We start from the raw sequence: 57,671 nt of genomic DNA on the forward strand, positions 1-57,671 counted from the left end.
CCCCGCAGCTTCCATTACATGAACATCTACAGCCAGACCGCCGTCGAGTTCATGTTGCGCCGCGATCCTCGGGTCAAGTCGGTTTCCTTCGAACTGGACCGGGATTTCGACCCGGCCGCCGTCTCCGACACCGGCGAGATCATCCCCGAAGCTTGGGACAAGACCTCGGTCCTCAACGGCTTTCAGGCCAGCGGCGTCGTCCTGTTGCCGTGGACCTGGGTATACGTCGACCTGGACTCCTAATGCCCGATGGGCCAGAGTTTGCTCCTGCGGTGGGCATCCCATCGACCCAGGCGGTTTCCCGAAAACTTGACAGCGGAATGACGCAGTGCAGAATTGGTTGGACGTATTTTTGGGCGCCCTGTTAGGGCTTGTGGTCCCTCCGATCTTTTGGGCCTGGCGGTGGATCAAGTTCAGTGGCAGAACGGCAACGACGGGCGGCCACCTGGACCTGATGAAACCCCATGTTCGACGAAACGTCCTGTTGTCGCTCCCGCTGACACTGCCTTGCTATACCCTCTACCGGGCGGCACGTTTTCTGGCCAAGTCGTATCGCCGAGAATTCGCCGAATACGCCTTGCGACGCTATGCCCGGATGGTCGGACGTCATTACGGCAAGGGTGGGCTGTGTTATTCCGACATCGCCCCCCTGTCCGACGCCGACCTGGAAGCCCGCTGGGCCGAGTTGGCGCCCATCCGCCTTGGTCCGTTCATCGACCGCTATCCCTTCGTCCTCGACTACCGGGACGGAGAGACGTTTCTCGATGCCGGTTGCGGCATGGGCGGCGTGATCAAGGAACTGGCCGCCCGTTATCCGCAGGCCCGCCTCCAGGGCTTCGACCTCAACCCGGACGCCATCCGCATGGTGCGGGCCGGCACCGCCGCCAGCGAACGGGTCAGCGTCGAGGTCGGCAGCCTGACCGACCCGGCACAATTGGCCAAGTTTCCCGACCGCTCGGTCGATCACGTCGTCTTGTGCAACGTCTTCCACTACATCGTCGGCGCGGGTATCGCGGAATCGGCGGCGTTGCGTCGGCGCATCGTCGCCGAACTGGTCCGCATCAGCCGGCGCTCGGTCCTGTTGATGATGGACGAGGTCGGCCGGCCGGCCGACACCCGTGTCGAAATCGTGTCCGCCGACGCCTGCTTCATCCGTGACGACGTTCCGGGATATTTCGACAACCAGCCCGGAGAATGTCTGGTGGTGTCGTCCGACCGCGAGAACATCGCGGTCCTGTTCCGCCACCACGACCAAGACCGGGGCTGCTGACTGTCCCTTGAAGGAATTTGAGGCGATGACAGGAAAAAAGTTACGTCTCCTGATTACCGGGCATACCGGTTTCATCGGGCAGGCCTTTCTTCGCCACATGCAAAGCGAGAACCGTCTGGAATGGGTCGGACGATCCTTCAGCGGCGGGTGCGACCTGACCCAGGCCGGAGCGCTGGACGACGTCGGACCTTGCGACGTGGTCTTGCACCTTGCCTCCCGAAGCGGGGTTCCCGCCGCGTGGCAAGCTCCCGACAGTTTCTATCGGACCAACGTCACCGCGACCCTGACGGTCGCCGAATACGCACGCCGGACAGGGGCACGCATCATCGCCTTGTCGTCGTACATGTACGGCGAACAGGGAAACCAGCCGATCGACGAGACCACGCCGACCTCGTGCCGCAACCCCTATGCCTGGAGCAAACGGCTCGCGGAGATGGTTCTCGAGGGCTACGCCTCGGATTTCGGGACCTCGACCACCATCCTTCGTCTGTTCAACCTCTACGGCGAAGGGCAACCCGACGACTGGCTGATCCCGAAAATCATCCGCCAGGCGCTGGAAGGCGACGAGATCCAGGTCGAAACGCTGACCCCGAAACGCGATTTCCTGTGGATCGACGACCTATGCGACGCCCTGATGCGCGCGATCGAACAACCGCTGTCGGGATGCAACATCTTCAACCTCGGTTTCGGAGAAAGCCACAGCGTCCGTGAAGCGGTGGAGGCCGTCTGCGAGGTGATCGGGCCGCGCCGGATCGTGGATCTCGGGCGCAGCCGGCCCAACGAAATCTCGGATTGCATCTGTGACAGCGGCAAGTTCCGCCGCACCTTCGGATGGCATCCCCACGTCGATTTCCGCGAAGGTATTTCCCGGCTGGTCGCGGCGCGCTCCGCCGTTTCTTCCTCATGATTCTTGGCTTCTTCTGCTTCGGCAGCACGACCATCGGCATGGGACACGTCTCGCGCTGCATCGGTCTGGCCAACGCCGCGCAATCCCGCATTCCCGACCTGCACGTCGTCTTCGAGGTCGATGACGACCCGGATGCCCTGGCCATGTTGGCCCGCCGCCGGCCAGGAGACGAAATCCGCCCCCGGACGACAGCGGCCCTGCCCCAGGGTCCTTGGGACATCCTGGTGGTGGACCGTCTGGCCGTGCCCGCCGAGGATATGGCGACCTTGCGCGGGCGGGCGTCGTGCCTGGTCTCGATCGACGACGTCGGCCCCGGTCATTGGGAAGCCGACATCGCGGTCAACTGCCTTTATGGCTGCCGGACGCCCCGCCCGCCCCACAGCCGGACCGACGACCTTTCCGGCATCCGCTGGGCCTTGCTGCCGCCGGCATTGTGGGAGCAGGTCCACGAACACCGCCCACGGCCGACGCGCCTTCTCCTGGCCCAGGGCAGCGGCGACCCCCACGGCCTTCTGCCGCGGCTTGTCGAGATCCTGGCTCCGGTGGCGAAAGTCCGTCCTGGGCTTGGCCTGGACATCCTGACCGGCCCGTCGTTCCACCGGCACGAGCCTTTGGACACCATGCTGGCGCGGGCGGAAATCCCGTTTCGCCGCCATCACGCGGTTCCCAGTTCGTGGTCCGTGCTGGCCGCCGCCGACGTGGCGGTTTCCTCGGCCGGCATCACCGCGTGCGAACTGGCCGCCCTTGGGGTGCCCATGGTGCTGGTCACCGGGGAGAGCAAGGAAGTTGAAACCGCCCGCATGCTGGACGATCTCGGCGCCGCCACGGCGGTCGGATTGTTCGAGCCGGAACGGACCGCGGCCTTGACCGCCGCCGTAATCGAGTTGCTTGACTCCGAACAAAAACGGCATGCTATGGGAGAGGCCGGACGGCAGGCGGTTGAGCGCCACGCGGCCGAAATCATCCTTGATCGGGCAATAGCGCTGGCGCGCTCAGGAAGGGACATGTGATGCGAAAGGTGCTTCTCGACGGCGTCGCCGTCGGCGATGGTTGTCTGCCTTATGTGATCGCGGAAATCGGCGTCAACCACGGCGGCGACATGAGCGAGGCGAAACGTCTGATCGACTTGGCCAAGGAAGGCGGCGCCCACGCGGCGAAGTTCCAAAGCTACAAGGCGGAAACCATCGCCTCGAAGAACAGCCCTTCGTATTGGGACCTGACCAAGGAACCGACAACGAACCAGTTTCAACTGTTCAAGAAGTACGACCGCTTCGGCGAGGCGGAATATCGTGAGCTGGCGGCGCATTGCGCCTCGGTCGGCATCACGTTCCTGTCGACGCCCTTCGACACCGCGGCGATCGACTTCCTTGACCCGCTGATGCCCTTCTACAAGATCGCCTCTGCCGATCTGACCAACCTGCCGTTCCTGCGCCGGGTCGCGTCCAAGGGCAAGCCGGTGGTGCTGTCCACCGGAGCCTCGACCCTGTCCGAAATCGACCTCGCCATCGATGAACTGCGCCGTCATGGTGCCGAAAGCGTGGTGCTGCTGCATTGCGTGCTGGCCTATCCCACCCATTACGGCGACGCCAACCTCAACATGATCGACGGCTTGCGCCACGCCTATCCCGACTGCGTCATCGGCTATTCCGACCACACCCTGCCCGATCCCGACATGGAGGTGTTGACCGCGGCGTGGCTCAAGGGCGCGGCGGTGGTCGAAAAGCACTTCACCTTCGACAAGACCATTGTCGGCAACGACCACTTCCACTCGATGGACATGCACGATCTGCGCCGGTTCTGCGAACGGACGGCGTTCCTGCGGTCCCTGATGGGGGAAACGCTGCGCCGGCCGCTGGAGGTCGAACGGGTGCCGAGACTCAACGCCCGGCGCAGCATCGTGCTGACCCGCGACGTCCGGGCGGGGGACGTCGTGACCGAGGCGATGATCGTCAGCAAGCGTCCGGGCAGCGGCATCTCGCCCTTGCATTGGGACGAGGTGATCGGAATGCGGTTGCGGGAAGACCTGCCCGAGGATCACGTGCTGCAATGGTCCAACCTGGACCCCAACAAGGGACCCTGAGTGTGACCTCCCCAATCGTCGGCATCCTGCAAGCCCGCATGGGGTCGTCCCGCTTGCCCGGCAAGGTTCTCATGCCGCTGGCCGGGGCCCCCATGTTGCAACGGTTGCTTGAAAGGCTGCGCCGTTCGCGCCGCCTGGACAGGCTGGTGGTGGCGACCAGCGGGCAACCGGCCGACGACGCCGTCGCCGCCTTGTGCCGGGAACTGGGGGTGGAATGCTTCCGCGGCAGCGAAGACGACGTCCTCAGCCGCTTTCTCGCGGTGGCCGCCATGACCGACGCCCGATTGATCGTCCGTCTGACCGGGGACAACCCTTTCGTGGACGGCGGCTTGCTCGACAGCTTGGTCGACGAGTTCCTGTCCTCCGCCACCCCCCTGGACTACGCCAACAACATCGACGGGTCCGGTTACCCCTATGGCCTGTCGCTGGAAATCATCACCCGCGCCGCCCTTGATTCGGCAGCGGCCAGCACGGACCCGCTGGATCGCGAGCATGTGACCCGCTTCGTCAGGCTGGGAACGGGTTACAATTCCACCGTCCTCAGGGCCCGTGCCGCGTTCGCGCACGACCGCCTGACCGTGGACACGCCGGAAGATTATCGGAACGCGCGGGAATTGTTCGAACGCCTTTATGCCGAACGACCGGACTTTTCCTTCGACGCCCTGATGCGCGACGCCGTCGTGTCCCCCCGACCGACCCCGGCCGAGGGCTGAACCGTGGCCGTCCTCCTGCGCCACCGTTCCGATCTGCCACCGGATCCCACCTGGACCGGGTGGTGTGCCGTCGCGGGCACCATGCCGCCGCCGCTCGCCACCGAACGCCGGCTGCGGGACGAGGCCGCGCGGCTTGAAGCCGCCTTCGACGCCATGCGCGACGAATGGTGGACCCTGGGACGCGCGCTTGCCGCCGAACCCAGCGGCGAACTGGGGCACATGCCCACCGCCAGCGTCTACGCCTCGGATACCGGAATCTATCTGGCCTGGACACGGGTGGTGCGTGACCTTGCCGCCGCACCGGAAACCGTGCTGGTGGTGTGCGACGATCCTTGGGTGTTCCGCCATCTGGCCGGATTGCCCGGCGTGACCGCGGGAACCACCCCGCCGCTGACCCGAACCGAGGCGAAGCTGGCGATACGCGGGGTGGCGGCACGGATAGCGGTGGCGGCGCGGGTCGCGGCCGCATGGTGGAAATGCCGCGGCCAACGTGCCAATCACCGCCCCGGTGCGCCGATGCTGCTGGTTTACGGCCACCCCGGCAGCGACGCCAATGGCAAGGACGCCTATTTCGGTCCGCTCCTGCGCGAAATCCCCGATTTGTGCCGACTGCTGCACACCGACTGCCGGGCCGGACGCGCCGCGCAACTGTCGGCGGACGGCCGTACCGCCGCCCTGCACGCCTGGGGGAACCCGTTATGGACGCTGGGCCTGCCTTTCGCCCGGTGGCGACCCTCGGCCGCCGCCCGCCAGGGGGCGCACGGCTGGCTGGTGCGGCGTGCCGCCGCCATCGAAGGAAGCGGCGGCTCCGCCGCCATCACCCGCTGGCAAATGCGCTGTCAACGCGCCTGGGCCAAGGCGACGCGACCGCGCGTGGTGGCGTGGCCATGGGAAAACCACCCCTGGGAACGCGCCTTCTCGCGCCTGGGCCGTGCCTTGGGCTTCAAGACCGTCGGCTATCAGCACACGGTCGTCGGGCCGCACATGTACAACCAGGCGCCGGCCACCAACCCGGACGGCCTGGACAGTCTGCCGGAACTGATCGTCTGCAACGGGCCGGCCTATCGCGACAACTTGTCCGCCTGGGGCATCCCGCCCGAGCGGCTGGCGGTGGGGGGAACCTTCCGCATCGCCGGGCCGACGCCCATGCGTCACGACCCGGCCGGTCCGTTCTTCGTCGGCCTGTCCAACGAACCGCGCTACAACGACCAATTGATGGCGGCGATCATTCCGCTGGCGGCGGCCGGATTGCGCTTCGTGGTCAAACAGCATCCCATGTTCCCTTACGATTTCCAGGAAACAGAGACCTTGCGCCGCACCGACGTACAGCTTCAGAATCACGACGGCTTGGCCGGGGTGGTGTTCTGTACCGGCGCCATCGGCCTGGAAGGGGTTCTTGGCGGGTTGCCCACCTTCCGCTTCCGGCCGCGCGGCTATGTGGCCATGAACGTCATGCCGCCCAACGTCCGCGCCGTGCCGGTGGATGCCGAAACCTTGGGCGCGGCCCTGAACGACGCCCGACCACCGGCGGCGGTGGCGTGGGACAGCGTTTTCGCCATGCCCGATCCGGCGCTGTGGCGCCGTCTGTTCCAAGGAGACATGCCATGACCGCCGAAACCCTGCGGACCCGCCTGGAAGCCGGCCGGCCGGCCATCGGCGCCTGGTTGGGCATTCCCCATCCGCTTTCCGCCGAGGCCATGGCCAGCCAGGGCTTTCATTGGCTGGCGGTGGACATGGAACATGCCGGGGCGTCGGTGGACCAGACCCTGGCCTGCTTCGTCGCCGCCGAACGCCACGGCTGCGTGCCCCTGGCCCGGTTGCCGTCGGCCGACCCGTATCTGGCCCGCCGCCTGTTGGACGGCGGAGCCCAGGGGCTGATCATACCAGTGGTGCAAAGCGCCGAGGATTGGGCGGCCTTTTCCGTCCATTGCCTGTATCCACCCCATGGCCGGCGCGGCGTCGGCCTGTCGCGCTGCAACGGCTGGGGCGACCGCTTCCAGGACTACCTGACCACCTTCCGCCCGTTCCTGGTGCCGCAGATCGAAACCCGGCAAGGCGCCGAACAGGCCGCCGCCATCGCCGCCCGCCCCGAGGTCGACGCCCTGTTCCTTGGTCCCTACGACCTGTCGGCCGACCTGGGAGCGGCCGGCGATTTCGAAACCGCCCCCTTCAAGGCGGCCATCGCCCGTGTCCGCACCGCCTGCGACGTTGCCGGAAAGCCATGCGGCATCCACCAGGTGGCGCCGGAACCGGCGCAGCTGGAGGCCCGGATCGCCGAGGGTTTCCGTTTCATCGCCTATTCCACCGACGTCATCGCCATGCGCACGGCGCTGGCCGGCGCCGCATCCTTGTTGTAAACGAGGCCCGCATGAGGACCGTCTGCGTCATCCCCGCCCGCATGGGCTCGAGCCGCTATCCCGGCAAACCCCTGGAACCCATGCTCGGGCTCGCCCTGGTGCTGCACGTCTGGCACCGGTGCCGCCTGACTCCGGGCCTGGACCGGGTGGTGGTCGCCACCTGCGACGAGGAAATCCGTGCCGCCTGCACCGCCGCCGGGGCCGAGGTGGTGATGACCGCCGACAGCCATCCCGGCTGTGTCGACCGCACGGTGGAAGCCATCGACAACATGGGCGAGTCCCTGGGCGACGGGGATTTCGTCCTGATGGTCCAGGGCGACGAGGTCATGGTCAGCCCCGAGATGAACGCCGCCATCCTGGAAGCCTATCGCGCAACCGGTGACGCGGTGGTCAACCTGGCGACCCGCATCCTGAACCCGGCCGACCACGACGACCCCAATTGCGTCAAGGTGTGCAGCGCCCCCGACGGCCGCGCCCTGTTCTTCTCGCGCTCGCCCATTCCCAGCCGGGTCCGCCAACCCGACGTGGCGGCGTACCAGCAGACCGGAGTGATCGGCTTCAAGCCGTCGTTCCTGCGCACGTTCGGCGCGCTTTCGCGTACGCCGCTGGAAATCGCCGAAGGCATCGACATGCTGCGCACCCTGGAGCACGGTTACCCCATCCGCATCGTGCGCAGCGAAACGCCGACCATCGGCGTCGATACGCCCGCCGACCTGGAACGCGGCGAGGAGATGCTGCGCGCCGACCCGGTGACCGCACGGTATCTGTAAGCATGAACCACCGATCCGCCCTGCACCCCGCCACCAGCCGGCAAGGCATCGGTTGGTTCGCTCGCGTCCTGCCCCTGTGGCCGATCGTCGTCGTCGTCCTGATGGTGCTTGCCGTGGACCGGTTGCTATGGTGGACCTTTGATCCGACCCTGTCGTGGCCCGAAGTGGACGCCCAGATCGCCCAGCTGGCGCCGGACCGCCCGGTCCTGGCGGTAATCGGCTCGTCGCGCAGCTATATGGGCCTGCCGCGCGAGATGCTGGCCAAGGAACTGGCGGCACGCGGGCTGCCCCACCAGCCGGTGAACCTGTCCATCACCGGCGGTGGCACGCCCTCGCTGGCGTTGGCCGTTCTTGCCGACCGCACCCGCCTGCTGTCCGCCCTGCCGCCGGGCAGCAAGGTCGTGTACGTGTTCTCGCCGTTCGAGATGAACTTCCTGCAACGGCGGCGCATGCTGTCGCTGCCGACCGGAACCGAGATGATGACGCGTTTCGGCATGGTCGATGCCGATGGCTGGGCCTTCCGCCTGCGCGACCTGTCCGGCTTCGCCCGTCTGGCGCTGAACGACGCCTGGATGGGTTGGCCCTATCCGTTCAACCGGATCATGGAGGCGTCGATCCAGCCCATGCTGTTGAAGGACGCCACCCACGGCTGCAACGCCGCCGGCCTGACCGATTACCAGCTTTTGCCCGTCAACCGCTGGGCCATGGAGCGCCTGGCCGAGAGCCTGGGGCCGAACCTGACGCTGGTCTTCCCGCCGCTCAGCGACCGCCAGCAGGCGGTGGACCGCGACGCCGGCCTCCCGCCTGTCGCCCTGCCCTGGCTGGAAAGCTATGCCAAGCGCCATGGCCTGCGCGTCGATACGGGATTCGGCGACCGGCTGAACCTCCCGCGTGAGGCCTTCGCCACCGATTGCGACCATTTACACCGGCGCGAGGATATGGAAGCCTTCGCCAAGGCGGTGGTGGGCCTGCTGCAATGAATTTCGATTCCCTCCAGTATCTGGGATTGCTTGGCGTCACGCTGGTGACCATACGGTTGCTGCCCAACGACCGCTGGCGCCACCTCATGCTGTTGCTGTGCTCGTACGGCTTTTACGCCGCATGGGATTGGCGGCTGCTCGGGTTGGTGCTGCTGGTGACCGCGATCAGCTTCGTGGGCGGCATGGTCGTCGAACGCCACCGCGCCGCGGGACGGGGCGCCGGGGCGCTGGCGGTGATCGTCGCCCTTCTGCTGGTGCCGCTGGCGCTGTTCAAATACTTCGACTTCTTCGCCGCCAGTCTGGCGCAATTCGCGATGCGGCTGGGCTGGCATGTGGATGCCTTCACCTTGGGGCTGCTGCTGCCCATCGGCATCTCGTTTTACACCTTTCACGCCATCAGCTACGTGGCCGACATCCATGCCGGCCGTCTGTCGGCGGAACAGAGCGCCATCCGCTACGGCCTCTATATCTGTTTCTTCCCGCAATTGATCGCCGGCCCCATCGTCCGCTCGACCGATTTCCTGCCCCAGTTGCACCGGCCGTGGCAGGCTCCGAACAGCGCCGAGATCACCAGATACCTGCTCCGCTTCCTCTGGGGCATGACCAAGAAAGTGCTGATCGCCGATCGTCTCGCGGCCGTCATCGTCGATCCCGCCTTCGCCAATCCGGCGACGATCGACGCGCTGACCGCGACGCTGGCGGCTGTCGCCTTCACGCTGATGATCTATGCGGACTTCTCGGGCTACAGCGACATGGCCATCGCTTCGGCCGGTCTGTTGGGCTATCGCTTCAAGGAAAACTTCAACGCTCCCTATCTGGCGACCAGCGTGCGCGAATTCTGGCGCCGTTGGCACATCTCGCTGTCCAGTTGGATCCGCGATTACGTCTACATCGCCATGGGCGGCAACCGATCGCCGGGTCGCGTCCGGCCGATTGTCAACCTGGCGGTTTCCATGTTCCTGTGCGGCCTGTGGCATGGCGCCGCATGGACCTATGTCCTGTGGGGCCTGTGGCATGGCCTCGCGTTGGGGATCGAGCGTCTGGCCGGCAAACGCGAACCGGCCTCGCTGCCGGGCCGGCTGGCCGGCTGGCTGGCGACCATGGCGGTGGTGGTGGTGGGCTGGATCGTGTTCCGCGCCCGCGACCTCGAGCAGGCGGGCCAATTCCTGGGCGCTTTCATCGATCCGCTGCGGCCGCACGCGCCGTTCCAGTTCGCCCTGTGGGCGGTGCTGGGCCTGGCGGGGCTGGTGTTGGCGGTCGAACATCTGGTCGTGGAGCGCCAGGCGACCAAGCCGGTCAACCGACCGATGGCCGTTCGGCTGGGGGCGGCCTGTACCTTGGCGGTGATCCTTCTGTTTCTCGGCAGCCCCAATATCGGTGGCCGCAACTTCATCTATTTCCAGTTCTGACGGGTGTACATATGAGCGCGAATGGTGAGAAATTGCGCGTCGGCATTGCTGGCTATGGAGTGGTCGGCAAGCGGCGCCGCACGGTCATCGACCAGCACCCCGCCCTGGTCACGGTGGCGGTGGCCGACCGCACGTTTTCCGCCGACGGCGTATTGCCCGACGGCGTGCGCCATTACGCCAATTCGCACGACCTGCTGGCACAGGAAGACCTGGACATCCTGTTCGTCTGCCTGACCAACGACGTCGCCGCCGAGGTCACCATCGCCGGCCTGGAAAAAGGGCTGCATGTCTTTTGCGAGAAGCCGCCGGGCCGCGACGTCAAGGACATCGCCGACGTCATCGCGGCCGAGGCCCGCCATCCCGGCCTCAAGCTGAAATACGGCTTCAACCACCGCTACCACGATTCGGTGCGCGACGCCTTGGCCTTGGTGCGCAGCGGACAGTTGGGGCGCATCATCGACATGCGCGGCGTCTACGGCAAGTCGGCCATCATTTCGTTCGGCCAAAGCGACTGGCGGTCCAAGCGCGAGATTGCCGGTGGCGGCATCCTGCTGGACCAGGGCATCCACATGGTGGACCTGATGCGGTTGTTCGCCGGAGAATTCTCCGATGTCCAGGCGGTGGTCAGCAATCGTTTCTGGGGGCACGACGTCGAAGACAACGCCTATGCCCTGATGCGCACCGCCGATGGCGTGGTGGCCATGCTGCACAGTTCGGCCACCCAATGGCGCCACCGTTTCCAATTGGATATCGCCCTGGAAAAGGGCGCCATCATCCTGTCGGGCATCCTGTCGGGGTCGAAAAGCTATGGTGTCGAGACCCTGACCGTGGCCTGGGCCACCGAAGGGGATGCCGGCGACCCGCGTGAACAGACCACACGCTACAACCACGACCCCAGCTGGTCGGACGAGGTCGCGGACTTCGCCGACTGCATCCTGAGCGGCCGCCCCGTTTCCGAGGGCTCCTCGGCCGAGGCCGAGGCCACCATGCGCCTCGTCTACCGCATCTACTGCGCCGACCCGGACTGGCGCCAGCGGTGGAGCCTGAGCCTGTCGGAAAGGGGATGAAATCATGCTGAACGGCAAACGCGCACTGGTCACCGGCGGCACCCGCGGCATCGGCCGCCGCATCGCCGAATTGCTGGTCGAGAAGGGAGCCCAGGTCACCGTCACCGGCACCCGCCCCGAGAGCGTGGCCCCCACCGGCTGCGCCCTCCAGGTGGTTGACTTCGCCGATCGCGACGCCTTGCTGGCTTTCGCCGCCCGAACGGGCGAGAACGCCCCCGACATCTTGGTCAACAACGCCGGGATCAACCGCGTCGCCCCGTTCGCCACCCTCCCGATCGAGGATTTCGAGCTGGTCCAGCGGGTCAATGTGCTGGCCCCGTTCGCACTGTGTCAGGCGGTGCTGCCGGCGATGACCGCCCAGGGTTGGGGCCGCATCGTCAACATCAGCTCGATCTGGGGGAAGATCAGCAAGGAACACCGCGCCGCCTACTCAACCTCGAAATTCGGCCTGGACGGCATGACCGCCGCCCTGGCCGCCGAGGTTGCCGCCCAGGGCGTGCTGGCCAATTGCGTGGCCCCCGGCTTCATCGATACCGAACTGACCCGCACCGTGCTGGGCACGGCCGGCATCGCCGAGCTGACCGCCAAGGTGCCGGCACGGCGCCTGGGCACGGTGGACGAGGTGGCCGCCTTCGTCGTTTGGCTGGCCAGTCCCGAAAACACGTTCATCAGTGGCCAGAACATCGCCATCGACGGGGGATTCACCCGTGTCTGACAACACGATGATGATCATTCAATCCCATAAGGGCCCCTATCACGTTCACATGAACGCGGGTCTGCCGGCCGAACTGGCCGCGGGCAAGGGCCGGTTCCTCATCGATCGCAACGTCGCCGCGCTCCACGCCGACCGGCTGGCGGCGCCGCTGGCCTCGGGCCGGGTGGTGCTGATCGACGCCACGGAAGAGAACAAATCCATCGAGGCCATGCCGGCCACCATCGACCGCCTCATGGCGACGGGCGTCAAACGCGACCACGTCCTGGTGGCGGTGGGCGGCGGCATCGTCCAGGACATCACCTGCTTTCTTGCCGCCAACATGTTCCGTGGCATGGATTGGGTGTTCGCGCCCACCACCTTGCTGGCCCAGTGCGATTCCTGCATCGGCTCGAAAAGCTCGATCAATGCGGGCGGAGCCAAGAACCTGTTGGGCACCTTCACCCCGCCGCGTCAGGTGTTCATCGATCCCGGCTACCTGGACACCCTGGACCAGCGGGAAATCCGCTCGGGCGTGGGCGAGATGCTGAAGGTGCACGCCATCGCCGGCCCCGACCATTTCGCTCGGATCGCCGCCGCCTTCGATGCGTTGTTCACCGACCGCGCGGTGCTGGCCCGGTTCATCCGCCGGTCACTCGAGGTCAAGCAGGGCTATATCGAACGCGACGAGTTCGACCGGGGTATCCGCAACATCTTCAATTACGGCCATACCACCGGCCACGCCATCGAGGCGGCGACTCATTTCGGCATCCCCCACGGCATCGCCGTGGCCATGGGCATGGATCTGGCCAACCACATCGCCCGCCGGTCCGGGGTGGCGCCGGAGGCGGTGTTCCGCTCCATGCACGGCACCCTGCGCCGCGCCTATGCCGGCTACGAAGAGTTGGAGGTTCCTCTGGAGGACTTTTTCGCCGCCGCCGCCAAGGACAAGAAAAATCGGAGCGGCGACCAGATCGCCTTCATCCTGCCTGATGCCCAGGCGAACATCGTCAAGCACCCGCTTGCGGTCACAGACAGCCTGAGGGCGGCGGTGGCGGAATTCTTCGCCGAGGAGCGGAAGAATTAGTCCGTCTTGCGGGCCGAGACGTACCAGTTCCAACCCATGATCGGCCCCAACTTGGCCTCGGACGGCGACCACATGGGCCACGGCTCGCCATAGACCAGCACGCCGCCGGGATGTTCGCCGTATTTGCGACGCAGGTATTCGCGGACACGCCGGCCGAACAGCGGAAACAGATACCAATAGAATTCATGCTTGCGCAGGGTGACGTCACGGAACGCGGCGAACAGCCCCTTCATCTCGGCGCGGCTGTAGCAGCGGGTGATGGGGTTGTCCACCGTCTGGCGTTTCTTGCCGCCCCATTCGGTGACCTGCCCGACCCAGTTGCGGCCGCGCAGGAAGGCGCCGCGCAACAGGCCGGTGCACAGCACCAGATTGACCCAGTAATGCCAGGAATCCTTGCAATACAGCATGATCACCGCCTGGCCGCCGGGCTTGAGCACGCGGTGCACCTCGGCGATGGCGCGCTCGGTGTCGTAGGTGTGGTGCAGCACGCCGTTGGAATAGACGATGTCGAAGGTCGCGTCGGCGAAGGGCAGGTTCTCGGCGTCGCCCTGAAGCGCCGCGCAACCCGAAGCCAGTTCGCCCATCAGCTCGAACTTGCGCTGGGTGGCGCGGGCACGGTCGAAGGTGACGTCGATGCTGGTCATCACCGCGCCATGCCTGGCCAGCAAGGCCGAATGGCCGCCGGCGCCGGGACCGACCTCAAGCACGCGCTTGCCGCGGATGGAAGACAAATCAAGTTCGACCGTCGCCATTTGCCGGCGCAGGCGGAACATGTCCTCAAGGTCGTCCACCGCCTGCAACAGGCTGTCGCGGGTCAGTCCAGAATCCACGTCGTCATAAAGCGATTCGTAAAGCGACTTCCAGAAGCGCTGGATGTCCTTCTTTCCCGCCGACCCCGCACTGTCCACCATTTGCACGCCCGTCAAAAAAGCCTTGTTGGCAAAGGCGGCCAAGACTACACATTGACCCCAGTCAGCGCAATCCATTCGCCCTGAAAGCGGCCGTCCTCGCCTTGACCTCTCCTCTCCGCCTCGCCGTCGCCTCGCGTTCTTTCTCGCGCCATGCCGTGCTGCGTGCCGAGCTGTCGGCGCGTTATCCCAACGTCACCTTCAACGAAAGCGGCCGCAGCCTGAGCGGCGACGCGCTGGCGGCGTTCCTGGCCGGCCACGACGCCGCCATCACCGCGCTTGAAACCATCGACGGCCCCTTGCTGGACCGCCTGCCCGAATTGCGGCTGATCAGCAAGTACGGCGTCGGACTGGACATGCTGGACCTGCCGCTGTTGCGCCGGCGCGGCATCCGCCTGGGCTGGACCGGTGGCGTCAACCGCCGCTCGGTGGCCGAACTGGTCATCGCCATGGCCATTTCGCTGTTGCGCCACGTCCCCCAGGGCAACGCCCTGGTGCGGGACGGCCAATGGCGCCAGCTGATGGGCCGCCACTTGTCGGAACGTGTGGTCGGCATCGTCGGCTGCGGCCATGTGGGCAAGGATCTGGCGGTGCTGTTGCGCGCCTTCGGCTGCACGGTGCTGGCGCACGACATCCGCGCCTTTCCCGAATTCTACGCCGCCCATGCCATCGAGCCGGTCGGGCTGGAGGAATTGCTGAGCCGCGCCGACGTGGTCAGCCTGCATCTGCCCTTCGACCGCACCACCGCCAACATCCTGTCGGCCGAGCGGCTGGCGCTGATGCGCCCCGATTCCATCCTGATCAACGCCGCGCGCGGCGGGCTGGTGGATGAAGCGGCCCTGAAGCGCATGCTGATGTCCGGTTTGCTGGCCGGCGCCGCCTTCGACGTCTTCGCCGGCGAACCGCCCACCGACATGGAATTGCTGCGGTTACCCAATTTTCTTGCCACCCCGCATATCGGCGGCAGCGCCGAGGAAGCGGTGCTGGCCATGGGACGGGCCGCCATCGACGGCGTCGCCACCGCGACGATTCCCGAACCCGGCAGCGAAGTCTGGCGAGCCGCCGGCGCGGTCGGGGACTGACGCCGATGGGGATAGGGGCGAAACTCACGAAACTGGCGGAGGACCCGGTCCTGCGCCGCTGGCTGTGGCTGCGCCTGCTGCGCCGGGTGCCCAGGGCAGTTCCGTTCACCCCCCATTGTCCGCCGTATTTCCGCCCCCCGGTCAGCGAGAGCGCCAGCCCCTCCGCCTTGGCGAAGCTGGAAGCAACGGCCCCGCACGGCACGTTGACCCTGCCGGTGCCGGGCGGCGAGGTGACGGTCGAGGCCGGATGCCTGGACCTGTTCGAGCGCGCCTACGACGATGGCGAAACCCTGTCGGCGCTGCATCGTTTCGCCTGGTTGCCATTGATGCCCGAGGTGGATCACGGCTGGGTGGAGATGCTGTGGCAGGCATGGTGCGCCGGCAGCGGCCAACCCGACGACGGCCCCGCCTGGGAGGCCTACACGGCGGCCGAGCGGGTCGCCAACATTCTGGATTTCGCCCGTCGGCGTGGCTTGCCCGGCGACACCGCGTCCACCCTGCGGACCCTGGCGGCTCACGGCCCGGCCATGGTCGCGCGGCTGGAATATTACGGCGAGCACGGGACGTGCAACCATTTGGCCAACAACGGCCGCGGCCTGTACCGGCTGGGCCTGAAACTGGGCATGGCCGACACCGCCCGTGCCGGCCTGGACATCCTGATAAAGGAAGCCGAGCGTCTGTTCCCGCCGTCGGGAGTATTGCGCGAGGCATCGACCCATTATCACCTTCTGTACCTGCGCAATTATGCCGATTGCTGGCTGGCGGCACGCCGCCACAACCGTCCCGAAGCCGGCTATCTGGCGGCGTTGGTCCAGCGGCTGTGGGCGGTGGTGCCCCATCTGGTTCTGCCCGGCGGCCTGCCGCTGATCGGTGACATCTCGCCCGATTCGCCTCCCGACTTCCTAAGCGGCCTGATGCCGGGCGGCGACATGACGCAAGGTTGGACCGGCCTGTTGACCCCGGACGAGCGCGAAACCCTTGCCCGACTGCGCGACGGAACCGTTCCGGTGGATACCGCCGTGTTGGCGGCCGATGGCTGGTGGCGGGGCGATTTCGGCCGCTGGTCGGCGTTGTGGCATGTGGAACCGGCCGGTTGGCGCCTGCCCACCGGCCACGGCCACGAGGACCTGGGGGCGCCCGAAATTCATTTCGACGGGGTGCCACTGTTCATCGATCCCGGTCGCGGCGCCTATGGCGAAAGCGGCGAGGCGGCGCTTTACGCCTCGGCCGCCGTCCATGGGACGCTTCAGGTGGACGGCCACGCCCCCTATCCCGCCAACAAACCCTATTACGACCCGGCCTTTCGGGCCGCCTTCGGGCTGGGTTCGCCATCCGCGCACGCCGACCCGAGCGGTTTCACCCTTCGGCATGCCGGTTTCTCGCGTCTGCCGGGGGTGGCGGAAATCCAGCGGGAATGGCGTTTCGACGGTGACGCCCTGACCATCAACGACCGTGTCGATGGACGCGGCCGCCATGATGTGACGCGGCGACTGGTTCTGACCATGGAACCGCGCCGGCTTTCCGCCACCAGCCTTGAGGCCCGGCTCGGGCGCTGGCGGGTGGTGATCGGCTGCGACACCGCCCTGACGGCACGCCCCATGCGCCGCTGGTCCGCCTATGGCCAATCTGTCGCAGGATGGGCGGTGGAGGCGGAGCATGCCGTCACGCTGCCTTTCACGGGAACTCTCACCATCGTCGCCACGGCGGCCTAGGAAGGGGGACCCGAATGGAACTGAAATTCCATAAACTGATGACCCTGGCCCTGGCCGTGGCGACCGCCGCCCTCATGGTGGCGGCGGCACTGTATCAGAGCACGGATCAGCTCCGCTTCGGCCCCGCCAAGCTGGCGGCCCTGGCCGCGGGCGCCATGGCGCTGGCCTGGCTGCGGTTCTCCTGGCGCCGGCCACGCTGGATGGAAGTCAACACCCTGGCGGTCATCGTCACCATCGCGGCGTTGCTTTCCTTGGAAATCGGCGTGCGGGTCCTGCTGGTCAGACTACCGGCCGGGTTTGTCGCCCTGCTGCCGCCCGCCGCCCTGCAAGTGCTGGCCAGCCGTACCGGGCAGTTCTCGACCGCCACCATCGAGGGCGAGGGAATCGCCCATCATTACCGCCCCTTCCTCACCTTCCCCGAACAGCCATGGGTCACCATCGACAGGTTCGGCTTCCGCAACGCGGTCACCTACCAGCCCGGCCGGCTCGACATGCTGCTGGTGGGGGATTCCATGGTGTTCGCCCGCGACAGCCGCCGCGATCTCGGCGACCATCTCCGCGCCGCCGGTTTCAGCGTCTATAATGCCGGCATGCCGGGCTCGTCGCTGGTTCACTACGCAAGCAATGTCCGTAAGCTGAAAAATGCCGGCTACCGTTTCGACACGGTGGTGATCGGCGTGTGCATGGACAACGACTTCGAGGACACGCTGGCGGCAACCGAGGCGATGCAACGGGGCGACGACTGGACCCGCCTGCTGGGCGGCACGAAAGAAATCGAGAACCCGTGGTTTCCTTGGGCCCCGGTCCTGGTGAAGAACGCGGTCCTGTACCTCAAGGACCGTTTTCTCGACCACCCGGAACTGCACGCGGACGAGCAGATCGCGATCCGCACCCCCTGGGGCGAGCACTTCGTGGATATGCGTTTCACCGCACCGGACCACTATCCGCCGGAAAGCGCGGGGTGGAAGTCTTTCCAGAGCGCGTTCGCCGACTTGGTGGCGGCAGCGCACGAGGCCGGCGCCGGCAAAATAGTGGTGACCATCTACCCCGAGGGACTGGTGCTTTTCGAAAAGCTGGCCGCCGACCATCAGGACGCCGTCGCCCAAGCCGCCGCCTACAACCGGGACCTGAGCGCCCGGATCGCCCGATTGGCGGCGGACAACGGAGCGACCGTCCTGGACCTGTCCGAAGACCTGTCCGCCATGGTTGCGTCGGGACAACGGGGCGTGACCACCGAGGCGGGTCTCGACTATCACCTGTCCGATCATGGCGTCGATGCGGTCCTCGACCGTCTTCGCCCCCTTCTCCAACGCGGGAACTGACACCCATGTGCGGTCTGGCCGGTCTTTTCCTTCCCGATGGCGCGCCGCTGGCCGAACCTCGCCTGGAACGCATGCTGGGGATCATGCGCCATCGTGGTCCCGACGGCACCGGCACCCATGTCACCCCCGACCGCCGTTTCATGGGCGGCTTCGCCCGGCTGGCCATCATCGACATCGCCACCGGCGGACAGCCGCTGGTCGAAGGCGACGGCCGTGCCGTCTTCCTGGGCAACGGCGAGGTCTACAATTACCGCGAATTGCGCGCCGGCCTGGAAACACGCGGCCACGTCTTCGCCACCAACGGCGACATGGAACCCGCCTTCCGCCTGTGGCGCGAAAAGGGCGAAGACTTCGTGCATGATCTGAACGGCATGTATGGCATCGCCGTTTATGATCGCGATCATCATTCCCTGTTGCTGGTGCGCGACCGTCTGGGCGTCAAGCCGCTCTATTGGACGCGGTTGCAAGGCGGCGGCATCCTGTTCGCCTCCGAGATCAAGGCGCTATTCGCGTCCGGCCTGGTCCGGCCCGAGGTGGACGAGACGGCGGTGGCCGCCTGGATGGGCCACGGCTATGTTCCCGCCCCCGCCACCTTGTGGCGGGGGGTGTCGAAACTGCCCCAGGGTTGTCTGTTGCGCGCCGGGCGCGACGGTTCGGTGACGGTGGAAAACTATTGGCGGCCAACGGCGGCGGCCGACGTTCCCGCCGGCCACGACGCCGTGGTCGCCCACCTGACCGCCTTGCTGGAGGATTCCGTCCGGCTGCAATTGCGCAGCGACGTGCCGCTGGCGGCGTTGCTGTCGGGTGGCATCGATTCCGGTCTGCTGGTCGCCCTGGCCGCCCGCAACCTGGATCGGCCGCTCAAGACCTTCACCGTCCGCTTCGCCGGAGCGCGGGTGGACGAGACCCCGCTGGCCGAGGCGGTGGCACGGCAATGGGGCACCGACCACACCACCTTCGACCTGGACATGGGCGAGGCGGCCCGTCACCTGCCGGGACTGGCGTGGTATTGCGACGAACCCTTGGCTGACGCCAGCGTCCTGCCCAATTTCCTGATCGACCAGCTACTGGCGCGCGAGACCCGTGTGGTGTTGAACGGCACCGGCGGCGACGAATTGTTCGCCGGTTACGGCCGCTATTTCCGCCTGCCGGTGGAACAGCGTTACCTTCGTGTGCCGCGCGCCCTGCGCCGGGGCATGGCCGAACCGTTGGCCGGGTTGGCCGACCCCATGCTGGCGTGGCAGTTGCGGCGTGCGGAAAAGTTCGACACCGACCCCGGTGCCTACCTGCACGACCACAGCAGCCAGTTCCCGCCGCCGATCCGCCAGTTGCTGGAGTGCCGGCTGTCCCAGACCGAGCCCGCCCAGCGCGGCTATTTCCAGGCCTGGCACGGCGAGCGGCAAGCGGGAATCCTTGCCGCCGACATTGGAACCTATTTGCCCGAGGATCTGCTGACCCTGTTGGACCGCACCACCATGGCGGTCAGCGTCGAAGGGCGGGTTCCCTTCCTCGACCATCGTCTGGTCGAAGCCGCCCTGGCGGTGCCCGAGACGACCCGTACGCCGGGCGGACGGCAAAAGGCGCTGGAACGGGCCATGGCGGCACCGTTCCTGCCGCCGGAAGTCCTGAACGCGCCCAAGCAAGGCTTCGCCTCACCGGTGCCGGCCTGGTTCGCCGCCGGCCTGGGAGCCGATGCCCGCGCCTTGCTGACCAGTCCCCGCGCCCTGGCCCGCGGCTGGTGGTCCAAGGCCGGCGTCGAACGTCTCTTGGCCCGGCCCGACCGCCACGCCTTTCGCCTGTATGCCCTGATGATGCTGGAGATGACCATCCGCGCCCATGCCGAACTGACGCTGGACGCGCCGCCAACTTGCAGCATCCGCGAGCTGGCCGATGGTTGAACCCCGCCCCCTGCCGCCCGGCTTCGCCGATGTGAGCGTGGTCATGCCGGCCTACAACGTGGCCGGCACCATCGGCCGCGCCCTGACCTCCATCGCCGCCCAGACCCTGCGCCCGCGCGAGGTCCTGGTGGTGGACGACGGCTCGATCGACGACACCTTGGCGGCGGTGGCGGCCATGGCCGGACACATGAACGGCGTCACCCTGCGGCTGTTCCGGCAACCCAATTTGGGGGCCGGCGCCGCCCGCAACCGTGCCTTGGCGGCGGCGGCCGGTGAATGGATCGCGTTCCTGGATTCCGACGACGAATGGTTGCCGGCCAAGCTGGAACGCAGCGTCGAAGTGACCAAAGGCGCCGGATTGGTCATGACGTCGCACAATCTGTGGGGCGTCGCCCCGGACGGAACCCAACATTTCATCGACAGCCAGGCGCGTTATCTGGCCAATCCCGATGATCCCTTTCGGACACTGTTCCTGCGCGGGTTCATTTCCAGTTCCACCGTGCTGGTCCGTCGCGACGCGGTGCTGGCGGCCGGGGGATTCGATCCCGCCTTGCGCTCGGCCCAGGATTACGAATTGTGGCTGGCCATCCTGGCCAAAGCCGGCTGCCGTTTCCTGACCTTCGGCGACCCGCTCTTGCGCTACACCCTGGCCGAGGACGGCATCACCAGCCGGATAGGCCGCAAATACCAATGCAGTCTGGCCATCCTGTGGCGCCACATGGGAACCCTGCGGCGCCTGCCCGGTCCGGTGTTGCGGCCGCTTTTGCTGCGCCTGTTGATCGTCCATGTCGAGGCGGTGCGCGGCCATCTGGGACGCGGCGAGCGCGGCGCCGCCCTGCGGGTCGCGGCACAGCTTCCCTGGCGCTGTCTGGAGTCCCTGGTCCGCCTGCCGTTCGCGACTGGAGACAGACCGGATTTTCTTGCCCTATCCGATGGCTTGGGTGAAGAAGTGACACTCGGCCACCACACGGACGCGACATGAACAGACGCCCCCCACCCGACGCCCCGGTGCGGGTCATCATCAACGGCCTGCACGCCAAATCCGGCGGCGGCGTCACCTATCTGCGCAACCTGCTGCCCCATTTGGCCGCCGACAAACGGCTGGAGCTGCATCTGTTCCTGCATCGCGAGCAATACAAGCTGTTCGGCGAAGCGCCGGACGGCATCCGGCTGCACCTTCTCGAATTCCGCCAGGGTTTCCTGCGCCTGCTTTTCTGGGAACAGTGCGCCTTGCCCCTGCTCGCCGCCGAAATGGGCGCCGAGGTCACGTTCTCGCCGGCCAATTACGGCCCCCTGCTTGCCCCGGCACCGGTCATCTTGCTGCGCAACTCGCTGGCGGTGGTGCAACGCGAGTATCGTCTGAAGAAACGTCTTTATTGGGTCGGCCTTGCCGCCGCCACCGCCGCGTCGCTTTTGTTCGCGCGCCGGGCCATCGCCGTTTCAGACTATGCTCGCCGAACCCTGAATTTCGGCCTGACGAAACTGTTCGCGAACAAGATCGAGGTGATCCATCACGGCGTGAACGAGGATTTCCGCGTGGCCTCGGCCAACCATGACCGGGAGCCCGCCACCTTGCTGGCCGTTTCGGACATCTACGTCCAAAAGAACCTGCACACCCTGATCAAGGCGCTTGGTCAACTGCGGCAAGAGGGGGGCACCCTGCGGCTGGTCGTCGCCGGCCATACCGTCGACCGCGAGTACCATCAACAGCTGACCGACCTGATCGCCGAATTCCATCTTGGCGACAGCGTGGAATTCCTGGGCGGCGTCTCGCCCGAACGGCTGGCCGAGCTGTACCGCCAGTGCACGGTCTTCGTCTTTCCCTCGACCGTGGAAACCTTCGGCAACCCGCTGGTGGAGGCCATGGCCTCGGCGGCGCCCATCGCCTGTTCGCGCAGCGCGGCCATGCCGGAAATCGTCGGCGACGCCGCCGAATATTTCGAACCGCTGGATATCGCGGACATGGCCCGGGCCATCCGGCATCTGGTTGAGAACCCCGGACGGCGCGACGAATTGGCCCAACTGGGGCAGGCCCGTGCCGCCAAATATTCCTGGGCGACCACCGCCCGACACACCGCCCAGGTGCTGTTTCGGGCGGCACGGGGCGACAGCGGCGCATGCGCACCCTGATCCTGACCTTGCCGCCTTTCCAAGGCGGCGTGCCGGCCAAGACCCGCATCCTGGCCAACGAACTGCGCGACCGCGGCCATGATGTCACGGTGGCGTGGTACGCGCCGTTGTCCAGCCATGGTTTCCTGGACGCGCCCCTGTGGCGGATCGCCACCGGCGCCCGCCCCCACAGCGAAACCGGCCGCTGTTTCGACGACACCTTCCGTTCGGTCGCGGTTGGCTGTTGGTTGCCGGAGTTGGAGTTCACCTATTATCTACCGTCGTCGCGTTGGCGGCAGTTGATCGCCAGCCATGACCGCCATGTGGCGGTCGGCGGCACCACCTTGGTTTCCTATCCCTTGCTGAAAGCGGGTGTCCGCCATCTGGTGTGGTGCGCCTGCGACATGCTGGGCGACCGTCTGGCCCGGCGCCAAGCCATGCCCCTGGCCCGACGTCTGTTCGACCGTGCGGTGGTGGGATCTGTCCAGGCCGCCATGGAACACCGGATTTTGGCCGGTCCCGCCCGCATCGCCACGGTCGCCAACCATGGCCGTCGCATGTTGCTGGCGCTTGGAGGCGACCCTGGCCGGATCGGTCTGATGCCGATCCCCACCGACCCGCACCGTTTCCAGCCCCCGACGCAACCGGCCGAGGCAGGAACCATCGGCTTCGCCGGCCGTCCCAACGACCCGCGCAAGAACGTGCCCTTGCTGGTCCGCGCCGTAGCCCTGGCCCGCCGCCAAGATCCCCACCTCAGGCTGCGTCTGACCGGAACCCCGGATGCTGCCCTGACAGCGGCGGTGACGGCGGCAGGCGGCGGCGATTGGGTCGAGTTCACCGGCGAACTGGACCACCACGACCTGCCGGCCTTCTATGGCTCGCTGGACGTGTTCGCCATCCCCTCCAGCCAGGAAGGATTCGGCATCGTCGGCATCGAGGCCATGGCCTGCGGCGTCCCGGTGGTGTCCACCCGCTGCGGCGGACCCGAGGATTATGTGCAAGACGGCGTCACCGGAATCCTGGTGGACGACAATTCGGAAGCCATGGCCCAGGCGTTGCTGGAACTGACGGCGGATCGCGACCGCCGCGCCGCGCTGGCCGCCGAGGCCCGCCATCTGGCCGCCGGACGCTATGCCCCGGAGGGATTCCGCCACGCCCTTGCGGAACATTGGCACGCGGTCTGGGGGGAAACGCCATGACCCGACTGCTGTATCTGGTCAGCCACCCCATCCAATACCAGGCGCCGTTGCTACGCCGGCTGGCCCGGGAACCCGATTTCGTCCTGCGCGTCGGGTTCCAGCGCACCAACACCGAACAGGGCTATTTCGACGACGGTTTCCGTACCAGCGTGCGCTGGGACGTGCCGTTGCGCGACGGCTACGACAACGCCGAGATCCCGCTTTCCGGGCTAGCGGCGGAGATCACCGCCGCCGACGTGGTGTGGCTGCATGGCTGGCAAGGAACCTGGATGCGCCGCGCCCTGGGCCTGGCCCGGCGTTTGGGCAAACCGGTGCTGATGCGCGCCGAGAACTGGGACGGCGCCATGCCCGACGGATACGGGTTGCGCGGCGTCGTCAAGCGACTGTATCTGCGCCACCTGTTCGCCCATGTCGCCGCCTTCCTGGCCATCGGCAGCGCCAACCGCGCCTATTACCGCCGCCTGGGCATCGCCGACACCCGCATTTTCACCGTCCCCTATGCCGTGGACAACGCCTATTTCGCCCAAGGGGCCGCCGCCGCCGACCGCGCCACACTCAGGGCCGAACTGGGATTGCCCGCGACCGGTCAGGTGGTTTTGTTCGCCGGCAAGTTCCAGCCGCGCAAACATCCCGAATTGCTTTTGGACGCATGGCGTCGTCTGCCCGACCCGCGCCCGGCCCTGTTGATGGTCGGCGACGGCGAAATGCGGGAGCAATTGCGGGCCGACGCCCCCGCCGGCGTGGTGTTCACCGGCTTTCGCAACCAAAGCCAATTGCCGGCCCTTTATGCCCTGGCCGACGTGTTCGTCCTGCCGTCCGAGCGCGAGCCGTGGGGACTGGCGGTCAACGAAGCCATGGCGTCGGGCACCCCGGTCGTCGTCAGCGACCAGGTGGGCGCCGCCTTCGATCTGGTGGACGAAAATTGCGGCGCGGTGGTCCCCGCCAACCAGGCCGACGCCTTGGCCGACGCCCTGAAAAGGGTATTGGCCGACGCCGACGCCTTGGGAGCCGCCGCCGCCGCCCGCGTCGCCCGCTGGGACTTCGAGGCCGACGTCGCCGGCATCCAGGAGGCCGTGCGCCATGTCCGCTGAACCGTCCCTGCGCATCCTGGTCGTCGGCCAGACCATCCTGGGCAGCCGCACGCCCCAACGCGTCGCGGCCATGGCCGGATTGGGCCACCGGGTCGAAACCGTCGCCATCAACCGCGACGGCGCCACCTACGAAGACCGTCCCAGCCTGATGGAGCGCATCCGTTATCGCCTGCGCCTGCCGGCCGATCCGGCAGGGGCCAACCGGGAATTGGCACGTCGGGTAACCGACGGATTCGACGTGGTGTGGATCGAGGCGGCCCCCATGATCCGTGCCGCCACCTTGCGCACCGTCCGCCGCCTCGCGCCACACACGCCGATCGTGTGGTACGGCGAGGACGACATGATGAATCCCCGCCATCTGTCACGTTGGCTGAAAGCCGCCATTCCACTGTTCGACCTGTGGGTCACCACCAAGAGCTTCAACGCCGCCCCCGACGAATTGCCGGCCCTGGGGGCGCGGAACGTCCTGTTCGTGGACAACAGTTTCGATTCCAGCCTGCACCGGCCCGCCGCCCCGGACGACGCCAGACGCGCCCGTCTGGCCGCCGACGTCTCGTTCGTCGGGACATACGAAGCCCCCCGCGCCGCCAGCTTGCTGGCCCTGGCCCAGGCCGGCGTCGCTGTCAGGGTTTGGGGAAACGGCTGGCAGCGCATGGCCGACACCAACGCCCATCTTGTCATCGAGGGGCGGCCGGTCTATGACGACGAATATGCGGCGGTGATCTCGGCCAGCCGGATCAACCTCGGCTTCCTGCGCAAGGGCAATCGCGACCTGCAAACCTGTCGAACCGTGGAAATTCCCGCTTGCGGAGGGTTCATGCTGCACGAACATAGCGACGAAGCCTGCCGCCTGTTCCGCCCTGACCACGAAGCCGCCTTTTTCCATGACGACACGGAACTGGTCGAGCAGTGCCGGCACTGGCTGGCGGACGAAGCCGGCCGCCAACGGGTCGCCGCGGCAGGCCGGGCCAGGGCGCTGAAGGACGGTTACGACCACGCCCACCGGCTGGCGTTCATCCTGAACCGGGCCTTGGATGGCAAAGGAACGAAGCGGTGAGGATTCTGGTCAACGCCATCTCGGCGCGCATGGGCGGCATCGTCACCTACACGCGCAACCTGCATCGCAGTTTCAGCCAACGTCAGGTGAACGCCCAGTTCGCCATTTCCAAAAGCCTGCAACTTGACGGCGACAACACCTCGCCCATGGCGGCCAGCCAGTACCGTCCTTTTCCGCGCTTGTTGTGGGAACAGACCCTGTGGCGCTCCATGGTCCGCGAAAGCGGTTGCGACGTGCTGTTTTCCTCGGCCAATTTCGGCTTGTTGTTCTCGCCCGTCCCGCAGGTGCTTCTGGTCCGTGAGGGCGGGTTGTTCGACCCGCTGTACTTGGCCAACTGCACCCCGGAACAGGGGGTGAAAAGCACTGCCCAGCGCCACATCCGCCGCCGCCTGATCCTGGCTTCGGCCCGGCGGGCGCAACACGTCATCACCCCGACCGCGGCGACGCGGGACCTGTTGCTGGCCTGGGCCCCCGACCTGGAAAAGCGTGTCACCGTCAACAGCTACGGCACCATGAGCGAGGCCTTCGTCCCCGCCTCCACCCGCACATGGCGTGGGGATGGCGTCCTCAGGCTGCTTTATGTTTCGGTCTATTATCCGCACAAACAGCCCGGCTTGGTCTGTTCCACCGTCCGCGCCGCCAACCAGGCCGGCCTTGCCGCCCACGCCACCATCACCATGGATATCCGCGAGACCGGCGACTTTCGCGGCGGCAGCCATGACGGGCTGGTGATGGAACAGGCCTATGCCGACGGGCTGGTCACCTTGGGACGCCACCCCTACGAAGCGTTGCCGCAACTGTATTGCAGCCACGACGTCTTCGTGTTTCCGTCGCTGTCGGAAACCTTCGGCCACCCCATGGTCGAGGCGCTGTCCAGCGGTTTGCCGGTGGTTGCCGCCGACACGGCGGTAAACCGCGAGGTTTGTGGCGACGCCGCGTTGTATTTCGACCCGTTGTCGTCGGTTTCCCTGTTGGAAGCGTTGCACCGTCTCGACGCCGATCCCCAGTTGCGCCAAGCTCTCGGCGAACGCGGCCGCAGGCGGGTCCTGGAGCTTTACACCTGGGACCAGCACGTGGACCGGTTGCTGACGATCCTGGAACGGGTCGCGGCCGGCGGACGAACCCGAAAGGACTGAACGCATGTGCGGCATCGCCGGCCTGAGCGGAGCGACGGCGGAAACTCTCGAACAATTCCGCGCGCGTCTGGACCATCGCGGCCCCGACGGCCACGGTATCCTGATCGACCCCGCCACCGGCACCGGCCTGGTTCACACCCGGCTGGCCATCATCGACCTGACTCCGGGTGGCCGCCAGCCCATGGAATCGCCGTGCGGACGCTATGTCCTGACCTTCAACGGCGAAATCTACAATTACCGCGAACTGCGCGACGAACTGCGCGGGCGCGGTCATTCCTTCCGTTCGGACAGCGACACCGAAGTCTTGCTGGCCTTGCTGGTCGAACACGGCGCCCAGGCGCTGCACCGTCTGGTCGGCATGTTCGCCTTCGCCCTTTTGGATCGCCACAGCGGCGAAATTCTGATGGCGCGCGACCGGTTAGGCATCAAGCCGCTGGTCTATGCCGCCCTGCCTTCCGGCGGACTAGCCTTCGCCTCGGAAATCCACGCCTTGCGGGCGGTTCCCGGAATCGACCTGTCGCTGGACCCCCTGGCGCTGTCGCACTATCTGGCCTGTCTTTACGTCCCCGCGCCTTTGTCCATGCATCGCGGCATCCGCAAGCTGCCGCCGGGTCATTGGCTGCGCTGGCGCCCCGGCGCGGCCCCGGAAACCGGGCGGTGGTGGCAACCCCGCTATGTGGGCGAGCGCGTCCCCAGCCTGGACGAAGCGGTCGAGGAGCTGACCCCGGCGCTACGGGCGGCGGTGCGCTCGTGCCTGGTGTCCGACGTTCCGGTCGGCTGTTTCCTGTCCGGGGGCGTCGACAGTTCGGTCATCGCCGCCCTGATGAGCGAGGCGCGGGCCGAAGCCGGCGCCCCGCCCGTATCCAGCTTCACCATGACCTTCGACGAAGCCGCCTATGACGAGCGCGAGGCGGCCCGCGCGGTTTCCGACCACTTAGGCACCCGTCACACCGAGTTGCCGGCGGCGGCGCGGTTGGTCGACGACATGGACCGCATGATCCAGGCGTTCGGCGAACCGTTCGGCAATCCGACCGCCCTGCTGATCGGCGACTTGTCGAGAAGCGCACGCCGGCATGTGACCGTGGCCTTGGTCGGCGACGGCGGCGACGAGGTGTTCGCCGGCTATCCCCGTTACCAGGGCGGATTGCTGGCAAGCCGCTACCGCAAACTGCCCGGTCTGGTCCGGCGCGGGATGATCGAGCCGTTGGTCGGAATGCTGCCGGAAAGTTCACGCGGGCGGCATGGCCTGCGCCGCCTGCGCGAGTTCGTGGCCGGAGCGGCCTTGCCCGATTCCGAGATGTACGCCAGTTGGGTCGAGTACTTCGATCCGGTGGAACGGGCCGCGCTGTTGTCCACCCCCGTCCCCGAACGGCCGGTGGCGGCGCTTTATCGCCAAGCTCCGGGCGACAATCCGCTGGACCGCATGCAACAGACCGACCTGGAAAGCTTTTTGCCCGGCAACCTGTTGGCCTATGGCGACGCCATGAGCATGGTGCACGCGCTCGAACTGCGTCTGCCGCTTCTCGACCATCGGGTGGTCGAGGCGGTGGGGCGCATCGCCCCCGCGCTGCGCATGGCCGAGGGCAAGAAGACGCTGTTGCGCCGGGTCGCCCGCAAGTTCCTGCCCGCGGCCATCGTCGACCGTCCCAAGCTGGGCTTCAACCCGCCCATGGGGGTGTGGCTGGGCCGGGAACTGGCGCCCATGGTGGCCGAGCGGCTGACACCGGCACGGCTGGGCGAACTGGGGCTGGACTGGGCACCGGTGGAACGGCTGCTGGATCAGCAACGTTCGGGCCGGCGCGACCACGCTCTCAAAATCTGGGCGTTGCTGGTGCTGGAAAGCTGGCAACGGAGCCAGCGCTGACCATGGGCGGCGGCCTGTTCTCGTCAGGGCTCATCCTGGGCGGAGCCACCTTGGCGCAGGCCGCGGTCGCCTTCGCGGCCAATCTGGTGTTGGTCCGCTATCTGCCGCCCGAGGATTTCGGGCGGTTCGCCCTGCTCCAGGCCGGCGGCGCGCTGGTGATGTCGGTGCTTTCCCCGCGCATGGCGACCTTGATCATCCGCGTTCCCCGCGACGGCATGGACGCCGCCCGCGAGCGTCTGCTGTTCAGTGCCCTGACGATCGAGATCGTGGTGTTGGGAGCCATCCTGCTGGGGTGGGCGCTGCTGCTCGGCTATACCGAGCCGGCCGATCTGGGGTTGCTGGCGGCCTTGCTGCTGGGCCATTGGACCGGCCATGACCGCGCGTTCTTCGAACGCGGCATGCGTTTCGGGCGACTGGCCGGCATCGAGACCGCGACCCAGGTGGCCGCCCACCTGTCGGCGGTGGCCATGGTGGTCGCCGGAAGCGGTGCCACCACCCTTTATGTCCGCGAGATGTTCACCGCGGTCATGACCACCGCCAGCCTGGCCGCCATCGGCGGTTTGACCATCCGGCGGCCCCGCCTGCTCAGCTGGGCGGAATGGCGCTGGATCCTGCGCGAGGCGAGAGGGGTTTGGCTGGACAGCATGCTGGAAAACAGTTTCCAACGCCTGACACTGGTGCTGGTGGGCGGCATATCGGGTCTGCATGGGGCCGGGTTGTTCGCCCAGGCCAACCGGCTGGCGCTGGTCCCGCACCAGCTTTTGCAGCCGTTGGTCACCCGTGTCGGCGGCGTGTGGTTCGGCCAGGAACAAGACGCTTGCCAGCGCCGCGCCATGCGGGGCCGCATGCTGGCCTGGCTGTTGCCGCCTTTGGTCGTCGCCGCGGTGGGCACGTGGTTCCTGGCGGATCCGGTGGTGCCCTTCCTGTTCGGCCCGCGTTGGGCGGACGCGGCGCCGATCCTGAGCGCCATGGCCGGCATGGTCTTGTTCCTGACGCCCTTCGAGCTCATGCGATCCTATGCGGTGACCACCAAGCGCGTCCGTTTGCTGCTATTGGCCCGCGCGGCGCAATATGCCGGCTTGCTGGTTCCCATGGGATTGTGGCTCGACACGGTCTACGACGCGAACCACATGGCGGCGGCGTTGTCGTTTTCCTATGGGGCGGCCTTCGTCACCGCGCTGGCCGTTCTGACCCGGCACGAAAGGAAACGCTGACATGTGCGGCATCGCCGGCATCGCCGCCCTGGCTCCCGTCACCCCGGCCACCGTCGCCGCCATGACCGCGACCATGGTTCATCGCGGCCCCGACGGCCATGGCCTGTGGTCCAGCCCGGATGGCCGCGTGGTCCTGGGCCATCGCCGGCTGGCGATCATCGACACCTCGGCCGCCGGAGCCCAGCCCATGGCGTCGGCCGACGGCACGCGGGTCCTGTGTTTCAACGGCGAAATCTACAATTACCGGGAAGTCGCGGCGCGGCTGACCGCCGAAGGCGCGACCTTCAGCGGCCACAGCGACACCGAGGTCCTGTTGGCCGCCTATGGCCGATGGGGCGAGGATTGTCTGGCCGAACTGAACGGCATGTTCGCCTTCGCCCTGTGGGATGGAGTCCGCAACCGACTGTTCTGTGCCCGCGACCGCTTTGGCGAGAAGCCGTTCCTGTTCGCCACCCCGCCCGGCGCTTTTGTCTTCGCCTCGGAATACAAGGCCCTGTTGACGGTCGCCGAGATCGGCGACGACGTCGATCCGTCGCTGCTGGCGCGCTTTCTGGTCACTTCGGCGGATGGTCTGGACGACCGGCGCCAGAGCGTGTTTCCGGCCATTTCCCAGTTGTTGCCGGGCGAATGCCTGACCCTTGACCTGGACAGCATGGTGCCGGCCATCCGACGCTATTGGACACTGCGCCCCGGTGCCCCGTTGGCCGGCAGCGAAACCGAGGTCTTCGCACGCTTCGGCGAAGTGCTCGAGGACTCGGTGCGGTTGAGGTTGCGTAGCGACGTCCCGGTGGGGTCGTGTCTGTCGGGTGGCCTGGATTCCAGCGCCATCGTCTGCCTGGCCCGCAAGCTCAGGGGCGACGGAGACTACCACGTCTTCACCGGACGCTTTCCCGGCAGCGAAGCCGACGAATGGCCCTATGCCGAACAAGTGGTCGCCGCCACCGGCGCCACCGCCCATGTGGTCACCCCCGACCCGGCCCGTCTGGTCGCGGAACTGCCGCACTTCATCTGGCACAACGAACTGCCCGTCGGCAGTTCCAGCCAATACGCCCAATATTGCGTCTTCCGGCTGGCCGCCGAACACAGCGTTACCGTCCTTCTCGACGGTCAAGGCGCCGATGAGATTTTGGGCGGCTACGAGCAATATTTCATGCCCTATCTGGCGGCACGGCGCGCCGCCGGGCTGGATGTGCGCGAAGAGGAAGAAGCCATCCGTGCCCGTTACCCGGCGGCTCTGTTCAGCCGCGCCATGACTGTGAAGCGCGCCATGCCGGTGTGGCTGAAACGAATCCTTGCCGACCTGGGTGGCCGCGGCAGCGACGTCGCCCTGGGTCTGGCGGCCGGGTTGGACATCTCGGCCGCCGCGCACGCCGCGCCGCCCGACCTCGACGCCTTGCGTCAGGCATTGCACCGCGACAGCTTCCATACCCACCTGCCGACCCTGTTGCGCTATGGCGACCGCAATTCCATGGCCCATTCGCGAGAAGTGCGGTTGCCGTTCTGCGACCATCGTGTCGCCGAACTGGCCTTTACCCTGCCGCCGCATCTGTTGATGGGCGAGACGCAAACCAAACGGCTGATGCGCGAATCCTTGCGCGGCATCCTGCCCGAAGCCATCCGCTGTCGCTGGAACAAGCGCGGCTTCCGGCCGCCCCAGGAACAATGGCTGGCCGGTCCCATGCTGCCCGCCATGCGCGAGACGCTGGAAAGCCCGGAATTCGCCGGACGCGGCCTGTGGCGGGTGAAGTGGTGGCGATCGGTCCTTGACCGTTTCGAATCCGGCGAGACCGGGCTGGCCTGGGTCCTGTGGCGGCCCTTCGTCACCGAGGCGTGGTTTCGCCACTTCCTGGCACCCCTGCGTGCCACGCCGCGTCTTTCGTGGCGAAAGGACGCGGCATGAACCTGGTCTTCGTGAATTATTGCCATCCCGAAACGCCCCATGTCTGTGGTCTGCGCATGGCGCGCTTCGCCCAGGCCATGGCCGAGCGCGGTCACAAGGTGGTGCTGGTGACCCGCGACCTCGAGGGGAAGCCCGTGGCGCCACCGGCCGCCGAATTGCCGGGCCTGCTGGCCGCGCATTCCTGGCAACAGCCGTTCCTGCTGGCGGTTCCCCCCGTTCCCAGCCGGTTCCACCGCGCCCTTCACGAGGGCACGTTGCCGCCCCTGATCCGCAAAGCCGCCATCGCCGTCGCCTATCTGGCCGACGGGGGACTGTTCGGCGACTGGCGCCGCGCCTGCCTGGTTTATGCTCCCGTCCTGGCAAACCACTTCCGGCCCGATCTGGCTTGGGGAACCTTCGGCAACACCGACACCTGGGCGGTTGCCCGCGGTTTGGCCCGTCGGGCCGGCATCGCCTGGGTCATGGACATCAAGGATTATTGGCGCCATTTCATTCCGAGACCGTTCCAAGGTTTATTGGCCCGCCGCCTGGGCGACGGCGCCCACTTGACGGCTTTTTCCGGCGAGAACGCCCGCGACGCGGCGGCGTGGTTCGGACAACCGTCCGAGGTGGTCTATAGCGGCCTGCCGACGGCCTTCCTGGAGCAGGGTGCCGATCCGGTCTCCAGCGATTTCGTTCTCAGCCTGACCGGCAGCGTCTACGACCATGCCGTCCTCGAGCGTTTCATCTCTGCCCTGGCCCGGTGGAGCCGCCAACGCCCGGCCGGCACCACACGTCTGATCTATGCCGGCATCGACCATCGCGCGGTTGCCCAGGCGGCCCGGACACTGGAACCGTCGTGGCGCCTGGACATTCACCCTTATCTGCCGCTGGACCAACTGCACCGGCTGCACGAGACGGCCTCGGTAAACGCCTATCTGCGCACGGATCGGGGCTTCCATCACAAAGTCATCGAATTGTTGGCCGGACGCCGCCCGGTGCTCAGTTTTCCGGCCGAAGGCCCCGAAGCCCACCAATTGGCCGAGACATGCGGCGGCACCTTGTTGTCCTGTGACGACGAAGACGCGCTGTGCCTTGCCCTCGACCGTGTCGCCACCAAAGAACCTCTTCCCGCCGCCACGGCCGCTGGTCTTGCCGCGTTCACCTGGGCCGCCCAGGCGACACGTCTGGAGCGGGTCTTCCTGAACGTCCTGGAGAGGGGCCGCCGATGAAAGTCGCCGTTGCCGTCCACGGCCGTTTCCATGGCTTCGACCTGGCGCGCGAACTGGCGGCCGACGGCAATCTGGCACGGCTGTACACCACCTATCCGGCTTTCGCCGCCCGCCGCTTCCTGGATCTCGACACGCCGCTGGCCTGTTGCCCGTCCCTGGAACTGGTGCGGCGACTGCACGGCCGTCTTGGGGGGCCGTCGCCCCATTTGTGGATCGGCCGCCGTTTCGCCCGCTTCGTCGCCGCCCGGCTGAACCCCGGCGCCGACGTGCTGGTGGGATGGAGCGGCGCCGTGCTGGAGGCGATTCCCGCGGCCCGAACCCTGGGGATGCGGGTGGTGGTGGAACGCGGCTCCAGCCACATCGCCCATCAGGCCGCCCTGTTGGCCGAGGAATACGCCCGCTTCGGCCTGACGTTCGATCCCGTCGACCCGCGCATGATCGCCCGCGAACAAGCGGAATACCGCGACGCCGACGCCATCGCCGTCCCAACAAGTTTCGCAGCAGAAACATTCGTCGCGCAGGGCGTCGACCGTGACCGCCTGATCATCAACCCTTATGGCGTCGATTTGTCGCGCTTTCAGCCGCAACCGGCCTTGGTCCGCCCCATGCGACGCCGGGTGTTGTTCGTCGGCCGCGTGGGATTGCGTAAGGGGGTTCCCTATCTGGTCGAGGCCGCCAGACGCCTGCCGCAGGTGGATTTCCATCTGGTCGGCCCGGTGGAAGCCGGCATGGAGGCCATCCTGGCCCAGGCGCCGGCCAATTTGACGGTGCGCGGCCCGTTGCCTGGCGACTCCCTGCCGGCGGAATATCGCCAGGCCGATTTGTTTTGCCTTCCCTCCCTGGAGGAAGGCCTGCCGCTGACCCTGCTGCAAGCCATGGCTTCGGGCCTGCCGGTGATCGCGACACCCGAGACGGGCGGTGCCGACGTGATCGTACCAGGCCACGAGGGAATCTTGGTTCCGTCACGCGATCCCGCCGCCATCGTCGGGGCCGTCGAAACCATCCTGGAAAACGAGGAAAAACGCCAAACCATGGGGGAACACGCGCGCAACCGGGTAGCCCACGGCCACGAATGGCGCGATTATGGTCGCCGCGCCGTTGCCGCCTATGCCTTGTTAACCGGAAAGCCCGCGTGATCACCACCGCCCCCTTGCCGCCCTTGTCCCATCTTTTGGGACTGGGCCGGCCACTTCATCCCCTGTTGGACCCCTGGCAGGAAACAGCGAACCAGGCGTGGTGGCTGTCGCGGTCATGTTGGTCGTTGGCGATCCTGGCCCGTGCCTTGGGCCATCGTCTGGGGCACCCCCCTCGTGTTGCCCTGCCGGCCTGGATCTGCGGCCAGTCGCTGATGCCGTTGCGGGCCACCGGGGCCGTGCTCGAATTTCTGCCGGTGGACCAAAACGGACTGGCGCAATGGTCCGCCGCCGACCATCCCGACATGGTGGTCGCCGTCCACACCTTTGGCCGCCCGGTCCCCCTGGCCGAGGCCGCGACGACGGCACCCTTCCTGGTGGAAGATTGCGCCCACGCCCTGGTTCCCGGCTGCGGAATGGGAGAGGTAGGAGACGCCGCCATCTTCAGTCCACACAAGGTTCTGGGCCTGTCCGAGGGGGCGGTGCTGACCCTTGCGCCAAAGGCCGGAAACGACGTCACCACATCCGTCGAAAACCTTTTGATGGCGTTGCCGCCCACCGCCAGTGACAACCGCTGGCGGATCAAGCGTCTGATCCAGACCATGATGCCGGATCGTTTGCGTCGCCGGCTGCCGCCGGTGGGCCAGCCGGCCCACGACAGGGATCCCGAGGGGGGCGACCCACCGCCTTTGTGTGCGCCCTCGCCCCTGGCCACCCAGCTGACGCGAAAGGCGGACATCGGGCGCGAAGCCGCCCGGCGGCGGGCCAACGCCTTGGCCCTACGGCGCGCCCTTGGCGGAACGGACGGGGTCACGCCGTTCTTTCGCGAGGATGGCCCCGCTCCTTACCGTTTCGTGCTCCAGGCCCGTGACCCGGCACATGCCGCCCATCTCTACCACCGCTTGCGCGAGGCCCGGTTGCCGGTGGAAAGCTGGCCGGATCTGCCGCCCGAGGTGATGGCGGCACCTTCCCGTTTCGGATGCGCATTGGATTTGCGGCGCCGCTTGCTGCTGTTGCCGGTGCATGGCGCCTTGGCGCCTTGCTACGCCACCTTATATGCCGAGGCTTTGCATGGCGCTTGAACTCGTATGGGACGAATTGAACCGCCCGCAATGGGAGACACTGTTCACCGCCGCCGGTCCCAGCTCGCTTCTGCAATCCTGGGCCTGGGGCGAGGCCAAGGCCCAGGAGGGATGGCGCCCCCGCCGGGCATTGCTGCGTGACGGGGACCAAGCAGTGGCCATCGCCCAAATCCTGGAAAAGCGGATCGGCGGTCTTGGCCGCGTCGCCCGTTTGAATCGGGGACCGTTATGGTTGGTTTCCCCCACGGATGCGCAAGTTCGTACCGCCTTGCGGCTGATTGGCCGCGACTGGCGGTGGTGGCGTCTGGGGGCGCTGTTTCTGGCCCCGGAAATCGCCGCCGACCATGCCGAGATGCTGGACGGATTATCGTTGCGAAAACGCAATGCCCCCGCCTGGTGTTCGGCCTGGCTGGATTTGGCGGTCGGATCGGAACCCTTGCGCAAAGCCCTGGACGGCAAGTGGCGCAACATGCTGAACGGCGCACAAAAAGCCGGCCTGACCGCCGAGATCGGCAGCGATCCGCAAATGCTGGAATGGCTGTTGAGCCGTTACGAGGAATTGATGCAGAACAAGGCGTTCACCGGAACGCCCCCCACCCTGATCCGCCAATTGGCGAAGCATGGCCGGCAAGCGGACGATCTTTTGGTATTGCGGGCCCATGCCCCGGACGGCGAGGCGGTGGGCGGTATCCTGGTCGCCCGCCATGGAGCCGCCGCCACCTATCTGGTGGGGTGGAACGGCGACGCCGGCCGCAAGCTCAAGGCCAACAACTTCCTGCTTTGGCAAGCGGTCCTAGCCTTGGGCGAACGGAACGTCCGCTGGTTCGACCTGGGCGGCATCGACGACGTCCTGACCCCGGGAATCGCCGCTTTCAAACGTGGCATGAAGGGACGGGAATACCGGCTGGTCGGCGAATTCCTGAGGTTTTAACGCCAGCTTCCGAAAGGAACCACCTTGTTGCCGACATCGTGGCCGATGTCGGCGCGGCCCAGATAGGGAATGCCGGCGCGCTGGCACCAGAACCGCGTCACCTCTTCCTCGCCCAGGACGAAATCGGGGTCGTTGGCCGGAACGTCGCCGCAGCGGCCCAGCCGGATGCCGGCCAGACCCCGCAGGCTGGTGGCGATCTGGCCCAACGCGCGGTCGATGCGGTACATGGGTTCCGACACTTCCTCCAGCATCAGCACATGGCCGCGCAGATCGGGCAGATGCGGCGTGCCGATCAGGTGCGACAGGATGGTGATGTTGAAGGCGGCGGTGGGCGTTCCGGCCGGAAGATGCGGTTCAAGCGTCGCGCTTTCGCCTGTGGTCAGGAAAGCCAGGGCGCGGGCCACCGCCTCCTCCCCGCCCGCCCGGAACAGGTCGGACGCCATGGGACCATGGGCGACACGCCCGATCTTGGCGTTGTAAAGCGCCGCCATCAAGGCGCCGGCGTCGCTGTAGCCAAGGTAAAGTTTGTTGCGGGCCGCCGGTTCCAATGCCGGCAGCACCGTGTCCGCCAGCCGGTACGAGCCGTAACCGCCACGTCCGAACCAGATGGCGTCGATATCGGGGTCGTTGGCCGTCTCGACAAAGGCTTGGGCGCGGGCCGCGTCGGGTCCGGCGAAATGACCGCAGCTTTCGAAACATTGGGGATGAAAGCGAATATGGGGGCGGTCGATGCCGTAAAGGCCGTCGCAGAATGTCGCCAGCTTTTCCGGCAAGGCGGGGTCGATCCGGTTGCTGGCGGCGACGACGGCGATGCGGAACGGCTTTTGCGGGATCAAGGCGGGCAATCCTTGCCAAGGGCGGCGGCCGGATTGTAGCCTCCGGCCATGGAACACGACAGGTCCTATTTCTTCTGTGGTATCGGCGGCAGCGGCATGCTGCCCCTGGCCCTGATCCTTCGGCGGCATGGTTTTCGCGTCTCGGGTTCCGACCGGGCGCTGGACCAGGGACGGACCGCCTCGAAATTCGATTTCCTGCGCAGCCAAGGCATCGGGCTGTTTCCCCAGGACGGCAGCGGCCTGACCGACCCGGCGACAATCCTGGTGGTGTCGGCGGCGGTCGAGGACAGTGTGCCCGACGTGCGCGCCGCCCGTGCCCAAGGGGCCGCCATCCTGACCCGCGCGCAGTTGCTGGCGCAATTGTTCAACGCCGCGCCCAAGGCGGTGGGGGTGGCCGGCACCAGCGGCAAGTCCACCACCACCGGCATGGTCGGCTGGATGGCCCATAATTTGGGTTTGCAGCCGACGGTGATGAATGGCGCGGTGATGAAGAACTTCGTCACCGCCGACGCGCCTTTCGCCAGCGCCCTGGTCGGCGACGGCGACCTGTTCGTGGCCGAGGTGGACGAAAGCGACGGCTCCATCGCCCATTACACGCCGCATGTGGCGGTGCTGAACAACGTCGCTTTCGACCATAAATCCATGGAGGAATTGCGCGCCCTGTTCACCGATTTCCTGGGCAAGGCGCACATGGCGGTGGTGAACCGCGACAACGCCGAGGCGGCGCGGCTGGCCGCTTCGATACCGCCCGGCCGGTGCTTGACCTATTCCCTGTGGGATGACGCCGCCGATCTGGTGGCCGGCGACATCCGTCCCCGCCCCGACGGCATTTCCTTCAGCGTGCGCGAACAAGGTGGCGCGGCGATGACCGTGTCGTTGGACGTGCCGGGCCGCCACAACGTTTCCAACGCCCTGGCGGCCCTGGCCACCGCTCGCGCCCTGGCGGTTCCCCTGGCCGAGGCGATGGCGGCCCTGAACGGTTTCGCCGGCATCCGCCGCCGGCTCGAAGTGGTGGGAACGGCGACTGGCGTCACGGTGATCGACGATTTCGCCCATAACCCGGACAAGATCGCCGCCACCTTGGCCACCTTGCACGATTTTCCCGGCCGCCTGCTGATCTTGTTCCAGCCGCATGGCTTCGGCCCGCTCAGGCTGATGCGGCGCGAGTTCGTGGAATGCTTCGCCAGCCATCTGGCACCCGAGGACGTGCTGGTGATGCCGGAACCGGTCTATTTCGGCGGCACGGTCGACCGCAGCGTCAGCAGCGGCGACATCGTCGCCGACATCCAGGCGGCGGGCCGCGAGGCCCAGGCTTTCACCGATCGCGACGCTTGCGGCGAATACCTGCTGTCCCAGGTCCGCCCCGGCGACCGCGTGGTGGTCATGGGCGCCCGCGACGACACCTTGTCCTCCTTCGCCCAGGCCCTGTTGCGAAACCTGGGCTGAAAAAGCAAAAGCCGCGCTGGGCTTGCGCGGCTTGCAGAAAAGGAATGGCGGAGAGGGTGGGATTCGAACCCACGGTGAGCTTGCACCCACACCGGTTTTCGAGACCGGCCCATTCGACCGCTCTGGCACCTCTCCGCTGGGAAAAATGCGCCTGGTCGGTGGCGAGGCGCGGAGACTAGCCTAAGTGTGACGGCTCCGCAACCCCGTTCGACAGGAAAATTTCACCCCCGATGAACGGTGGCGCGCCGGTTATTTCGGCGCGACCACCATCACCATCTGGCGGCCTTCCATCTTGGGGATCTGTTCGATCTTGCCCAGACCTTCAAGGTCGTCGCGCACCCGTTCCAGAACCTTCATACCCAGATCCTGGTGCGCCAGCTCGCGGCCGCGGAAGCGCAGGGTGACCTTCACCTTGTCGCCTTCCTCGAGGAACTTGCGCATGGCGCGCATCTTCACGCCGTAGTCGTTGTCGTCGATGTTCGGGCGGAGCTTGATCTCCTTGACCTCGATCACCTTCTGCTTCTTCTTCGCCTCGTTCTTCTTTTTCTGGGCTTCGTACTTGAACTTTCCGTAGTCCAGAATTTTACAGACCGGCGGTTCGGCGTTAGGCGACACCTCGACCAAGTCCAGACCGGCCTCTTCGGCCATGACAAGACCTTCGCGCAAAGTCACGACGCCGATCATTTCACCATCGGCTCCGACCAGGCGGATAGAACGGGCATCGATCTCTCGGTTGACGCGCGGCCCGTCGTTTTTGGGCGGCGTCTGCATTGGCGGCCTAGCTATGAAAACTTCTCCATCGGCAAGAACAATATATAGAGCCCGTCCCTTGGTTCCCCCCTTGTGGTGGAACGGGCCCGGCTCCCCTTACGCGCACGCCCCCGGATCAGGCCGGAGGCGTCGCTTCGCGCACGAGTGTAGCAACAGCTTGGTCCAGCGCAACAATTTCTTGACTCTGGCTGCCAAGACGGCGGATGGCGACGGTGCGTTCCTCGGCCTCGCGCTTGCCCACCACCAACATCACCGGCACCTTGGCCAGCGAGTGCTCGCGCACCTTATAGTTGATCTTTTCGTTGCGCAAATCCGCCTCGGCGCGGATTCCGGCGGCTTTCAGCGCGCTTACCACCTCTTCGGCATAGGAATTGGCGTCGGACACGATGGTCGCCACCGTCACCTGGGCGGGGGCCAGCCACAGCGGGAACCTGCCGGCATAATTCTCGATCAGGATGCCGAGGAAGCGTTCGAACGAACCCAGGACCGCGCGATGCAGCATCACCGGGCGCTTCTTGCTGCCGTCCTCGGCGGTGTAGTTGGCGTCCAGACGTTCGGGCAACACGAAGTCGACCTGCAACGTGCCACATTGCCAGTCGCGGCCAATGGCGTCGCGCAGCACGAATTCCAGCTTGGGGCCGTAGAACGCGCCCTCACCCGGATTGAGGGTGGTTTCCAGGCCGGCGGCCTTGGCCGCCTCAAGCAGCGCGCTTTCCGCCTTGTCCCAGGTTTCGTCCGAGCCGGCCCGCTTGGCCGGCCGGTCCGAGAACTTCACCCGCACGTCCTCGAAGCCGAAATCCTTGTAGACGGTGGTCAACAGGTGGCAGAAGGCGATGGTTTCCGAGGTGATCTGGTCTTCGGTGCAGAAGATGTGGGCATCGTCCTGGGTGAAGGCGCGCACCCGCATAATGCCATGCAGCGCGCCCGACGGCTCATAGCGGTGGCACGAACCGAATTCGGCCATGCGCAACGGCAGGTCGCGATACGATTTGATGCCCTGGCGGAAGATCTGCACATGGCAGGGACAGTTCATCGGCTTGACCGCGAGATGGCGTTCATCCTGGGTCTTGATGGTGAACATGCTTTCCGAGAACTTGTCGGCGTGGCCCGAGGCCTCCCACAGCGAGAAGTCCACCAGCTGCGGGGTCTTCACCTCCTGGTAGTTCTCTGCGTCGAGCCGGCGGCGCATGTAGCTCTCGACCGTGCGATAGAGCTGCCAGCCCTTCTGGTGCCAGAACACGCTGCCCACCGCCTCTTCCTGCTGGTGGAACAGGTCCATTTCACGGCCCAGGCGACGGTGGTCGCGCTTTTCCGCCTCTTCCAGCATGGTCAGGTAGCCGTCCAGGTCCTTCTTGTCGAACCATGCGGTGCCGTAGATGCGTTGAAGCATCTCGTTCTTGGAATCGCCGCGCCAATAGGCGCCGGCCAGCTTCATCAGCTTGAAGGCCTTGCCCAGCTTGGCGGTGCTGGGCAGATGCGGGCCGCGGCACAAATCGATGAAGGCGCCCTGACGGTAAAGCGAGATGGTCTGGCCGGCGGGGATCGAGGAAATGATCTCGGCCTTGTACTTCTCACCCTGGTCCAGGAAGAACTTCACCGCGTCGTCGCGGTCCCATTCCTCGCGCACGATCTGTTCGTCGCGCGCCACGATTTCCTGCATGCGCGCTTCGATCTTCTCCAGATCGTCGGGGGTGAACGGGGTGGGGCGGGCGAAGTCGTAATAGAAACCGTTCTCGATGCTCGGGCCGATGGTGACCTGGGTCTCGGGATACAGTTCCTTCACCGCCTCGGCCATGACGTGGGCGGCGTCGTGACGCAACAGCTCCAGCGCGTCGGCACCGTCCTTGGCGGTGACGATGGCCAGCTGGGTGTCGGTAGTCAGAGTGGTGGTCAGGTCCTTCATCTCGCCGTTGACACGAATGGCCAGCGCGGCCTTGGCCAGGCCGGGGCCGATGTCCTTGGCTACGTCCAGGCCGGTGACCGGGCCGGGATAGCTGCGGACGCTGCCGTCGGGAAGCGTGATGGCGACCATTTGAACCTGCTCTCTGATTTGAAAGTTTATGAAACGCCCGACTGTATGCCCTTTGCCCCCCAAGTCAAGAAAAGCAGCGTCAACCCAGGGGCGCGAGAAACCATGGCCGACCGGCCTTGCCCCACCGACGTCTTGAACCCGGCGGGATTCACACCTATTCAACATCCAGTGCAATTCCCAAGGAGAAGAGGACATCCCATGTCCTATGCCCGTACCGCGTTGTTGCTGGCCGCGTTGACCGGCCTGTTCGTCGCCATCGGCGGCCTGATCGGCGGCCAGGGCGGCATGATGATCGCTTTTCTCATGGCGCTGGGCATGAACGCCTTCGCCTATTGGAACTCGGACAAGATGGTGCTGTCCATGTACGGCGCCCAACAGGTCGACCGCCACGCGGCGCCCGGTCTTTACGCCATCGTCGAGCGGCTGAGCGCGCGAGCCGGCATGCCCATGCCCAAGGTGTTCATCATCGCGTCCGACCAACCCAACGCCTTCGCCACCGGCCGCAGCCCCGAACACGCCTCGGTGGCGGCGACCACCGGCTTGCTCGACCGCCTGAGCCCCGAGGAGGTCGAGGGCGTGATGGCGCACGAACTGGCCCATGTGAAGAATCGCGACACCCTGATCATGACGGTGACCGCCACCATCGCCGGCGCCATCGGCATGATGGCCAACATGTTCGCCTTTTCCTCGATGTTCGGCGGCCACCGCGACGAGGAAGGGGAAGGCGGCGGACTGGGCATGCTGGGCGGCATCCTGATGATGGTGCTGGCGCCCATGGCCGCGACGGTGGTGCAAATGGCCATTTCGCGCACCCGCGAATACGCCGCCGACAACGAAGGCGCGCGCATCTGCGGCAATCCCCTGTGGCTGGCCAGCGCGCTTGAACGTCTGGAACAGGCGGCGCACGCCATCCCCAACCCGGCGGCCGAACGCAACGCCGCCACCGCCCATCTGTTCATCGTCAACCCGCTGCACGGCGGCGGCATGGACAATTTGTTTTCCACCCATCCCAGCATGGACAACCGGATCGCCCTGTTGCGCCGTCAGGCGGCCGAGATGGGAATGACCTGGAACGTACGGGCCGAACCGACCCCGCCGGCCGCGTCACGTCCGACAGCGCGCGGCCCCTGGGGCGGCACTCCGCGCAAGGGGCCGTGGAGCTGAGTTAAGCCAACAGCTCGACCAGTGCTTGCTCCACCTCGGCCAGGGTCAAATCCCTCAGCGACGGCCGCCGCAAAAGGGTGACACGGCCGCGCGGGGCGCACAGGTCGGGGTTGGAATCGTGGGAAAACAGCACCACGGATCGACAGCCGGCGGTGGCGACCAGATGCATGGGGCCGGTGTCGTTGCCCAAGGCCACGCTTGCCCGCCGGCCCAGGCCCAGAATATCGAGGAACGACGTCTTGCCGGCCAGGCTGAGAGCCTGGGGACAGATGCCGCGGATGGTGGCGATCTCGGCCTTTTCCGCCTGGGTGCCCAACAGCACCGGAATAATGCCGCGTTCGGCCAACCACAGACAGGCGGTGCCGAAGCGTTCCGCCGGCCAGCGTTTGGCCGGGCGGTGCGGTGCGCCGCCGGGACAGATCAGGGCGAAACGCCCAGGCAGGCCGAAACGGCCGACATCGCCTTCGGCCCAGGACAAATCGGGCGGCGGCACGCTTTCGATGCCGGCCATGGCCAGTTGTTCGGCCTGGCGCTCGACGGTGTGCATATGATCGCGATCAGGATTGGTATGGGGCAACGAGCATCCCGGCGCGATGCCCGACCAGTCCACCTCGCCGCCCATCAGGCGGAAATACCAGCTTGAGCGGTCCGAGGTCTGGAGGTCGTAGACCCGGTCGAAATGCCCCGACGCCAGCTTGCGGCGCAGCTTCAGAACCCCGGTCACCTGCCACATCTTGGGCTTGTCGTCGATCCATACATGGTCGAACCACGGACAGGCGGCGGCCAACGCGGCATAGGGCTTGGTGGTCAAAAGGGTGATCTCGGCGTCGGGGTGCCGGTCGCGGATGGCCGCGAAGGGACCGAACGCCTGGACGAAATCGCCCAGCGCCCCCAGCTTTATGACCAGGATATGGCGGTTCATACCGCCTCGGGATCGACGGGTTGGACGTTTTGCACCACCGGCGCCGTTCCCGACAGGATTTCGTCGTATACCGCCAGCGTGCGGCTGCACATGGCTTCGCGGCTGAAATTGGCACGCACGAAATTCTGGGCCAGGGCGGCAATGTCGCCGCGCTCTTCCGCCGACAGAAGCAGGAAACGCTCGATGGCCCTGGCCAGGGCCGAGGAATCGCCGGGCGGGGTCAGCCAGCCGGTGCGGCCGGGCAACACCGTCTCGCGCGGGCCGCCGTGGTCGGAGGCGATCACCGGCCGGCCCATGGCCTGGGCCTCGGCGACCACGCGGCCGAACGCCTCGGGATCGGTCGAGGCCGACACCACCACGTCGGTCAGCATGTAGGCGGCCGGCATGTCGGAACATTCATCGACGATGTGCACCACGTCGGTCAGGTCCAACCGGCGGATCAGATCCGTCAATTCCTGGCGATAACCGGTCCGCCCCTGGTCGGAGCCGACCAACAGACAGCGGATGTCGTGGCGGCCCAACTCGGCCAAGGCGTGGATCAACACTTCCTGCCCCTTCCACCGGGTCAGGCGGCCGGGCAGCATGATGACCGGGAAACCATCGGGCAACCGCCAACGATGGGCCAGCGCGATGATACGCTCGGCGCTGACGCGGACGGGATCGAACTTGGTCAGGTCGACGCCGCGATGGATGACGCGGATTTTTTCCGGGGCGACGCCATAGACGCGGCGCATGTGCTCGGCGATGAATTCCGAGATGGCGATGACCCGCTCGCCCTTGGTCATCACCGAGTTGTAAAAATGCTTGAAGCCGAAGCCGCCCAGATTGTAGGTGCCGTGGAAGGTGGTCATGAAATGGGCGCCGGTACGGTTGGCGGCGCCAAGCGCGCTCCAGGCCGGGGCGCGCGAGCGGGCGTGGACGATGTCCACTTGGTGCTCGCGGATCGCCGCCGCCAGACGGCCGACATTGGCCCGCATGACCAGCGGGTTCTTGCTGTCCAACGGCAGTTCCACGTGGATGGCACCGACGCGCGTCACCTCGCGCACCATCGACCCGCCGGCGCTGGCCACCACCGCACGGTAACCGGCCTCGGTCAGCGCCTGGGCGATCTCGACGGTGCCGCGTTCGACACCGCCGGTGACCAGGGCCGGCAGCACCTGAAGAATGCACGGGGGGCGTCCGTCGACACAGGGCGGTTGACGGCCGGGCTCGGCAAGGGCATCGATGGGAAGAGTTTCGTCCATGGACATCGGCAAGGGATTCACGTAATGGCTGAAGCGAGCAACGTCGCCCCCGGCGCTTCCGGGGCCGGGATATTAGCACGCGGCGACGGCGCGTCCATCGCCTACCGTCGCCTCGCGGGCCATAATCCCGGCGTGGTGTTCATCCATGGATATCGTTCCGACATGGAAGGCGGCAAGGCCCTGGCGCTGGAATCCTGGTGCCGCGAGACCGGCCGGGCCTTTTTGCGCTTCGACATGTTCGGCCACGGCCAGAGCACGGGCCAGGTCGAGGACGGCACCATCGGCCGCTGGGCCGACGACGCCGAGGCGGCGGTGGAACAGTTGACCGCGGGGCCGCAAATCCTGGTGGGGTCGAGCCTGGGCGGCTGGATCGCGCTTTTGACCGCGCTCCGGTTGCGGCCACGGATCGTCGGCCTGGTGGGGGTCGCCGCCGCCCCCGACTTTACCGAAGACCTGATGTGGAATGCCTTCAGTCCGGAACAGAGGCGCCAGCTGATCGAACAGGGGCACGTGGTCGAGGAGAACTGTTACGAGCCGGACAATCCCTGGATCATCCCTCGCCGCCTGATCGAGGACGGCCGCAATCATCTTCTGTTGCGCGACGCCATCAACCTTTATTGCCCGGTGCGGCTGATCCAGGGGCAAAAGGACGCGGACGTGCCGTGGAACACCGCGTTGCGCATCGCCGAAAGCCTGGCCTCCGACGATGTCGAGATCACCCTGGTCAAGGACGGCGACCACCGTCTGAGCCGCGACCAGGATCTGGCGCGGCTGGTCGGCGTGGTGGCGACGCTGGCGGAACAGGTTCAGGCGGCGGACTGAAACATCCGGCCGGCGATCCGCCGCAGGCCCCGGCCATAGCGGACCACCACGGACCAATACCACCAGCGCCAGGCCGGAACCGGCACCAAGGCCTGGTTGACGAACAGCACGTCGCCGTGGTGGCGGCGGGTCAGCACCAGCACCTTGAACCCCAGGCCCGCCAGGCGCCGCTTGATCCGTTCGATGGCCGGCTTGAAGGCCGGATCCAGGAAATCATGGAATTCCACAGTGATCTGGGCGACGCGCCGCAAGGTGTCGTCGCCGGCCGTGTCGAACATGGCCAGTTCAGCCCCCTCGATATCGACCTTCAACAGATCGACACGATCGGCGCCGACACGCCGCAACAGGCTGTCCAAAGTGATGGCCGGAACCTCGATCTCGCCCGTGAACGGCACATCTCCCAGGGCCGTCACGCTGCCCCAATGGAAGCTGTCCTGGCCGGCGATGGCGAAACGCGCCGTTCCATCCACCCCGCCGACCGCATAATGATGCTTGGTGACCAAGGCGGTTTCGCGGATCAGGGCGACGTTCTCGGGCGCCGCCTCGACCACATGGCAGCGGCAACCGGCCCAGGAATTCACCGTTTCGGCGAAGTCACCCGCGGCACCGCCAAGATCCACCACCAGGGAATCCTCGCCCAACGGGTCGGCGACGAAAGTGTGGCCGGAAACACAGGCCAGGCCGGAACGGGTATGCATGGTCAAGACAGTCACCGACTTCATATGGCTCAGGGGACGAACTGCTCGGCGATGATGCGCTCTTCCAGATTGTGTTCCGGGTCGAACATCAAGGTCAGGTCGATGGAACGGTCTTCGTAGATATCCACCTCGGCTACGTCGCGGGCCTCGGTGTAGTCGGCCACCGCCGACACCGGCCGCTTGTCGGCTTCCAGGATCTCGAACGTCACCTTGGCGGTGTGCGGCAGCAACGCCCCGCGCCAGCGCCGGGGGCGGAAGGCGGAAATGGGCGTCAGCGCCAGGATGCCGGCGCCCAACGGAATGATCGGGCCGTGCGCCGACAGGTTGTAGGCGGTGGAGCCGGCCGGGCTCGAGACCAGCACGCCGTCGCAGATCATTTCTTCCAGACGCTGTTTGCCGTCGATGCGGATACGAAGCTTGGCCGCCTGACGGGTCTCGCGCAGCAGCGACACTTCGTTGATGGCCAAAGCGTCGACCGCCGTGCCGTTCCTGAGCTTGGCCAGCATGCGCAACGGGTGCAGGACCACACCTTGCGCCTTGCGCAACCGCTCGATCAGGCCGTGTTCGCGGAAGGTGTTCATCAAGAAACCGACCGAGCCGCGGTTCATACCGTAGATGGGCACATGGCGGTCGATGTAGCGGTGCAGCATCTCCAGCATGAAACCGTCGCCGCCCAACGCCACGATCAGGTCGGCCTCTTCCGGCGCGACATGGGGATAGCGGTCTTCCAGGCGCTTGCGCCCCGCGTTGCCGGCCTCGGTATCGGCCGAGACGAAAGCGATCTTCGGAAAATCCATGACCAAGCCCGCCGGAGGTTGAGGCCGGCACTATACACCGCACCGCGAAAGGGTTGCCAGGGGTGTGGTTTTTCGGTGGGCGGCCGGAATGGGGCTGGTTATACTCGCCGCCTTCTCACCAGGGGGAAATCGGTGTGAGCGCCGCATTCGACAAGCCGGAAGATTTCTATCAGGTCTACGACCGCCACCGGACCTATGTCCGGGCCGATCTGCGCAAGAAGCACATCCGCGACTTCACCGCCAACGTCTGGAACCCGGCCGGCTTCACCCCCGGCATGCGGGTGCTGGAACTGGGGTGCGGGGTCGGCCTGTTCCTGGCTTTCCTGCGCGCCATGGGCGTGAAGGACGTCACCGGCGTCGAGATGGATCCCAAGGTCAAGGAATTCATGCCGGCCGACCTGGCGGCGTTGGTGCACACCACCACCTTCGAGGACTTCCTGGGCCGCGAGGGCCTGGGGCAGTTCGACCGCATCGTCATGCTGGACGTGTTCGAGCATTTCTCGCCGGCCGAGGGCGTGGCGCTGTTGCGGCGTTTCGCCCAATTGCTAGCCCCCGGCGGCAAGCTGGTGATCCGGGTGCCCAACATGGCCTCGCCCTGGGGTTTGCAATATCAATACAACGACCTGACACACAAAGGCTTCTACGCGCCGGGCAACATCCGCCAGCTCGCCCTGGCGGCCGGTTGGGACGCCGAGGCGTGTTTGCCGTCGCGGCGCGGCAGCACGGTGCGACGCCTGACCGAAGCGGCGTTCGAGTGTCTGATGAACAAGGTCCTGACCGATCCGCCGCCGGTGTGGACGGCCAATTTCATCGCCGTCCTGTCTCCTCAGCGGAACTGAACACCGACGCTCAGCCGCCGGTCACGCTCATGTGGCGGGACACGGCGGGGGCCAAGCCTCGGCCAATGACGAAATCGTGGCCCTGGGGCTTGCGGGCGATGGCGGCGTCGATGGCGGCATCCAACAGATGGTCGCCCTCGCTGGCCCGCATGGGGGTGCGCAGATCGACCGCGTCCTCGTGACCCAGGCACATGAACAACGTCCCGGTACAGGTGACGCGCACGCGGTTGCACGATTCGCAGAAATTGTGGGTCATCGGTGTGATGAAGCCGATGCGCCGGCCGGTTTCGGCGACGGTGACATAACGGGCGGGGCCGCCGGTCCGGTAGTCGTTGTCGGCAAGCGTCCAGCGCCGTTCCAGTCCGGCCCGCACCTGGGACAACGGCAAGTACTGGTCCGTGCGGTCGGCGCGGATTTCGCCCAGGGGCATGGTTTCGATCAGGCACAGGTCGAAACCGTGGCCGCCGCACCATTCCACCATGCGGTCGAACTGGTGTTCGTTGACCCCTTTCATCGCCACCATGTTGACCTTGACCGCAAGGCCGGCGGTCTTGGCCGCCATGATGCCGTCCAGAACCTGTTCCAGCCGGCCCCAGCGGGTGATTCCGGTGAAGGTGCCGGCGTCCAGGGTATCAAGCGAGACATTGATCCGGCGCATACCGGCGGCGGCCAGTCCTTCGGCGTGCTTGGCCAATTGGGTGCCGTTGGTGGTCAGCGTCACCTCGTCCAGGGCGCCGGCCTTGACCAGCGCCCCCAGACCGCCGACCAGACCCATGACGCCGCGCCGCACCAGGGGTTCGCCGCCGGTCAGGCGGATCTTCCTCACGCCCTTGCGCACGAAGGCGCCGCACAGCCGCTCCAGTTCCTCGAGCGACAGCACCTCGGCCTTGGGCAGGAACGACATGTCTTCGGCCATGCAATAGACGCAGCGAAGGTCGCAGCGGTCGGTCACCGACACGCGCAGATAGCTTATCCGCCGTCCAAAGGGGTCGATCATACGTTTCCTCCCGATCCCGCATATGTGGATTGCCCGGACGGAATCCAACATGGGCGATCTGGAAGGAAAGGGGCTTGGCTTTGGTCAAGCGTCACTCGGATTCTGTTATCCTCCGCTCTTGAAAAGACAGACCGACGGGACAGCGCGATCATGACCGAGAACTGCCGCGATCAGAAAATCGGCGCAATCCCTTATGTACACGGCATGGCGCCGGAAACGCTGATGGCAAGCTTCGCCGAGGATCTGGCGCGTCGCGGTTACCGTGTCGGCGGCCTGTTGCAGACCACGCAGCGAACCGGCCGCAAGCGTATGCTCGCCGTCGAGTTGGACAGCGGACGGCAAATCCCGCTATCCCAGAACCTGGGACCGCAATCGCAATCCTGTTCCCTGGACCCGGCGGCCCTGGCCGAGGCGTCGGGAGCCGTCCGCCGCGCGGTCGCCGACCGCGTGGATCTGGTCATCGTCAGCAAGTTTTCCAAACTGGAAGCGGCCGGGCAGGGATTGGCGGCGGAATTGCTGAGCGCCATGGCCGAGGGACTGAATGTCCTGACGGCGGTGCCCGAGGACATGGTCGGGCAATGGCGCCATTTCACCGGCGGGCAGGGTGCCGTCTTGCCGGCTACGGCCGCCGGTTTGTGGCGGTGGTGGGGAAACGGGCAGGCGGGGTGAAAGCTCTTGTGAGCCGGTTGCGTTCCTTCTAGAAACTGGCCACAGGGCGAGAAGAGGGGCGGGCACGTGCTGTTCAGCAGTTTTGAATTCATCTTCTGCTTCCTGCCGCTTGTCCTGATTGGAAGCGTCCTCGTCGCCAGGTTGGGCGACAAGGCGATAAAGCTTTATCTCGGGGCCGCGTCCCTGGTCTTCTACGCCTGGTGGTCGACGACCTTCGTCTGGCTCTTGGTATTTTCCATCGCCGCCAACTACGCCCTTCTGACGCTGGCCTTGCATCGCCCCGCCGGCAGCCGTTGGCGTCATCGGGTCATGATCGCCGGCATCGTCTTCAACCTCGGCATCCTGTCCTGGTTCAAATACGCCGGCTTCCTGGCGTTCAACCTGTCCTTGGTGAGCGGGGCCCATTTCGACCTGGGGGCGATCATCCTGCCGCTGGGAATTTCGTTCTTCACCTTCCAGAAGGTGGCGCTGTTGGTGGACGTCAACCGCGGTCATGTGGAAGACATCGCCTTTCCCGACTTCCTGTTGTTCGTCACCTTCTTTCCGCAATTGATCGCCGGTCCCATCGTCCTTTATCCCGAGGTCGCCTGGCAGTTCCGCCAGCCCGGACGGCTTGGCGTTCGCACCGCCGGCATGCAGGTCGGCCTGACCCTGTTCGCCATCGGGCTGGCGAAAAAGGTTTTCCTGGCCGACAACCTGGAGCGTTTCGCCACCCCGCTGTTCAACGCCGCCACCACCGGCAAGCTGTTGTCCGCCGGCGACGCCTGGATCGGGGCCCTGGCCTATACGCTGCAACTCTATTTCGACTTTTCCGGCTATTCGGACATGGCGATCGGGCTGGCCGCCATGTTCGGCATCGCCCTGCCGGTCAACTTCCTGTCGCCGTACAAGTCGCGCTCGATCATCGAATTCTGGCGACGCTGGCACGTCACCTTGTCCCACTTCCTGCGGGTCTACCTGTATTTCCCGCTGGGAGGGAACCGCTCGGGACCGGTCCGGCGGCAAATGAACCTGATGATCGTCATGTTCCTGGGTGGATTGTGGCACGGTGCCGCCTGGACCTTCGTCGCCTGGGGCGTGCTGCATGGTTTCTATCTGGTGGTGAACCACATGTGGCGCACCTTGGTCGCCGCCATGGGCTGGCGCCTGCCCGGCGTGCTGCGCCTGCCGGCGACGGCGGCAAGCTGGGCCGTCACCTTCGTCGCCGTCGTCGCCGCCTGGGTATTGTTCCGCGCCGACGGATTCCCGGCGGCATGGTCGATCCTGTCGGCGATGTTCGCGCCATCCTCGTTGGCCGCCCTGCCAGGCTGGGCGGCGCAGACATCGCCGATTCCCAGGGTCGGCGACGCCGGGAACTGGCTGGCCGGCGGGTTGGCCGTCGCCTTGCTGCTTCCCAACAGCCGCGAGCTCCTGGGGCGGGCCTTTCCCCTGGTCGAGGCCGGGGCGGACGCGGCCCTGGCGGCCCCCGGACGCCGTCTGGCCTGGCGGCCAAGCCCGGCATGGGCGGCATGGGCGGCGTTGTGTCTGGTTCTGGGCATCTTGGGGCTGTCGCAGCCGCAAGTGTTCATCTATTTCCAATTCTAGTGTCACACGATGCGCTATCTGACCCTCACCCTCGGTCTTGCCGTCGCCACCCTGGCCGTCATCTTCGCCACCCTGTGGCGGCTTGATCCCTATGGCTATTACGGCCGTTTCCCCAAGGGCCTTTACACCGACGGGACCTTTCGCCACGTCAAGGCCCTGCTGGTCCGCGAAGCCCGCCCCGACCTGGTGGTCCTGGGGGCGTCGACCGCCGTGCCCATCGATCCCGCCGCCTTGGGCCAGTGCCGCGCCTTCAACGGCGCCTTCAACGGCGCGCGGCCCCAGGAACTGGTGTACATGGCGCGCGACATCCTGCCCGACAGCGTCCACGCCGCGTTGGTCGGACTGGATTTCTTCGCCTTCAACAAAGCCACCGGCATGGGCTACGACAATCCCGATTTCGGCCGGATGACCTGGTCCAAGACCATGGCCTACACCTTGTCCTTCCAGGCCCTGCGCGAAGCCAAGTTCGTGTCGAAAATGGCCCGTTTCGACCGTCAGCAGGTTCTGGACCGCGGCAACGGCGCCCGTCTGGACGCGGCGGTCAACGCCGAGAACGACGCCAAGTCGCCCAAGATCGACCACGCCACCGAACTGGCCTGGGTCCGTCACGACATTTTCGGCGGCTGGAGCTATGACACCGCCGGCCGGAACCATCTGGAACAGTTACGCGACGCCTTGGCAGGGCGCGGCATCACGGCCGCGGTATACGTCACCCCCATGAGCGACAGCCTGTTGGCGCTGTTGCAGGAAATGGGCATCACCCCCGACCTGGAGCGTTTCCGGCGGGACGTGCTGGAGGTTTTCCCTGACGCGGTGGACTTCACCGGCACCATGTCCGACAACCGCCTGTTCATGAAACGCGATCCGCTGCACTTTCCCCAGGCGACCGCCAACCAACTGGCCCATGACGTTCTGGCCCGGCACGGCCTGTGCGGCTATCGCAAGCCGTAACCGGCGGAGAAGGGGGGGAGACCGTCCCATGGCGGCGGCAACCGACCGGGCGCGGTGACCACGTGGCGTTCCACCTCGGTCGCGCTGGTGACTTCCAATCCTGCCTCCAGGTCCTCGACCACCACCCGGCCGTCGGCGACACCGACCCGACGATAGACGGGTAACCCGAAACCGTGGTGAAGGCCGACGAATCCAGTGGCGGAGGCCCGCACCACCTGAGCACGGGCGCGGTCTTCAAGCTGGAACGGCGCCAAAAGCCGGGCCGGTTCCATATCGGCGCGGCGCGGCGCGAAATGGGCCAGAACCGAACGGTAGCGATTCCGCTCGGCAAGGTCGGCGGTGTAGACGAAGGTTCCCGGATCGGCCACCCAATCGACGCCGTCCACCTCGAGTTCCACCGCCAACTGGTCGTTATGGGCGTGGCCGCCCTGACCGTTCTGACCGATGGGGCCGCAGCGCACCGCCAGGAAACACCGATCATTCCGCCAGATATACAGCCCGAAGGCCGGCAGGAAACAGGGGCGCAAACCGTCAAGGGCCGCCGCGTCGGGCAAATGGAACTCGACCCGCGCCACCCGCCGGGCCACACCGTCGCCGGCGTGGACCTCGGGAACGGCATCGGCACCGGCCGCCGTCCGCGGATGGCGGCGCCCCGCCAGGGCGGCGACCACCGCCGCCTCGGGGGCCGCCCATTCGGGCATACTCCAGGCGGGCGTGAACAGACCGGACGCCGCCGCCCACAAGGAGGTGAAATCCAAGACCCGTTCGGCGGTGCCGTCCACCGCCGGCACAAGCTTGAAGAACCGGCCGGAATCGTTGTCGCCCACCTGGATGGCCCGGCCCGACGGCTTGGTCACCGCGACGGCGAAATCCACCGCCCGTTCGACGATGTCCACGTATTCTTTCGGTAGCCGGTCGGCCAGCAAGGCGGTGGCATAGAGCGCCATTTCCGCGGACAGCCGATGATAGGCGGTGGACGCCTCGAAATTGCCGCCATCGGCCAGGAACTGACGCTTCAGTTCCGCCGCCAGCTGCTCGGCGGCGAAGTCGCGCCAAGCGGCGGCCTCTTCCCCCGGCAGGACGGCGGCGGCAAAGGCCAGACCGCAGATGTCGGCCAGATAATGGTTGCCCCGATGCTCGCCGGTCCATTCCAGATGAGCCATGACGAAACGGCCATGATCGACCATGGCGCCGGCAAAAGCCTTTTCGAAAACCTCATCCGGCACCGCGCCTCCGGCCAACAGAAGCTCGCGCGCCAGCACCATGTTGGCGGCGCGGATGGCGACATCCATGGCGCACGCCCAATTGACCCCCCAGCCGGGAGGATTCGAGCCCAGGAAATCCAAAATCTGGTTGCGCACCTCGCGGGCCAGTTCGGGCGTGCCGTCGATCGCGAACAACAGGGCCAGTTGCGGCAAATGCTGAAGCCGGGCCAGTTCCCACGGCACCTTGATGTCGATTCCCGGCAAGTGGCCATAGGATACGGTCGGCCCCCACGCCCGCACCGACCATCGGTAGCCGGATTTGAAATCGACCTGCCAGTCGATGGGACGATAGGCCGGATCGTCGACCGCGTCGAGCAGCGCTCGGGCGGGGGCGCGGTTGGCCGGCCAATGTCCGTCCGCCAACGCCGCGCGCCACCCGTCACCCAAGGCCGGCCCGGCGGAATAGCCGTGCTCTCCGAAACCGGCATGGCTGTCGCCATGGCCGACGCGGACCCAGCCCGAGCCCAAAAGGTCGAAACGATGCTCCAGATAAAGCGGGGCCAATCGCGCCAGCGTTTCGCGGCACGCCGCCAGGGCCGAACGCTCCAACGGCGCCAGCAGACGGGCCAGCGGACCATCCGGCGCGGCGGCATAGGACCGGCGTGCGCGATGCCAGCGCCCGACAACATGACGGCGCAACAGACGCAGGCCGACACGCGCGGCCTTGCGCGCCACCAGATGCGGCGGCATCGACAGGGCATGGCGCAAGAGATGGATCGACATGGCTGATTGCTTACCATCCTTGGACAATTTCGCCAATCTCCACTAGCCAACCGACGGTCAAACCCGTATGAACGGTGGCATCGCCATTTGAGTTCGGATTCGTCATGTCGCTGAATACGCTGACCGTCGTCATTCCTTGCTACAACGAAGAAAACACTCTCGAAACCATCGTTGGCCGCGTTCTCGAAGCCGACCGCTGCGGGCTGGGAATCGAGATCGTGATCGTTGACGACGGCTCACGTGATCGTTCGGTCGAGGTGATGAAGGCGCTGGCCGAGAAGCATCCCGAGATCCAATGCGCCTTCCATGGCGTCAACCAGGGCAAGGGCGCCGCGCTGCGGACCGGTTTCACCAAAGCGACCGGTGATGTCGTGCTGGTTCAGGACGCCGACCTTGAATACAGCCCCAACGACTATCCCAAGCTGTTGAAGCCGTTGCTGGACGGCCGCGCCGACGTGGTGTTCGGATCGCGCTTCAAGGGCGGCGACGAAACCCGCGTCCTGTATTTCTGGCATTCCATCGGCAACGCCATGCTGACGCTGGCCAGCAACATGATGACCGACCTGAACCTCACCGACATGGAGACTTGCTACAAGGTCTTCAAGCGCGAGGTCATCCAGGGCATCGCCATCGTCGAGAACCGCTTCGGGTTCGAGCCCGAGATCACCGCCAAGATCGCCCGGCTGAAGCCGCGGCCGCGCATCTACGAGGTGGGCATCAGCTATTCCGGCCGCACTTACGAGGAAGGCAAGAAGATCGGCTGGCGTGACGGCGTCCGCGCTCTTTACTGCATCGTCCGCTACAGCCTGTTCGACTGAGCGGCGCGGTTCCGCCGCCCCGGCCCGAGGGACAGATGCGTATCCTGCACACCATTCCCGGCCGCAACTGGGGCGGCATGGAACACCGGACCATCGAACAGGTGCGCTGGCTGGTCGCCCATGGCCACGACGTGTGGCTGGCGGCACCCGCCGATGGCGAACCCTATCGCCGGGCCGCCGCCTTGGGCTTGCCGGTGGTCGCCATGAGTTTCGACCCGCCCTGGCACCCCGCCACCATCAAGGCCATGCGGGCGCTGGTGCGCGAGAAACGGATCGAGGTGATCGACGCCCACGTCACCCGTGACGCTAAGACGGCCCTGGCCTGCATGGACCTGTGCGCCCTGGTCCGTTCCCGCCACGTCAACCAGCCGCTCAAGACCAGCGCCGCGCGCCGCCTGCAATGGCGGCTGGCCGACCACGTCATCACCGTCGCCGGCTGCACGCGCGACCATCTGGTCGATATCGGGCTGGCCGATCCCAAGCGTTCCACCGCCATCGGCGGCTGGGCCGACGAAAGCTTCTTCCAGTTGGACGACCCGGTGGCCACCCGCGCCCGGCTGCGCGCCGAGACCGGCGTCGCGGAAGACGCCTTCGCCCTGGTCTGCGTCGGCATGCTGCGCCCCGACAAGGGCCAGAACTTCCTGCTCGACGCCCTGGCCCTGTTGAAGGCCCGAGGCATTGTTCCGACCCTGGTCCTGGCCGGGTCGGCCACCGCCGAAAGTGCCGATTACGAAAATGCTCTGCGCAACCAGGCCATGGCGCTGGACGTGCGTTTTCTCGGCTATCGCGACGACGTGTCGGCCCTGATGCAGATGGCCGACGCCGTAGTCATCCCGTCCCTGACCGAGGCGCAGCCGCGCGTGGCGGTCCAGGCCTTCGCCACCGGGCGGCCGGTGGTCGCCAGCGCGGTCGGCGGCGTCCCGGAAATCGTGGTGGACGGCACGACCGGCTGGCTGGTGCCGCCGGCGCAGCCGCAAGCCCTGGCCGACGCCATCGCCCGAGTGATCCGCACCCCCGACGAAGCCGCCAAGGTGGCCGACGGAGCCCGTCATCTCGCCGAACATTCCATGCGTTTCGACCACCGCATGGAGCAAACCCTGGCGACCTATCGGACCGCCCTGGAGCGGGCCCGACAGCGGCCGTTCCCGCTGCCGTCGGTGCGGGCTTAGCTCAAGACGCGCGCTGAAAATCCGCGATGGCGGCGGCAATACGGCGGATGTCCGTCTCGTCCAATGTCGGATACATGGGCACGAACAAGGTGTGGGCGCGTGTCCATTCGGCGTTGGGGGCACTGAACCCCATGCCGGCGAAAGCCGCCTCGGTGCTGAGCGCCGCCAGCAACATCGGGGCGGAATCCACACCCTGCCTCGACAACGCCGCCTTCAGGCGGGCCGGGTCCTCGACCACCAGCGGGAACAGCCAATAGCCGTTGTCGGCGCTGTCGCATTGCGGCGGCAACGCAACCTTGCCGTCCGGTTCGATCAGGCTGCGCAACAGCCGGCCGGCCGCCTGCCGCTTACTTTCTCGCGCGTCCAGATCCGGCAATAGCGACATCCCCAGACGTGCCTGGACGGCCGTGAAACGTTCGCGAAACACCGGTGGAAGACGGTCGCGCAAGACCACGGTCTTGTTGGTTTTCTGGTAACGCGCGAACCAATCGCCCGCCGCTGCCGTCAGCCGCAGCAACGGCAGGACGGTCAGGGAAAACAGCGGCGGCCAGGTGGCCGTCTTGATCACCAGGTTCTTGAGCGTTTCGGCCAGCATGGGGCCACGGCTGGCCGCACCCTCGGCCTCGGCGGCGCGATGCAGACGTTCAAGCAGGGCCGGATCCTCGGCCAGGACAATCCCTCCGTTGAGGGTGCACACCGATTTCAGCAAGCTGAGGCTGAAGATGGCGGCATGGCCGAAGGTTCCCACCCTTTGGCCGTCGTAACGGGCGGCAAAAGCCTGCGAACAATCCTCGACCAACATCACGCCACGGTCGTCGCAGATTTTCCGCAACCGCGGCATGTCGTGCACGTAACCGGACAGGTGGGTAACCAGCAACACCGCCGAACGCGGCGACAGTTTGCGCTCCAGGTCGTCTTCATCCAGACGGAACCCGCGGGGCTCCAGATCAACCACCACCGGAACGAAACCGGCCAGGCGGATGATGTTCACGAAATCCGCCACATGCAGCCCACCGATCAGGACCTCGGCCCCTTCAGCCAGGTCGAGACACCGCAGCAGGTGGAAGAACCCCATGCGCGCACGGCAAAAACACACCGCGTCCTGGCGACCGTAGCGGGCGGCGAAGGCCCGTTCGAACGCAGCGATCTCGGCGCCGCCACCTTGGGCGCCGGCAAGCGCCGCCGCGGTCCGCAACAGCGCCGGAAACGGCAACGGGATGGAAAGGCGGGGAATGGCCGTCATGACGCGGATTGGTCCTTGCTGGAAGAGAGAGCGGCGACGTCGTCGCCCAGGTCACGCCCCAGCGCCGGCAACCGGTTGACCAGCGGCAGGCCGGACATCAGGGCATTGAAGGAAGAATCCTGGGACCAGCAGATGCAACGGTTGCGCCGCCGCCGGACAAGATCGCGCTGTTGCAACATGGCCGGGCTGTTCCAAACAGCCTTGATCCCGTCGCGAAGCACATTCCCCACCGGTGGAAAGCGGGCCGCGCAGTGGACGACGTCGCCATCGGGCATGATCGACAGGCGCAGGAACGGCGACCAGCAGGGAGTGCTTTGCATCAAACTGTGCGGATCAAACCAATAGGTGGGAATGGACCCGAAATAGCGATTGCGGAACATGGGGAAACGTTCGCTGATGCGGGCGAAACCCGCCTCGACCCGCGCACGCTGGTCGGGCGCGAAAATGTGCTGTTCCAATTGTTCCTTGGATTTGCCGTGGGGATGGTCCTGATACCCCCAG

The 57,671-nt window shown here is 66.4% G+C and carries 52 protein-coding genes and 1 tRNA gene (1 of these 53 running past the window's edge); 40 read left to right on the forward strand and 13 right to left on the reverse strand.

The window, feature by feature from the left end; all coding sequences use genetic code 11:
• From G4223_RS15620 to G4223_RS15685, 14 genes are all read left to right on the forward strand, one after another.
• The coding region (locus tag G4223_RS15620; RefSeq protein WP_163681686.1) for a hypothetical protein at positions 1 to 243 on the forward strand (243 nt) is incomplete at its 5' end.
• A gap of 211 nt (positions 244 to 454) precedes the next feature.
• On the forward strand, positions 455 to 1,270 hold the full coding sequence (locus G4223_RS15625) for a class I SAM-dependent methyltransferase (RefSeq protein WP_163681688.1): 816 nt from the start codon (positions 455 to 457) through the stop codon (positions 1,268 to 1,270).
• A gap of 25 nt (positions 1,271 to 1,295) precedes the next feature.
• On the forward strand, positions 1,296 to 2,177 hold the full coding sequence (locus G4223_RS15630; protein ID WP_163681690.1) for an NAD-dependent epimerase/dehydratase family protein: 882 nt from the start codon (positions 1,296 to 1,298) through the stop codon (positions 2,175 to 2,177).
• A complete protein-coding gene (locus tag G4223_RS15635; protein WP_163681692.1) occupies positions 2,174 to 3,187 on the forward strand; it encodes a hypothetical protein in 1,014 nt (337 codons plus the stop codon). Before G4223_RS15630 ends, G4223_RS15635 begins: the two co-directional genes overlap by 4 nt.
• Positions 3,187 to 4,257 carry an N-acetylneuraminate synthase family protein gene (locus G4223_RS15640; RefSeq protein ID WP_163681694.1) on the forward strand — a complete coding sequence of 357 codons (1,071 nt, stop codon included), beginning with the start codon at positions 3,187 to 3,189 and terminating at the stop codon, positions 4,255 to 4,257. The genes G4223_RS15635 and G4223_RS15640 overlap by 1 nt, the downstream gene beginning before the upstream one ends.
• Before the next feature lie 2 nt (positions 4,258 to 4,259).
• A complete protein-coding gene (locus tag G4223_RS15645) occupies positions 4,260 to 4,970 on the forward strand; it encodes a cytidylyltransferase domain-containing protein (protein ID WP_163681695.1) in 711 nt (236 codons plus the stop codon).
• 3 nt (positions 4,971 to 4,973) lie between these two features.
• On the forward strand, positions 4,974 to 6,578 hold the full coding sequence (locus G4223_RS15650; RefSeq protein WP_163681697.1) for a hypothetical protein: 1,605 nt from the start codon (positions 4,974 to 4,976) through the stop codon (positions 6,576 to 6,578).
• Positions 6,575 to 7,327: an HpcH/HpaI aldolase family protein gene (locus G4223_RS15655; RefSeq protein ID WP_163681698.1), complete on the forward strand. Its 753-nt coding sequence runs from the start codon at positions 6,575 to 6,577 to the stop codon at positions 7,325 to 7,327. The genes G4223_RS15650 and G4223_RS15655 overlap by 4 nt, the downstream gene beginning before the upstream one ends.
• Positions 7,328 to 7,338: 11 nt before the next feature.
• A complete protein-coding gene (locus G4223_RS15660; RefSeq protein WP_163681700.1) occupies positions 7,339 to 8,097 on the forward strand; it encodes a 3-deoxy-manno-octulosonate cytidylyltransferase in 759 nt (252 codons plus the stop codon).
• A 2-nt stretch (positions 8,098 to 8,099) separates the two neighbouring features.
• On the forward strand, positions 8,100 to 9,077 hold the full coding sequence (locus G4223_RS15665; RefSeq protein WP_163681702.1) for a hypothetical protein: 978 nt from the start codon (positions 8,100 to 8,102) through the stop codon (positions 9,075 to 9,077).
• Entirely contained in the window at positions 9,074 to 10,486 is a 1,413-nt protein-coding gene (locus G4223_RS15670) for an MBOAT family O-acyltransferase (protein ID WP_163681704.1), read from the forward strand. Before G4223_RS15665 ends, G4223_RS15670 begins: the two co-directional genes overlap by 4 nt.
• Positions 10,487 to 10,497: 11 nt before the next feature.
• Positions 10,498 to 11,553, forward strand: coding sequence for a Gfo/Idh/MocA family protein (locus G4223_RS15675; RefSeq protein ID WP_163681706.1), 1,056 nt, complete (start codon positions 10,498 to 10,500; stop codon positions 11,551 to 11,553).
• 4 nt (positions 11,554 to 11,557) lie between these two features.
• On the forward strand, positions 11,558 to 12,268 hold the full coding sequence (locus tag G4223_RS15680) for an SDR family NAD(P)-dependent oxidoreductase (RefSeq protein WP_163681707.1): 711 nt from the start codon (positions 11,558 to 11,560) through the stop codon (positions 12,266 to 12,268).
• The gene (locus G4223_RS15685; RefSeq protein ID WP_338086892.1) at positions 12,261 to 13,331 is read left to right on the forward strand and encodes an AroB-related putative sugar phosphate phospholyase (cyclizing); all 1,071 of its coding nucleotides are present in this window, start codon (positions 12,261 to 12,263) and stop codon (positions 13,329 to 13,331) included. Before G4223_RS15680 ends, G4223_RS15685 begins: the two co-directional genes overlap by 8 nt.
• On the opposite strand, the gene G4223_RS15690 is transcribed toward G4223_RS15685, so the two are convergent.
• On the reverse strand, positions 13,328 to 14,242 hold the full coding sequence (locus G4223_RS15690; RefSeq protein WP_163681709.1) for a class I SAM-dependent methyltransferase: 915 nt from the start codon (positions 14,240 to 14,242) through the stop codon (positions 13,328 to 13,330). The two genes, G4223_RS15685 and G4223_RS15690, sit on opposite strands and share 4 nt — an antisense overlap.
• 101 nt (positions 14,243 to 14,343) lie before the next feature.
• Between G4223_RS15690 and G4223_RS15695 the strand changes: the two genes are divergently transcribed.
• The 17 genes from G4223_RS15695 to G4223_RS15775 are packed head-to-tail and all read left to right on the forward strand — an operon-like array spanning position 14,344 to position 36,180.
• Positions 14,344 to 15,321 carry a phosphoglycerate dehydrogenase gene (locus G4223_RS15695; RefSeq protein ID WP_163681711.1) on the forward strand — a complete coding sequence of 326 codons (978 nt, stop codon included), beginning with the start codon at positions 14,344 to 14,346 and terminating at the stop codon, positions 15,319 to 15,321.
• Between the two features lie 5 nt (positions 15,322 to 15,326).
• The gene (locus G4223_RS15700) at positions 15,327 to 17,033 is read left to right on the forward strand and encodes a heparinase II/III domain-containing protein (protein ID WP_163681713.1); all 1,707 of its coding nucleotides are present in this window, start codon (positions 15,327 to 15,329) and stop codon (positions 17,031 to 17,033) included.
• Positions 17,034 to 17,047: 14 nt separating this feature from the next.
• Positions 17,048 to 18,355: an SGNH/GDSL hydrolase family protein gene (locus G4223_RS15705; RefSeq protein ID WP_163681715.1), complete on the forward strand. Its 1,308-nt coding sequence runs from the start codon at positions 17,048 to 17,050 to the stop codon at positions 18,353 to 18,355.
• A gap of 5 nt (positions 18,356 to 18,360) precedes the next feature.
• Positions 18,361 to 20,253 (forward strand): asparagine synthase (glutamine-hydrolyzing), encoded by a 1,893-nt coding sequence (asnB, locus tag G4223_RS15710; protein ID WP_163681717.1) that lies wholly within the window; start codon positions 18,361 to 18,363, stop codon positions 20,251 to 20,253.
• Entirely contained in the window at positions 20,246 to 21,235 is a 990-nt protein-coding gene (locus tag G4223_RS15715; protein WP_163681719.1) for a glycosyltransferase family 2 protein, read from the forward strand. The genes asnB (G4223_RS15710) and G4223_RS15715 overlap by 8 nt, the downstream gene beginning before the upstream one ends.
• The gene (locus G4223_RS15720; RefSeq protein WP_163681721.1) at positions 21,232 to 22,383 is read left to right on the forward strand and encodes a glycosyltransferase family 4 protein; all 1,152 of its coding nucleotides are present in this window, start codon (positions 21,232 to 21,234) and stop codon (positions 22,381 to 22,383) included. The genes G4223_RS15715 and G4223_RS15720 overlap by 4 nt, the downstream gene beginning before the upstream one ends.
• Complete coding sequence (locus tag G4223_RS15725) at positions 22,371 to 23,561, forward strand: glycosyltransferase (protein ID WP_163681723.1); 1,191 nt, start codon at positions 22,371 to 22,373, stop codon at positions 23,559 to 23,561. The genes G4223_RS15720 and G4223_RS15725 overlap by 13 nt, the downstream gene beginning before the upstream one ends.
• Entirely contained in the window at positions 23,558 to 24,652 is a 1,095-nt protein-coding gene (locus tag G4223_RS15730; RefSeq protein ID WP_163681725.1) for a glycosyltransferase family 4 protein, read from the forward strand. Before G4223_RS15725 ends, G4223_RS15730 begins: the two co-directional genes overlap by 4 nt.
• On the forward strand, positions 24,642 to 25,709 hold the full coding sequence (locus G4223_RS15735; RefSeq protein ID WP_163681727.1) for a CgeB family protein: 1,068 nt from the start codon (positions 24,642 to 24,644) through the stop codon (positions 25,707 to 25,709). The genes G4223_RS15730 and G4223_RS15735 overlap by 11 nt, the downstream gene beginning before the upstream one ends.
• Positions 25,706 to 26,845, forward strand: a complete 1,140-nt coding sequence (locus G4223_RS15740) for a glycosyltransferase (protein WP_163681729.1) — start codon at positions 25,706 to 25,708, stop codon at positions 26,843 to 26,845. Before G4223_RS15735 ends, G4223_RS15740 begins: the two co-directional genes overlap by 4 nt.
• Before the next feature lie 4 nt (positions 26,846 to 26,849).
• A complete protein-coding gene (gene asnB, locus G4223_RS15745; protein WP_163681730.1) occupies positions 26,850 to 28,709 on the forward strand; it encodes an asparagine synthase (glutamine-hydrolyzing) in 1,860 nt (619 codons plus the stop codon).
• Between the two features lie 2 nt (positions 28,710 to 28,711).
• On the forward strand, positions 28,712 to 29,923 hold the full coding sequence (locus G4223_RS15750) for an oligosaccharide flippase family protein (protein WP_338086895.1): 1,212 nt from the start codon (positions 28,712 to 28,714) through the stop codon (positions 29,921 to 29,923).
• A gap of 1 nt (position 29,924) precedes the next feature.
• The gene (gene asnB, locus G4223_RS15755) at positions 29,925 to 31,823 is read left to right on the forward strand and encodes an asparagine synthase (glutamine-hydrolyzing) (RefSeq protein ID WP_163681734.1); all 1,899 of its coding nucleotides are present in this window, start codon (positions 29,925 to 29,927) and stop codon (positions 31,821 to 31,823) included.
• Positions 31,820 to 33,034, forward strand: coding sequence for a glycosyltransferase family 4 protein (locus G4223_RS15760; protein WP_163681736.1), 1,215 nt, complete (start codon positions 31,820 to 31,822; stop codon positions 33,032 to 33,034). The genes asnB (G4223_RS15755) and G4223_RS15760 overlap by 4 nt, the downstream gene beginning before the upstream one ends.
• Positions 33,031 to 34,170, forward strand: coding sequence for a glycosyltransferase family 4 protein (locus G4223_RS15765; protein ID WP_163681738.1), 1,140 nt, complete (start codon positions 33,031 to 33,033; stop codon positions 34,168 to 34,170). The genes G4223_RS15760 and G4223_RS15765 overlap by 4 nt, the downstream gene beginning before the upstream one ends.
• Positions 34,167 to 35,249 (forward strand): hypothetical protein, encoded by a 1,083-nt coding sequence (locus tag G4223_RS15770; RefSeq protein WP_163681740.1) that lies wholly within the window; start codon positions 34,167 to 34,169, stop codon positions 35,247 to 35,249. Before G4223_RS15765 ends, G4223_RS15770 begins: the two co-directional genes overlap by 4 nt.
• Entirely contained in the window at positions 35,239 to 36,180 is a 942-nt protein-coding gene (locus G4223_RS15775) for a lipid II:glycine glycyltransferase FemX (RefSeq protein ID WP_163681742.1), read from the forward strand. Before G4223_RS15770 ends, G4223_RS15775 begins: the two co-directional genes overlap by 11 nt.
• Here G4223_RS15775 and G4223_RS15780 read toward each other — a convergent pair.
• Entirely contained in the window at positions 36,177 to 37,016 is an 840-nt protein-coding gene (locus G4223_RS15780; protein WP_163681744.1) for an LD-carboxypeptidase, read from the reverse strand. The two genes, G4223_RS15775 and G4223_RS15780, sit on opposite strands and share 4 nt — an antisense overlap.
• 48 nt (positions 37,017 to 37,064) lie before the next feature.
• Between G4223_RS15780 and G4223_RS15785 the strand changes: the two genes are divergently transcribed.
• Positions 37,065 to 38,462, forward strand: coding sequence for a UDP-N-acetylmuramate--L-alanine ligase (locus G4223_RS15785; protein WP_163681747.1), 1,398 nt, complete (start codon positions 37,065 to 37,067; stop codon positions 38,460 to 38,462).
• A gap of 45 nt (positions 38,463 to 38,507) precedes the next feature.
• Here G4223_RS15785 and G4223_RS15790 read toward each other — a convergent pair.
• From G4223_RS15790 to thrS, 3 genes are all read right to left on the reverse strand, one after another.
• Positions 38,508 to 38,597, reverse strand: a tRNA-Ser gene (locus tag G4223_RS15790).
• A 114-nt stretch (positions 38,598 to 38,711) separates the two neighbouring features.
• Complete coding sequence (gene infC, locus G4223_RS15795; RefSeq protein WP_163681748.1) at positions 38,712 to 39,233, reverse strand: translation initiation factor IF-3; 522 nt, start codon at positions 39,231 to 39,233, stop codon at positions 38,712 to 38,714.
• Positions 39,234 to 39,348: 115 nt separating this feature from the next.
• Positions 39,349 to 41,265, reverse strand: a complete 1,917-nt coding sequence (thrS, locus tag G4223_RS15800; protein ID WP_163681751.1) for a threonine--tRNA ligase — start codon at positions 41,263 to 41,265, stop codon at positions 39,349 to 39,351.
• 198 nt (positions 41,266 to 41,463) lie between these two features.
• Between thrS and htpX the strand changes: the two genes are divergently transcribed.
• The gene (gene htpX / locus G4223_RS15805; RefSeq protein WP_163681753.1) at positions 41,464 to 42,429 is read left to right on the forward strand and encodes a zinc metalloprotease HtpX; all 966 of its coding nucleotides are present in this window, start codon (positions 41,464 to 41,466) and stop codon (positions 42,427 to 42,429) included.
• 1 nt (position 42,430) lies between these two features.
• Here htpX and G4223_RS15810 read toward each other — a convergent pair whose 3' ends face one another.
• Both G4223_RS15810 and G4223_RS15815 read right to left on the reverse strand, forming a co-directional pair.
• A complete protein-coding gene (locus G4223_RS15810; protein WP_163681755.1) occupies positions 42,431 to 43,351 on the reverse strand; it encodes a glycosyltransferase family 9 protein in 921 nt (306 codons plus the stop codon).
• A complete protein-coding gene (locus G4223_RS15815; RefSeq protein WP_241004162.1) occupies positions 43,348 to 44,595 on the reverse strand; it encodes a glycosyltransferase family 4 protein in 1,248 nt (415 codons plus the stop codon). The genes G4223_RS15810 and G4223_RS15815 overlap by 4 nt, the downstream gene beginning before the upstream one ends.
• 24 nt (positions 44,596 to 44,619) lie before the next feature.
• Here G4223_RS15815 and G4223_RS15820 point away from each other — a divergent pair, with 24 nt between their 5' ends.
• Entirely contained in the window at positions 44,620 to 45,417 is a 798-nt protein-coding gene (locus G4223_RS15820; protein ID WP_163681759.1) for an alpha/beta hydrolase, read from the forward strand.
• Here the strand turns inward: G4223_RS15820 and G4223_RS15825 are convergent.
• A complete protein-coding gene (locus G4223_RS15825) occupies positions 45,402 to 46,115 on the reverse strand; it encodes an FkbM family methyltransferase (protein ID WP_241004171.1) in 714 nt (237 codons plus the stop codon). The two genes, G4223_RS15820 and G4223_RS15825, sit on opposite strands and share 16 nt — an antisense overlap.
• Positions 46,116 to 46,144: 29 nt before the next feature.
• Positions 46,145 to 46,912 (reverse strand): NAD kinase, encoded by a 768-nt coding sequence (locus G4223_RS15830; RefSeq protein ID WP_163681763.1) that lies wholly within the window; start codon positions 46,910 to 46,912, stop codon positions 46,145 to 46,147.
• A gap of 134 nt (positions 46,913 to 47,046) precedes the next feature.
• Here G4223_RS15830 and G4223_RS15835 point away from each other — a divergent pair, with 134 nt between their 5' ends.
• Positions 47,047 to 47,751 (forward strand): methyltransferase domain-containing protein, encoded by a 705-nt coding sequence (locus tag G4223_RS15835; RefSeq protein WP_163681764.1) that lies wholly within the window; start codon positions 47,047 to 47,049, stop codon positions 47,749 to 47,751.
• Between the two features lie 10 nt (positions 47,752 to 47,761).
• On the opposite strand, the gene moaA is transcribed toward G4223_RS15835, so the two are convergent.
• On the reverse strand, positions 47,762 to 48,748 hold the full coding sequence (gene moaA, locus G4223_RS15840; RefSeq protein WP_163681767.1) for a GTP 3',8-cyclase MoaA: 987 nt from the start codon (positions 48,746 to 48,748) through the stop codon (positions 47,762 to 47,764).
• Between the two features lie 150 nt (positions 48,749 to 48,898).
• On the opposite strand from moaA, the gene G4223_RS15845 reads away from it, so the two are divergent.
• From G4223_RS15845 to G4223_RS15855, 3 genes are all read left to right on the forward strand, one after another.
• The gene (locus G4223_RS15845) at positions 48,899 to 49,417 is read left to right on the forward strand and encodes a DUF2478 domain-containing protein (RefSeq protein ID WP_163681768.1); all 519 of its coding nucleotides are present in this window, start codon (positions 48,899 to 48,901) and stop codon (positions 49,415 to 49,417) included.
• 66 nt (positions 49,418 to 49,483) lie between these two features.
• Positions 49,484 to 51,001 (forward strand): MBOAT family protein, encoded by a 1,518-nt coding sequence (locus tag G4223_RS15850; RefSeq protein ID WP_163681770.1) that lies wholly within the window; start codon positions 49,484 to 49,486, stop codon positions 50,999 to 51,001.
• A gap of 9 nt (positions 51,002 to 51,010) precedes the next feature.
• Positions 51,011 to 51,952 carry a hypothetical protein gene (locus G4223_RS15855; protein WP_163681771.1) on the forward strand — a complete coding sequence of 314 codons (942 nt, stop codon included), beginning with the start codon at positions 51,011 to 51,013 and terminating at the stop codon, positions 51,950 to 51,952.
• On the opposite strand, the gene G4223_RS15860 is transcribed toward G4223_RS15855, so the two are convergent.
• A complete protein-coding gene (locus tag G4223_RS15860; RefSeq protein ID WP_163681773.1) occupies positions 51,937 to 53,940 on the reverse strand; it encodes an alginate lyase family protein in 2,004 nt (667 codons plus the stop codon). The genes G4223_RS15855 and G4223_RS15860 overlap by 16 nt on opposite strands.
• 104 nt (positions 53,941 to 54,044) lie before the next feature.
• On the opposite strand from G4223_RS15860, the gene G4223_RS15865 reads away from it, so the two are divergent.
• Positions 54,045 to 54,758 (forward strand): glycosyltransferase family 2 protein, encoded by a 714-nt coding sequence (locus G4223_RS15865; RefSeq protein WP_163681775.1) that lies wholly within the window; start codon positions 54,045 to 54,047, stop codon positions 54,756 to 54,758.
• Positions 54,759 to 54,793: 35 nt separating this feature from the next.
• Positions 54,794 to 55,927: a glycosyltransferase family 4 protein gene (locus G4223_RS15870; protein WP_163681777.1), complete on the forward strand. Its 1,134-nt coding sequence runs from the start codon at positions 54,794 to 54,796 to the stop codon at positions 55,925 to 55,927.
• 1 nt (position 55,928) lies between these two features.
• Here the strand turns inward: G4223_RS15870 and G4223_RS15875 are convergent, their stop codons facing one another.
• A complete protein-coding gene (locus G4223_RS15875; RefSeq protein WP_163681779.1) occupies positions 55,929 to 57,170 on the reverse strand; it encodes a DegT/DnrJ/EryC1/StrS family aminotransferase in 1,242 nt (413 codons plus the stop codon).
• Positions 57,167 to 57,671 carry the end of a radical SAM protein gene (locus G4223_RS15880; protein ID WP_163681781.1) on the reverse strand. It continues 662 nt past the right edge of the window, so 505 of the gene's 1,167 nt are visible here — the last part of the coding sequence; the start codon falls outside the window, past its right edge — the gene reads right to left on this strand; it ends in the stop codon at positions 57,167 to 57,169. Before G4223_RS15880 ends, G4223_RS15875 begins: the two co-directional genes overlap by 4 nt.

This window comes from Magnetospirillum aberrantis SpK, from assembly GCF_011022235.1.
Classification (GTDB): Bacteria; Pseudomonadota; Alphaproteobacteria; order Rhodospirillales; family Magnetospirillaceae; genus Magnetospirillum; species Magnetospirillum aberrantis.

Bases quoted from the DNA above. Each gene is read 5' to 3' on its own strand.
- G4223_RS15625 (WP_163681688.1), top strand. From the start codon at position 455: ATGAAACCCCATGTTCGACGAAACGTCCTGTTGTCGCTCCCGCTGACA.
- G4223_RS15630 (WP_163681690.1), top strand. From the start codon at position 1,296: ATGACAGGAAAAAAGTTACGTCTCCTGATTACCGGGCATACCGGTTTC.
- G4223_RS15635 (WP_163681692.1), top strand. From the start codon at position 2,174: ATGATTCTTGGCTTCTTCTGCTTCGGCAGCACGACCATCGGCATGGGA.
- G4223_RS15640 (WP_163681694.1), top strand. From the start codon at position 3,187: ATGCGAAAGGTGCTTCTCGACGGCGTCGCCGTCGGCGATGGTTGTCTG.
- G4223_RS15655 (WP_163681698.1), top strand. From the start codon at position 6,575: ATGACCGCCGAAACCCTGCGGACCCGCCTGGAAGCCGGCCGGCCGGCC.
- G4223_RS15660 (WP_163681700.1), top strand. From the start codon at position 7,339: ATGAGGACCGTCTGCGTCATCCCCGCCCGCATGGGCTCGAGCCGCTAT.
- G4223_RS15665 (WP_163681702.1), top strand. From the start codon at position 8,100: ATGAACCACCGATCCGCCCTGCACCCCGCCACCAGCCGGCAAGGCATC.
- G4223_RS15670 (WP_163681704.1), top strand. From the start codon at position 9,074: ATGAATTTCGATTCCCTCCAGTATCTGGGATTGCTTGGCGTCACGCTG.
- G4223_RS15675 (WP_163681706.1), top strand. From the start codon at position 10,498: ATGAGCGCGAATGGTGAGAAATTGCGCGTCGGCATTGCTGGCTATGGA.
- G4223_RS15680 (WP_163681707.1), top strand. From the start codon at position 11,558: ATGCTGAACGGCAAACGCGCACTGGTCACCGGCGGCACCCGCGGCATC.
- G4223_RS15690 (WP_163681709.1), bottom strand. From the start codon at position 14,242: ATGGTGGACAGTGCGGGGTCGGCGGGAAAGAAGGACATCCAGCGCTTC.
- G4223_RS15700 (WP_163681713.1), top strand. From the start codon at position 15,327: ATGGGGATAGGGGCGAAACTCACGAAACTGGCGGAGGACCCGGTCCTG.
- G4223_RS15705 (WP_163681715.1), top strand. From the start codon at position 17,048: ATGGAACTGAAATTCCATAAACTGATGACCCTGGCCCTGGCCGTGGCG.
- asnB (WP_163681717.1), top strand. From the start codon at position 18,361: ATGTGCGGTCTGGCCGGTCTTTTCCTTCCCGATGGCGCGCCGCTGGCC.
- G4223_RS15715 (WP_163681719.1), top strand. From the start codon at position 20,246: ATGGTTGAACCCCGCCCCCTGCCGCCCGGCTTCGCCGATGTGAGCGTG.
- G4223_RS15720 (WP_163681721.1), top strand. From the start codon at position 21,232: ATGAACAGACGCCCCCCACCCGACGCCCCGGTGCGGGTCATCATCAAC.
- G4223_RS15725 (WP_163681723.1), top strand. From the start codon at position 22,371: ATGCGCACCCTGATCCTGACCTTGCCGCCTTTCCAAGGCGGCGTGCCG.
- G4223_RS15730 (WP_163681725.1), top strand. From the start codon at position 23,558: ATGACCCGACTGCTGTATCTGGTCAGCCACCCCATCCAATACCAGGCG.
- G4223_RS15735 (WP_163681727.1), top strand. From the start codon at position 24,642: ATGTCCGCTGAACCGTCCCTGCGCATCCTGGTCGTCGGCCAGACCATC.
- asnB (WP_163681730.1), top strand. From the start codon at position 26,850: ATGTGCGGCATCGCCGGCCTGAGCGGAGCGACGGCGGAAACTCTCGAA.
- G4223_RS15750 (WP_338086895.1), top strand. From the start codon at position 28,712: ATGGGCGGCGGCCTGTTCTCGTCAGGGCTCATCCTGGGCGGAGCCACC.
- asnB (WP_163681734.1), top strand. From the start codon at position 29,925: ATGTGCGGCATCGCCGGCATCGCCGCCCTGGCTCCCGTCACCCCGGCC.
- G4223_RS15760 (WP_163681736.1), top strand. From the start codon at position 31,820: ATGAACCTGGTCTTCGTGAATTATTGCCATCCCGAAACGCCCCATGTC.
- G4223_RS15765 (WP_163681738.1), top strand. From the start codon at position 33,031: ATGAAAGTCGCCGTTGCCGTCCACGGCCGTTTCCATGGCTTCGACCTG.
- G4223_RS15775 (WP_163681742.1), top strand. From the start codon at position 35,239: ATGGCGCTTGAACTCGTATGGGACGAATTGAACCGCCCGCAATGGGAG.
- G4223_RS15785 (WP_163681747.1), top strand. From the start codon at position 37,065: ATGGAACACGACAGGTCCTATTTCTTCTGTGGTATCGGCGGCAGCGGC.
- infC (WP_163681748.1), bottom strand. From the start codon at position 39,233: ATGCAGACGCCGCCCAAAAACGACGGGCCGCGCGTCAACCGAGAGATC.
- thrS (WP_163681751.1), bottom strand. From the start codon at position 41,265: ATGGTCGCCATCACGCTTCCCGACGGCAGCGTCCGCAGCTATCCCGGC.
- htpX (WP_163681753.1), top strand. From the start codon at position 41,464: ATGTCCTATGCCCGTACCGCGTTGTTGCTGGCCGCGTTGACCGGCCTG.
- G4223_RS15810 (WP_163681755.1), bottom strand. From the start codon at position 43,351: ATGAACCGCCATATCCTGGTCATAAAGCTGGGGGCGCTGGGCGATTTC.
- G4223_RS15815 (WP_241004162.1), bottom strand. From the start codon at position 44,595: ATGGACGAAACTCTTCCCATCGATGCCCTTGCCGAGCCCGGCCGTCAA.
- G4223_RS15820 (WP_163681759.1), top strand. From the start codon at position 44,620: ATGGCTGAAGCGAGCAACGTCGCCCCCGGCGCTTCCGGGGCCGGGATA.
- G4223_RS15825 (WP_241004171.1), bottom strand. From the start codon at position 46,115: ATGCATACCCGTTCCGGCCTGGCCTGTGTTTCCGGCCACACTTTCGTC.
- G4223_RS15830 (WP_163681763.1), bottom strand. From the start codon at position 46,912: ATGGATTTTCCGAAGATCGCTTTCGTCTCGGCCGATACCGAGGCCGGC.
- moaA (WP_163681767.1), bottom strand. From the start codon at position 48,748: ATGATCGACCCCTTTGGACGGCGGATAAGCTATCTGCGCGTGTCGGTG.
- G4223_RS15845 (WP_163681768.1), top strand. From the start codon at position 48,899: ATGACCGAGAACTGCCGCGATCAGAAAATCGGCGCAATCCCTTATGTA.
- G4223_RS15855 (WP_163681771.1), top strand. From the start codon at position 51,011: ATGCGCTATCTGACCCTCACCCTCGGTCTTGCCGTCGCCACCCTGGCC.
- G4223_RS15860 (WP_163681773.1), bottom strand. From the start codon at position 53,940: ATGTCGATCCATCTCTTGCGCCATGCCCTGTCGATGCCGCCGCATCTG.
- G4223_RS15865 (WP_163681775.1), top strand. From the start codon at position 54,045: ATGTCGCTGAATACGCTGACCGTCGTCATTCCTTGCTACAACGAAGAA.
- G4223_RS15870 (WP_163681777.1), top strand. From the start codon at position 54,794: ATGCGTATCCTGCACACCATTCCCGGCCGCAACTGGGGCGGCATGGAA.
- G4223_RS15875 (WP_163681779.1), bottom strand. From the start codon at position 57,170: ATGACGGCCATTCCCCGCCTTTCCATCCCGTTGCCGTTTCCGGCGCTG.